Genomic DNA, 42,534 nt, shown 5'->3' with positions numbered 1-42,534 from the left:
CGCGTGCGACGGCGATGACGTCGCGGCGGAACTCCTCGGGAAATGCTTTCGGCATGGTGAACATCCTTCCACCGTGAGGAGCGATCCTCACAGATCAGATGTCAACCAAAGCTGGGGCAGTCCCGTGTGTCATCTACGTGTCACATCGATGCCTCCTAGGCCCAAGTACGAAACTCGGCTACGCGACGAGTCCTCGCTTTAAGCCCCTGTCGCGACACCCGCCCGACCAGAAAAATCTCAGGGGCAGCAACCACCGCGCGGTACCCGCCCGATGTCCCCCAATGCGAGGCTCCGAGCGCACGTATCACCGAACTCGTCCCGTAGGTTCGCATATGCATTCCTCCGCGCCCGTCGATACGATGGCGACCCCTTCGTGCTGCTCGTCGTGGACCTACTGCGCAACCTTCGCTGAAGCAATACAAGGTGCTGATGTAACGTCCGCGATACATTCTTATTGGGACCGGGACCGATCGAGGGCAACGCATTGACTGAGGCAGCGAACAGCAGGACCACCGCACGCATCGTGTGGGACACGGCTGACAAGTACCTGCGGAACATCGTCGACGAGGAGGACTACGGCGACTACATCCTCCCGTTCACTGTGCTTCGTCGACTGGAATGCATGCTTGCCGACTCGAAGGAGGAGGTGACAGCGTTTGTCGCTTCGCTCGCAGGCATGCCGCCGCATCTCATTGACATCGCGGTGAAGGACAAGTTCCGGTTGAGCTTCTACAACGTCTCGCCGCTCGACCTCGTCACGATTGCGTCGGTTGACGACAACGTGGACAAGTCGCTGCAGAGCTACATCGACGGATTCTCGAACAACATCGCCGACATCTGGACTTCTTTTGACTTCAACCGTCGCGTAAAGGTGCTCGCTGACGCCAACCGCCTTCTGGCCGTGGTGAAGCACTTCTCGAAGCTCGACCTGTCACCAGGCCAACTTGCCAACACGGCCATGGGCGATGTCTTCGAGGACGTGATGTACCGGGCCTTCAACAAGAAGGGGAAGGCCGCAGGTAACTTTTACACGCCGCGCGACGCGATCAAGCTCATGGTTGACATTCTGATCACCAACGATGACGACGGTCTGGCGGGTGAGAGCGCGCTGCGCTCCATCTACGACCCGACCGCCGGCTCCGGCGGGATGCTGCTCGTCGCGCAGGACGCGCTCAAGCGGATGAACGAGAAGATCGACGTCACGTTGTATGGGCAGGAGCTAATGGCGTCTGCGTTTGCCCTCGGCAAGGCCGACCTGCTTATTCAGGGTGGCCGACCGGATGCGATCAAGCGGGGTGACACCCTTGTCGAGGACTTATACGGGGATCAGACCTTCGACTACGTGCTCTCCAATCCTCCGTTCGGCATGGACTGGGAGGCAGTCGAGAAGGAGGTCAGGAAGCAGGCCGAAGTTGACGGATCGCGCTTCAGCCACGGTCTTCCTGGTGCCAGTGACGGTCAGATGTTGTTCCTCGCTCACTGCGCGTCGAAGCTCAGTCCCGCAGCCAAGAACGGTCAGGGTGGCCGCGCCGCTGTTGTCTCGAACCAATCGCCGCTGTTCAACAGCGACAACGGGCCGAATTCGATCCGCCAGTGGCTCCTGGAGGACGACCTGATCGACACGATTATCGCTTTGCCCACCAACATGTTTTACGGCACCGGCATCGCAACATATGTCTGGGTCCTCGACACCAATAAGGATCCCGACCGTAAGGGCAAGATCCAGCTCATCGACGGTTCCGGCCAGTGGGACTCGCTACGGAAGCCGATGGGTGAGAAGCGTCGCGAAATGGGGAAGGCTCATCGGGATAGCCTGGTGGAGGCTTACAAAGCATTCGAGCAGGCTGACCCCGCGATATCTCGCGTATTGACACCGAAAGACTTCATGTTCCGGGACGTGCCTGTGTACAAGCAGGCACGCTTCGGCACTCATTTCGACGACGCAGTTGCTGAGTCGTTGCGTGGCCTCCGCGACTTCACCGACGGTCATGACGCAATCCTGCGTTCACTTCACGGCACGCCTTGGAACGAACTCCCGACCGCGCTCCCCCTCGCCGCAAAATCGGCTGGATTGAAGGCCACAGCGGGCTTCATAGACGCTGCGATGAAGGCAATGGCGGTGCAGGATGACTCCGCCCCGCTCGCCGTCGATCGCAAAGGCAACCCCGTCATCGTCCCGGGCTGGAAGATCACTGAACGTGTGCCTTTAAGTGAAGATCTGGACGAGCACATGGCGCGTGAGGTGCTGCCGTACGAACCGGGTGCTCGATGGGACGAGGGCAAGGCTAGGTACGGAACCGACATCCCCTTCACTCGGATCTTCTACGTGCCAGAGCAGCCGAGGCCGTTGGCAGAGATCGACGCGGACGTGGAGGAGCTCATGACAGAACTGAGTCGGATGTTCCTAGAGGTGCGGTCGGATGACTGACACACCCACCATCGGTCTGCAATACCTCGTCAGGCTTCGAAGCGGTCAAGATTATAAGCACGTTGCTGACGACGCAGGTGAGATCCCGGTAATCGGTTCTGGTGGGCCGTTCGCGGCAGCCTCCGCACATCTTTACGACGGCGAGTCGGTCCTGTTTGGTCGGAAAGGAACGATCGATCGCCCTCTGCACGTAAACGGCAAGTTCTGGACCGTTGACACGATGTTCTATACAGAACTGAGCCCCGCCGTTTTCGGGCGGTGGCTTTATTACTGGGCGACTACTATCCCGTTCAGTCTGTACTCGACGGACACCGCGCTTCCTAGCATGACGAGCTCGACCCTCGGGCGGCTACAAGTACCCATCCTGGCACTACAAACTCAGCGCGAGATCGCAGCATATCTTGATTACGAGACCGGAAAAATAGACAGGATGATTGCCAGCCTCGACCAACTGACGCGGCAATTGCGGCATCGCCTTTCACAGGTGGCCACGCACCTCGTGTTCGGGCTCAAGCGCCATGAGGGTCGTCAGAGCCTCCATACGCAGTCCGTGCTGGACGGTATCCCGGATCGCTGGCGGCGCACCAAGTTCGGCTACGACTTCGCTGAGAGCATGGAACGCAACGGCGGGGACCCGCCCGGGCCCCTCCTCTCGATCTCCGAGTACAGGGGTGTCGAGTTAAACACTCGTACCGAAGGTCAACAAGCTTCGCTCGACGTCTCGAAATACAGGGTAGTGCGGCCGGGGCAGCTCGCAGCTAACATGATGTGGCTCAACCACGGCGGGCTCGGGGTGTCGTCTCTTACCGGGTACATCAGCCCCGACTACAAGGCGTTCTGGATCTCAGACCGGTTCGAGTCGCGCTACGTTCACCACCTATTCCGGAGTTCACGCTACATCGACTACTTCGCCGCCATCGCAAACGGCGTGCGTCCTAACGCTCAGAGGGTGACAAAGACCGTGCTGGACGCAACACCGGTGCCGCTCCCACCTCTTCACGAGCAGGTTCAGATCGCAAACCGGCTCGACAAAGCCACCACGCACGTCGACGCCATGCTGACGAAAGTCGCCGACCTCAAGGCCTTGCTCCTGGAACGGCGCTCGGCGCTCATCACCGATGTTGTCACCGGTGGGAAAGAGGTCGCGTGATGGGCGATGCACAGCTCATGGAGTCGGAGTTCGAGCTCAACCTCTGCGCAGAGCTATCGGAGCGCGGGTGGTTGTACGAAAACGAGGGCAAGACCACCGGTTGGGACATCGGCCTGGCGATGGTCCCCGCTGACGTACTGCACTGGCTCGCAACCCATCATGCCGACGAGTATGAGAAGGCCATACCCGCGGACCTTGTAAGCGAACAGAAGACCGCAGCCCAGCGAAAGCTGTTGCAGCACATAGTTAAAGAGCTTGCCAAGCAGACGAAGATGGACTCTACCACTGGTCATCCTGTCGGCGGTCTGCTCGGCGTACTGCGCAAGGGCTTCAACTATGCCCAGGTCGGTCGCCCAGCAGCGAAGTTCGGACCGATGATGGAGTTCCCGCCTGCGAACCCCAACCTCACCGAGGTGGTAGAGGCCGCCGACTCGGTGCGGCTGCGCATCTTGAGGCAGGTGCGTTTTGACACGGCGACCAACGAGACGATCGACGTGGTCCTCACGGTCAACGGTCTTCCCGTCGTGACGATGGAGCTAAAGACCGACAACACGCAGTCGGTCAACCACGCGATCCGCCAGTACAAGGAGGACCGCCGGCCCGGAAGAAACCGGGCACTTCTCGCGCCTGGTCGCGCCTTGGTGCACTTCGCCGTGTCGAACGACCTTGTGTACATGACCACGAAGCTGGAAGGCGAGGACACCGTGTTCTTGCCCTTCAATCAGGGCAACGAAGGTCACGAAGGCAATCCTCCGTCGGGTACCGGCTCGTCGACCAACTACCTATGGCGGGAGATCCTCGCCCGCGCGACCTTCATGCGCGTCCTCAAGGATTTCGCGTTGTTCGAGCCGAGCAAGTCTGGCAAGAAGGACGGGCGGCTGGTGTTCCCGCGCTTCCACCAGCTCCGCGCGGTCGAGCGTGTCGTTGGTGACATCGCGGTGAACGGTACGGGCGGGCGCTATCTGATCTGGCACTCGGCTGGCTCTGGAAAGACGAAGACGATCGCGTGGCTTTGTCACCGGCTGATTCGGCACATGACCGAAGACTCAAAATCGACTTTCGACTCAGTCATCGTCGTCACTGACCGCAACGTGCTCGATGAGAACATCCGCCACGACATGAACCTGGTCCAGTCTAGTAAGGGCTTGGTCGTCAGCGTTGGAGAACAGTCCGGGGCGAAGTCGCCCCAGCTGAAGAGGGCACTCGTCGAGGGCGACCACATCATTACCTGCACCCTGCAGACCTTTCCCGAAGTCATGAAGCTGATCGAGGACACGAATGAGCTGCGCGGCCGGCGGTGGGCGGTGGTTGCCGACGAGGCGCACTCCTCTCAGTCGGGTTCCGCAGCGAAGAAGCTCAAGGAATTGCTGGTCGACGTCGAGCTCGGCTCAGACCACGAAGACATCAGCGCTGACGACCTGCTGCTGGCCAAGGACTCGGCCATAGCCGCATCCAGCAACATCACGTTTGTGGCTCTCACCGCCACCCCGAAAGCAAAGACGCTGCGACTTTTCGGCACCGAGCGTGACGGCCGATGGGAGGCCTTCGACACGTACACGATGGCGCAGGCGATCGAGGAGGGCTTCATCCTCGACGTGCTCACCAACTACTCGACCTATGACATGTTCCTGCGGGTGAGGAACACACTCGAAGGGGAAAACGAGATTCGGGTCATCACCGGGCAGGCGGTCACCAATATTGTCCGGTTCGCGCGGCTGCACCCGACGGCGATAGCGCAAAAAGTGCGTGTTGTAATCGAGCACTTCCGACGGAATGTAATGGACGTGCTCGGCGGTGAGGCAAGAGCAATGGTTGTAACTAGCTCCCGCATGGAGGCGCTGAGTTGGTCGAAAAAAATGAACTCTTACCTTGCAGAGCAGGGCTTCACCGACATGAAGACCTTGGTCGCCTTCTCTGGTTCGATCGTCGATGAAGATACCCGCGAGTCCGTCACTGAGGTCTCGCTCAACAATCGCAGCGACGTCGCCCGTGCGTTCCGCGAGGAAGACGATAGCCGGGTGCTGATCGTTGCCAACAAATTCCAGACGGGGTTCGACGAGCCGCGGCTCATGGCAATGTACGTCGACAAGAAGCTCACCGGTGTCGCCACTGTCCAGACGCTCTCAAGACTCAACCGCACCTACCCAGGCAAGACCGCCCCGATGGTTGTTGACTTCCGGAACTCGCCAGCCAGCATCCAGAAGGACTTCAGGCTCTACTACTCCGATGCCTACGTCGAGGGAGATGTAGACCCCAACGCGCTGTACACGCTCGGAGAGCGCCTGGACACCGCTGACATGTACACGCCTGACGAGATGGGTGCCGTCGCCGACGCCTTCCTCGCCGACTCGGGTGGAGAGACAATCGCCAAGGTCCTCGCCCCGATAAAGAACCGCTGGAACGGTCAGATGCGACAGGCCGTGCTGAGCAAGGACAAAGCAAAGCGAGAGGAACTTGAGCAATTCCGTGCTGACGTGATCAGTTACCGAAACGCCTGGCAGTTCCTCAGCCAGATCGTCGACTACGAAGACTTGGATCTGGCAAGACGTGCAATCCTCGCGACATTGCTCGCCCGCAATCTTCACTCTGACGGCGAGGACTACGACGACAGCTATTTGGAGGGCGTTCAGCTCTCGGGCGTGAAACTCGTACCAGCCGCTATCGGTGAGGACCACTCGCTGCGCGAAGGCAGCAGTGAAGGAATCAAGCTGCCCACCTTTGATGCGGAGCAAAACAATGGCGGGGCGACACCGCAGCGGGGCCCGCTCGACGAGGCCATCGACAAGGTGAACGAAATGTTCCAGGCCAAGGGTGTCGACGTGAGCCCGGAGAGTGTGTCTGGGTTCATCACGACCTTTTGGGGGTTCCTCGACGCGAACGAAGAAGCCGTGGCGATGGCGAAGAACAACACGGTCTCGCAGCTCAAAGCTTCTGAGGGATTCAGCGGTGCTGTGGGTCTGGCGGTGCTAAAAACGGTCAGCGAGGCGCAAGAGATTCAGTCGTACATGACTGATCCGGCCTTTCTCCAGGCAATCACCGACATTGCCGCAAACGCCATCCACACGCAGTACCGCAGACCTCCACGCGTGCCAAGAGACCCCGTCCAGTCCGAGGATGCGCGAGCGGCCCATTTGGCTCTTGGCGCGCTGGCCTTCCTTGAGGAGGGCTGGGTCGACGGTGATGCCGGGGAGATTATCTCCAGAGAGGTGATCAGTCGAAGTAGCCAAGTCATAGACGTGATGGCGGACCTCGGCAACGTCCCGGGATCGGTTTTCCCAACCGAGCAGGGCGGTGTGCGTTTTTACTGGCCGCACGCCGGAAATCAACTGACGATCGAGGTCGAGCCCTCGGGCGCGCTGTACATCCATACCGCCGACGTGGCAGCGGGAACGTTCCAGGACGAGACGGTGCCCAAGGACGCTGACCTTGGAGAGCGACTTTCAACGTGGTTGGTCCAGGAGGGTAACCATGAGTGACGACGCAACAGCGCCGAAACGTGTGCGGATGGACGTCGGTGACATCGAACTCCTGCGCACTGTCAATAGCTCCTGGGTCAATGCCGCCGGTATCGTCGATCCGGCGGCGTTCGACCTCAGCACGGCCGACAGGACGGACCTCAATCGTCTGTCCATCGCGCGCGGTGACGCAATAACCCCCGAGCAGGCGTACGCGGATCGAGCAGCCGTCATTCAGGCTCGGTTCAAAGCGAAGGGGAAAAGCCACAAGCCTCCAGCCGGTGTTTTGGCGGTGACCGTGGACGAGGTCGAGTCTGCAGAGGTCAAGTCATCGGAGGGAAGCCGAACGCCGCTTACGGTATGGGACGACTCGATGAACCGCAATCGCTCCAACTACCACGGGCACATCGACTTCAACGAGGTTCCAGCCGACAACAGAGGTCTGTGTCTGCTGGTTGCCAAGACTATGGTCGCGCAGGCGCAGGACAGAGGCTGGAAGTTCCGCCCCGTGGAGCCCGTGGAACAGCGATGACCGAGCCCGTGAGTCTCGCGTCCGTAGGTGACGCCGTGCGGACCGCCCGACGTGAGCGAGGCTGGTCGCAGACGAAACTAGGCGAGGAGGCCGGGGTGTCTCGGCCGACAATTGCTCGCATCGAACGCGGCGACGACGCATCGGTCGGTACCCTCGCGAAGGTGACTGCGGCGGTTGGGCTGGCGATCAAGATCGAGGCGACGCAGTAGGGCCGTCATCCCGCTGCCCATCGGCATGCCCGCGTAACCGGGAAACGCTCACATGGTTCTGGTCGACGCCGCGACAGGGGTGTGTCCGTGTCGGAACAAGCTCGTTCTTGCCGCTGACGCCTTATGCGCTATTCGACCGTGATTGTTCGGCCCGCGCCCGCATCTTCTTCTGGTACCCGCGGTACTCATCTCGTAACCTGTCAAAACGCTGGTCAGTGATTGAGGAGATGTGGGAAACTGCCGCTCCAGACCAGACATGGGTGGTCGCGTTGCTGTGTTTCCAAGCATATTTCTGGTTATCGCGCAGCGACTCTTTCCAACAGATTGTCTGAAGATCGTAGCTATTCAACTTCCGCCCCGAACGCTTCTTGTTCACGCGCTCTATTAGCTCCGTGGCGCTGTAAGGATGAGTCAGGTTTGGATCGGTCTTCTGGATGGCGACTTGCCCGTCTGCCGTCGACGACACTGCGACAACGAGGTCAGCGCTCGTCATCTTCTTCTGAGATTGCAGGTGAATGTCATAGACGACCGCCAGCCGACCCATATCGGCCCCTTTTGCCTCGGCGTTGTCCATCAAGTTACGCAGCTCTTTGATGAACTCCTCGACCTCGGCGACCATCGTCGAACTTTTATCGGCTCTCATGAATTGAACCGCGTCGGCGGGGGCGGTCGCACCAAGCGGCAGCAGTTGCCAGGTCATCGAATCGGCGAGATCTTTTTTGAACTTGGCCAACACGAAGTCACGGTAATTGAGCACGTTCTGCTGCAGGAACGGGTGGATCACCGCTCCGAGCCCCTGAGCGTTGTACAGGTGGATCGCACGATCTCGGTATTCTGTAAGGGCTTTGATGTTCACGGTCGTCGCAACACCGTCTACCTCTTCCGGCCAAAGGTTGCCCGCGTTGACGCGGCCCAGCGCATCGTCGATCGACACCGACAAATACCGCTGACCGAGCTTTTTCGGGTAGAAGATCGACTGCCTTTGCTGTCGCAGTACAGCTTTGAGGGCAAGCTCCCATGCATTTACCACCAGCATGACAGTGACCTCGTCACGATAGGTCATCTGCGGCTTGTTGTAGACCTCGACTGCCGCGAGCATGGCGGCAAGCGAGTTATCGATCAGGCGTTTGATTGACACATACGGCGCGCTCACGGCACCCTCCGCTCCATTCGCACCTCAGCGTACTGGTCCGGCTGTCAACAACGACCTGAAGATTGTCGGACGCCACCTGGCCTACGCTTCCCATCAACGAGACCCGGCAGAGAGATGCCCAGCAAACCCGCGACCGAGCGCGCAGCAGTGACACATCACCGGAAGCGACCACCATGCCCGACTTAAACAACCTTGACGGTGAACACGTAGACAATGCCGGCCTCGTTCCACTGGACCAGGCTCCCCGCTTGGTTGTGCAGATGATTGCCCGCTTCGCCAAGGTGACGGCGCTCATCGAAATTCCCCACTGACGCTCACTGAAATTCCCCACCCGTGTGGCACCGCCAACGAGGGCGGGTCTCCCCGGATGCTGATGGTCTCTGACCACACACCAGCTACCCGAAGGAGACCCGCTCCTCATGCTTACACGGGAGGAAGACGTGGAAATACACGCCCTGCATCAACGAGGCTGGAAGATCGCCGACATCGCACGGCACACCGGCCGCGACCGCAAGACCATCCGGTCCTACCTCAACGGGACCACCACACCCGGAGTGCGTAAACGCAGCTTCCCGGACCCCTTCGAGGTGTTCCTCGCCTACGTCACCGCACGCCTGTCCGAAGACCCACACCTGTGGGTCCGCACCCTCTGCGACGAGCTCGAAGACCTCGGATATTCGATGTCGTATCAAACGCTGCACCGCAAGATCCGAGAACTGAAACTTCGCCCGATCTGCAAAGCCTGCCTCACCGCAACCGAAAGACCCAACGCAGTCATCGATCACCCGCCCGGTGAAGAGACACAATGGGATTGGGTCGATCTACCGAACCCACCCGACTCCTGGGGATGGGGCTCGATGGCACATCTGTTCGTCGGAACGCTGGCCTGCTCGGGCAAATGGCGCGGGATCCTCGCCCCGGACATGACCCAACCCCATGTCGTCGACGGACTCGACCGCATCTGCCGAGGCCTCGGCGGCGTCAGCCGCGTGTGGCGGTTCGATCGGATGGCGACAGTCTGCCACCCCGACTCCGGCCGCATCACGGCCAGCTTCGCCGGCGTCGCCAAATATTACGGTGTCTCCGTCGCCATCTGCCCACCCCGCCGAGGCAACCGCAAAGGCGCGGTGGAGAAGTCCAATCACACTGCAGCGCAACGGTGGTGGCGCACAGTCGCCGACGATCTGACCGTCGAACAAGCCCAAGCAAGCCTCGACCGGTTCTGCAGCCTGCGCGGTGACACCCGGCTGCGACCGACGAAGGACGGGAGGGCGTCGGTGGGGACGATCGCCACCACCGAGGGGTTGCATCCGTTGCCGGCGGCTGCGTATCCGGCGATCATGAGCACCGACCGGGTCGTCTCGCGCCAAGCGTTGGTGTCCTATCGCGGTAACCGGTATTCGGTGCCACCCGAACTCGCCTGTGCCGCTGTGACAGTGACGCATGTTCTGGGCGCCGATGTCATCGACATCGTCACCACATCGGGCATCACCATTGCCCGGCACCATCTCGCTGCCGATGGGACTGGGGCGATGGTCCGCGATCACGGACATGTCTACGCCCTCGAACAAGCAGCGATGTCGGGTGCGAACACCGGCCGCCCGCACCGCCGGAAAGAACGGATCCCACCCGGACCCGACGCTCTCGCTGCTGCCGAGAAGCTCCGAGCGTCGGCCGAATCGACACTGTCCTCCGGGGATGGTCAGCGCGAAATCGGCAGTCATGCAACTGAATCCACTGGCACCGGCGCGGTCATCTACGACCTGTCGGTCTACGAACGAGCCGCACACGGAAGGAACACCCTCTGATGGTCGACAAGAAAACAGGTGACCGGATGCCGGCACCGAACACGACCGAAGCGGCGAGTCTCTATCAACGCCTGCGTGGGCATCTGGCGGTCCTGAAATTGCACGACGCCGCCGAAGCGTTGCCTTCGGTCCTCGACCAAGCAGCGGCCGAGGAGCTGTCGATGACCGCGGCGTTGGATCGGTTGCTTTCGATCGAAGTCGAGGCCACCGAGGCACGGCGTTTGACCGGCAGGTTGCGGTTCGCGTGTTTGCCGACGCCGGCATCGCTCGAGGACTTCGACTACGACGCCGCGGCCGGTATCGACCGCAAGCTCATCGACGAGCTCGCGACCTGCCGCTACTTGGAGACGGCGACGAATGTGCTGCTCATCGGCCCTCCCGGGGTCGGCAAGACGCATCTGTCGGTCGGGCTCGCGAGGGCTGCTGCGCATGCCGGGTATCGGACGTATTTCACCACCGCTGCCGATCTCGCTGCCCGCTGCCACCGGGCAGCACTGGAGGGGCGGTGGGCGACCACAATGCGTTTCTACGCCGGCCCGACGCTGCTGGTGATCGACGAGCTCGGCTACCTACCGCTACCCGGTGAGGCAGCGTCGGCGCTGTTTCAGGTTGTCTCGCAACGGTATATGAAGACATCGATCGTGATGACCACCAACCGCGGTGTCGGATCCTGGGGTGAAGTGCTCGGTGACAACACCGTCGCCGCAGCCATGCTCGACCGGCTCCTGCATCGCTCCGTCGTGCTCAACCTCGACGGCGATTCCTACCGGTTACGGGACCACAACGCCAGATCGGAGAAGCTCCGCAAAGCCACCACCGGAACCCGCCAACCACTACAGTGAAGACCGCTCACGAGTGGGGAATTTCGGTGAGCGCGGTTGGGGAATTTCGCTGAGCCTCGTCAAAGGGGCTATCCGAACCAATCGTTATCGGTGAGAACGGGCGGCCGGTGGCGGCCTTGATCCCGATAGAGGACTTGTTACGGCTGCGCGAGTACGACCAGCAAGCTCTCGATCCGGAGGACTCGTTCTACTTCGAGCTCGACCGAAGGCTGCATTTAGCAGACACCGAGCAGACGGTGACAGACCTTTCACACCTTCGAAAAGTTTTTCGGGCCGAGCAGAGATCGGAAATCTCCATGACGGGCAAAACATGAGCGTCATCTGCACGTCGCGGAGCGACGGCGGCTCCGCTTAGTGCTGCCGCGCTAAGTTCAACTCGACTCTTATGAGCCACGGCATCCGCCACCGCAGCACTTCACCATGCCCACTTGACGAACTTTCCTACAAATCAGCTGAGGCGGCTTATTCGAAGCGTAGATCGGCGTCGGATGGCGGCGTATCGGCGTCCCACACATGTTCGAAGGATTGTTCGACTAGTGGCCACAGGTGCTGTTCGCCGTCGTACACGGAGTTCACGACGTCAGCCCCGTCACCCAAGACCACGAACTCGTGAGGGATGACTCGTCCCGCTGCGTCTCGTCGCCCCCCCGGGTCCGGGAATCGCACTGCGACCACTTGTCCGCTTCGGTGCCACGCCGCGGGTTCGTCCCCGAGTTCGGCGAATGCACGCTCGTATAATGGAAGCGGATCGCCCTTGCCTGCATCGAGCAAGAATCGAAAACCCCAGTTCCGGCCTCGAGTCGCCCAGATGAGGTGTGACCGAGTCACACCTCTCACAGTCACTTCTGCTTCCTGAAAACGTTCTCGGTCACAGCTTGGTCGAGGTCAATCTTGAACTGCGTGAGCATTGCCCGCAGGTACAGATGCTTCGCGCGCGCGTCCTCGTTCATCTCCTTGAGTTTCGGGCCGACAATCTTTATCGCAGCAGCGAAAGCCGCAGGGAGAACTTTGGCCACGAACGCGGCCTGCGCATCGTTCTTGGTGACCCTTCGCAGGAGCTTCTCGAACCCTGTGAACTTGACACCAGCCATGGCTGCTGCAATCACGTCCGCCCCGTCAGCGAGCGTGTCAGCCACCTTCCACGGGAGCTTCATCCTCTCCTCCCACAGGACACGGCGCTCCAGCGGCAGAAGCGATGCGATGGGGAGTATCAGGTCTAGTCCGATGCGCTGTTTCAGGTCGATCTCGACCGGCTCCGCGCTGTCCGCCTTGAGTGCGAACTTGGCAGACGAGAGGAGCATGAAATCCTCGCCGATGGACAGCGCGTCCGGCGTGACGATCATGCCCGCGATTGTCGAGCGAAGATGCTCGATATCGTCAGCAGCCTTCAGGATGACCAGATCACGGAACGTATTTACGTCCCAGTCGGGGAACAGATCGGCCTTGGATAGCGACAGGATCCAGATTCGAGGGAACTCGATCAGCGGACCGTCTTCGCTAAGGAGAGGGCCCTTGACTCGGACCAAGCCTGGCGAAAGTTGTGGAAGACGGACTTGAGGTATCGCTCTTCCTCGCCGCGGTGGTCAAGGAGTTTCTGTCCATCCACGAGGAGGAGGGCAACGTCCGAACTGAGCAGAGTCCTGAATGTGTCGATCCGGTGCAGGTTCTCTTCCTCGCTGCTGGGATCGTCCTGGAACCACTCACCCGGGTAGTCATGCCATGCCAGGCGCAACTCGTCGAATGGACGGGACTTTTCCTCATCGCCTTCCCCTGCCTTGAGCTTGACCGAGAAGTCGTATGTGGTGTTCAGAAAGTGGTTTGTCATGGGCGTCTTTGCGCTGTCTCGCATACCGAGGTAGTTCTGGTACAGGCGATTTCCTTGCCCACCCTTGTCGGCGACGAGATCCCATAGGTCGTTCTTATGGGAGCCCTCCTGGGTGCGGCCGTAGAACGATGACACCAGCACGGTCTTGCCCGACCCTGACTCACCAAAGACTGCGATGTTCTGTTGCCGAATTCTCGGATGCTTCGCCATGTCCGGAAACCTATCCCAGCCGTCTGACGCGATCGGTAGGGACGTGTGTACTTCGGCCGGGGGCGAGGCCAGAAAAAGTCGCATAGTCGCGCGTCAAGCCTCATGAAGCAGGCCAACCGGCCGGTGCGGGTTGCGGCTGTGATGCCGCAGCGCCGCAGTGACGTTGTCGTGGCCGGCCAAGCGGAGGACGCCAACGATGGTGTTGCGGACCGTGGCCATCACCTGCGGACCGTGGCCGGTCCGGACGGCGGAGCGGGTCCTCGTCGAACGTAAAATCCCCAAGCTGGGAGTTCGACGTCTGGACTGATACATCATGACTGTCCGCTTGGCCACCGGCTTACGGACACCGGCAGATCGGGGGCACAGCGAACGAAGTCGTCAGCTCGGTGCGGCCTCAGCGCTGGCAACGCCGGCGTAAACAGCGGCGACTACCCGTTTAGCCCGCTGTTCGAGCCATTGCGCGTATGTCGAGGACGTCGCTTCAAGCTTCCATTCGAGCTTCCCATTAGAGTTTCGTCCGAGGACAGCTGCTGATGCCGCGCTTGCACTCGAGAACACCTGATTGTGTGTGAAGGTGTACCAGCTTCCGTCCGCGGTGGGTACCAGTGTGCCGTCATTGAACAGCTTGTTTTGCAGGCCGGCGTAGGAGTGCGCTGTCCCTGACCAAGGCTTAGCACGAGACCCTTCAAGGACGGTGAACTCGCCGTCGACCTCATGGGCTCGCGCCCACGTCTCGCCTTTGAGGCCGGTGACGAACACCGTTTGGGCGGTGTCCTCAAGGGTCGAGGTGTCAGCGTTAGCTAGATGCACCTGGGAAGAGGAGCGGAATACATTCACCTGTAGAACGGGAAGCACGATCGAGGCTTGGGCGAGGTAGTGCTCCATGTCGGAGCGGTCGGCCTCGGGCAAAAGGTTGTCGCTGTTTGTTCCGCTGTTGCCGTTGGTGACCTCGGAGCGTTTCGTCTGGCGGGCCATCGCTATCAACCGGGCTTCGAGGTAGCGAACATGAGCTTTAGTGAGGTTTGAGTCCTTACTGGTAAGAACGACCACCCGGTCCCAAAAGTCCTTTTTCCCTTCGTGGTCTTTCAGACGACGGGAGACGTCGTCGCCCTCGCCGACGTACACCTGCTGGCCGCCCAGGCTCTCGGGGCTTTCTCCAATTAGCACGTAGACGCCGGTACGGGAGGATTCGGGCCGCTTGAGCAGTTCGCGCAGCCCGGAGCGCTGAACAGCGAGAAGATGTCCGGTCCAGTTCATGATTTCTGCGGTGACCAGACCGCCCATCGAGCCTTCGGCCAGAAAGAGCCGAACACTTTTACCCTCGCGCATCGGTTCCTCTCAAGGTTCTGGATGGACTGATCGCGGTCAGAAAGACATGCCAACAGAAGGTACGCGACGCGGTCCAAGGACCCGGTGTGCCATGCCGACTGCGGAGGCATAAGGCAGGCGATCGCCGATCGTCGTGGACGAAGCACAGATCCAACCGGAGGTGTGGAGCTCTAGGTGGCGTGCAATGGCCATCAGTGGTCATTCGGGCTGCGAAAGGTTGAGACCAGTGTGCCAAAACGGTTGTTTCTGTCACACCAGAGTCGACCGACTTAGATCATCGCGTCCGTAACAGTCGTGGGTGAGACCTAGATAATTGAGTAATTCAATTCCCGTCCCCAAGGATTGCCGGTGTCCGATGATCACTCGAACTTCAATGACCAGACGCAGTATCAGCCTCCGACCCGAAATGCAGGCATGTCGAGGTGGATGTGGATCGGCGTCGCGATCATCGTTGTCCTGACCATCGCTCTGGTCGGCGTCACCACCGCCTTGGTGGCCACCAAATCGGACGAGTCCAACGAGACCGCATCAGCCACCACGCCCGCGCCGTCGGCAACGCCGGCTCTCACATCCGAGCCATCGCCGTCGGCAACGCCGCCTCCCGCTTTCCAGCCCGTGCCGACTGCCTACGTAATGGACGCGGCGGGATGGCAGGGCTCGTCGGCTCGCTGCGGAGCTCCCGAGAGCGCGGTCGTGACGGCCCGAACGGTCGACTCCCTCGTGGTGGTGTGCTCGGGCCAAGCCGGCTTGGTCTACCGAGGCGTCTGGCTTGCCGATGCCAGTCCCATCACGATCGAGCAGGTGGGAGTGGTCGGCCGGGACTATGTGGCCACCAATTCCACTGTGCGACATCAGGTGAGCGCAACCCAATTGACGGTCAGTTCGGGTAATTCGATCCTTACTCAGTCGCCGTTCGTGGAGTACCGAGGTGGCACCCCGTCTGTCGGAGCCCCGGCAACGACAAGCCTTCGGCCCACCACCCGCGGAACGGTTCCGCAGCAGCCCGGTAGCTCACCTGAGCAGCAGGACAGCCCTGGCCCGTGTGCCTACAACGGTTGCGACGAGTTCGAGTCCTACGGCGAGTACTCTAGCCACTTTCAATGCGTCGTTTTCAACGTCAGCAGCGACGAATGCCGCAGGTTGATCGAAAAATACGGAACCGAAACAGGCTGAATCAGATTCCAAGTTCGATGCCCTGATGTAACTCCCACCGGGAGTCTGGAGAACCGGCCCGTGGCGGCACTGATCCCGGTGGAAGATCTCCGGCGGCTTCGTTAATACGGCCAACGAGAACTCAATTCGGAAGACTAGTTCTACCTCGAGCTCGACCAAAGGCTGCATTTTGCAGACATCGAGCAGACGGTGACAGACCTTCACGCCTTCGCCAAGTCTCTCGGACCACGCAGAGATCAGGAACGTCCGTGACCCACAACCGCAGGAGCGTCTTGCACGTCACGGAGCGATAGCCGCTGGCTACGCAGCTCCGTACCGATACCCCATACGAGAGCGTTCCCACTGCTACGCTGACGCGGCGCCGGGGAGGGCGCGACGGGACTTACCGGGGGGAATTCCGATGTTGAAGGTCGATCTTGAGGCACTGCGGGCATTGGGGAGGTCTCTCTCAGCTACCGCTGCTTCGGTGGGGTCGTTGGATCCGGTTGCTCCCATTACGGCTGCGGCCGATGCAATGCCCAATTCGGCGTTCGGCGCTGTTGCCCGGTCAGCTGCGATTCCGACGCTCGCCGCCTACCGCGGAGTGTCGGTACGTATTCGAGACATGTCGTCTTTATCGTTGGCCTCAGCGGACAGTTACGAAGACACCGACCGAGCTTTTCGTGATCAGCTCGAGCGTCTGAACGGCGATCGTCGATGAGCGTAACGGTCTCCCAGGTTCGCGGCTGGAATCCGATTGCACTCGTCGATCTTGCCTCCGATCTTGCAGCGGTGAACGCAGAATTCGACGACTTGGTCAGCGACGTCGGCCGCGCCACGAAGGATGGGCTGAGCCAGTGGGAAGGTGACGCGGCAACAGCGGCATCTGCTCGAGCTTTGGCTGATCGGCTGGCCGCGACCCACCTCGTCACCGCCGTCGACAGTGAAGCAACCGAATTCGTTACAGCGGCAGGTCGACTGACCGAGGTGCGGACATCGACGCTTGCCGCAGTCGATGCTGCAGTTGCCGGCGGATTCACCGTCGCCGATGCAGGTTCGGTCACCGCCCCCATCTGCTCGACCGGCGACATCGTCGCAGACCTGTTGGTGCAGAGCAGTTTCGAGGAGCAAGCGCGTGTCCGCGAGGCCGCAGTGCGTTCTCTGTTGAACGCCGCAGCCGACGTCGACCGACAGTGTGCTGCCTCGCTGCAGCGCGCGATCGATGCCATCGCAGAGATCTCCGAGTCACCCGGTACGCCGGACCACTACAGCGACGGCGTCCGAAACATAGTCGACGGCAACGCATTTCTGCCGGATAGTCCCCACGAGCTCGCTCAGTTCTGGGACGGCTTGACGCCGGCCGAGAAAGACGGTCTCGCGGCCTGGGACCCCACTATCGGCAACCGGGACGGACTGCCGGCCGTGGACAAGACCCGCTTGAACGACGACTTACTGGTACCGATCACGGCAGCAGCGGAAAGCAATCTCGCCGCGATCGAAGCCCGTCATCCGGATTGGGCCAGAGGCGAGAACTTACCGCCGAGCGATGGGCTAATTACCGAAAACCAGCAGGCCCGTCACAAGGACTGGTTGGACTGGACCGACGAACGCGAGCAGGCGACCAGTGCGGTGGCGGGTTTTCACGAAGTACGCAACCAACTCGATAGCGACGACAGAGTTCCCAGATTCCTGATGACTATCGACGATCAGGGCCGAGGCGTGATTGCGCTGAACAACCCGGACACCGCTCACAACGTCGCGACGTACGTTCCGGGGACAGGTACCGAATTGTCGAAGATAGGCGGGGACATGACGCGGGCCGACCACTTACTGGACGAGGCCAACAAACTGTCACCGGGAAGCGAAAACTCGGTGATCATGTGGATGGGCTACGACTCTCCGCCCGGCTTGTCCGACGCCGCGCGGACAGCATTTGCCGACGCCGGAGCTCCGCGGTTGGACAGTTTTCAGGACGGGTTGCGTGCCGCGCACGACGGCCCTCCCTCGCACAACACTGTCATCGGTCACAGCTACGGCAGCACTGTCGTCGGGCATGCTATGAGCGACGGTGGCTCACTCGATGTCGACAATGTCGTGTTCGCGGGTAGTCCCGGGGTGGGGGTAAACAGGGTCGATGAGCTGGCGCTCGACGGGGTCGCTTCGGAACGGATGACCGATCACGTGTTCGCTACCGCTGCCCCGGCCGACCCGGTGACGTGGATCGGGGAAATAGCGCCCGCAGTAGCTCACGGCGCAGACCCGACCGGCGATGCGTTCGAAGCGACTGTCTTCGAGAGCGCACCGGGCAACGACTCGATCCACATACCTGTGCTGGGTGATGTCGGGTTCGACCCCGACTCGCACAGCAGCTACTTCGAGCCAGGCACACCGTCGCTGCGATCGATGGCACAGATCATCACGAACACGGGAACACCGAATGACTGATCGAACCGTCCAGGTCAAGCCCAGAACATCCCTCGCGATCGCACTGACTGGTGTCCTTCTCACAGTCGGGTGCACTCAGAACGGAGCAAATGACGTGGATAGCGCACTGTCGCAAGAGCAAGCCCAGAATCGAACGGTCGAAGTGCTGGGTCGCTCTCTCTCGGTATTGCCGACCGGGACACGGCTCGACGTCGAGAATCCGACATATCCGCAGTCGGATCTTTCCAGGGGTGGATTCGGACCCTGCTACGACGACAACACCATCGACTACGGGCCGCATCAATTCAGTGCCGGTTATTGGGTGGTCAGCGATGGGGCGCATCGAGGCAACCTCGAAGTGCTGGTGGCCAGCTGGGGCGAATGGGGCTGGACGATCGAAGACGACAGCAAGGACGGTGGTAAGACGGCGAGAGCAACGACACCGGATGGGTATCGAATAGCAGCCGAGCTGGGCACACCCGAGTATCTGAGCGTAACGGGGGTGTCGCCGTGCTTCGCAATCGAGACCGGGCAGACCCCTCCGCGCGCAGTTGCTCCTCCGGTGATCGAGCAGCGATGACCTACCGTCCCCAGGCTGAGGTCGAACAGCTCACGGTCAAGGCCGCTCGTGTTCACCAATCCCTGGTGCAGCTACGAGGCAGGGCGATATCTAGTGACGGCGACGTGACGATCGAAGTCTCTATCGACGGCCGCATCACCGATATGGTTGTTTCCCAATGGTTCTCGCAGGCAAGTCCAGGTAAAGCCTCCGCCGCGATCGTCCTAATCCACAGCGCAGCATTGGCCGACGTGGAAGCAGCCGCGGCGGAAATCCGGCGGGAACTGACCGAGGACTATCGGGTCGCCAGAATTGTGGATCGAATAGTCACCGAACGGCAGACGCGTCATGTAGACAACAACCCGGCCGATGACCGAAAGTCCATCTACGACAAATGGTAACGAGATCGACGGACTGTGTCATGCCACCGGCTCCCCGGGCCGATCATTTCCGGGTACAGCGTACGTGCACGGGTTCTCGTAAGACGTGCAATCCTCAAAGCTCTTCGTCGGTGACGGTGATTTCGTGTGTAGCGCGGGCGGCGTCCCTTCGCCGTAGTGGACATCCGGCCAGAACTGACGAGGGAGCTTTGACGGCGCTCATCGGGTGCTGTTCGTCCCAGCGAGAGCCGAGAAGCCTCGGTCAGAGCGTCGCACTCGCCGACTCATCAAGTTTTGCATCACGTGTACAACCTCGGCGAGCTATGACGCGAAGGGACCCGGAACGATCGCAGATCGTTATCTGCCGAACAACGCCCGCTCAATCACGCCGGATCAATACCGGACTCATCTCCGCAATCGGCGGCCAAGTCCAAATCGCGCGAGGACCTCTCAGACGGTCCATCGGCCGTCCACAGCGACCGGCGGTAGGCACATCGTGCCGAACCAGCGATCATCGAGCGTGCTCTACTGCGAAGGCACACTCCGCGCTGTTCACACGACCCACCACCACTCTGACGACGGAAAACCATCAAGCAGGCCCTGGCGTTCCATCCTTGTGGTTCATCACGCCGGGGTTGCCTGTTGCGGCAGAAGCTCGATATTCGGGTCTGCGATCATCGGGTGATGAACGCACCCGAGTCGTCGGCCGGTCCCGGTGAAGTGAAGATCAATCTCGATACTGAGATCAAGCTGATGGTCCATGACCGTCTCGATCGCAAGCAGTACGCTCGACGCGTTGCGCAACGAATTCAACAAGCTGGGACCGGGTCGAGTGTCGTCTTCGGGCTTGCTGGCCCATGGGGAACTGGCAAAACTTCGGTCCTCAACATGATCACCGAGGTGATCACCACAGAAAATGCGGACAGTTGGTCCGTCGTCGCTTTCACACCATGGTCGGCCGGTGACAGTTTGACTCTGGTCGAGGAGTTCTACCAGGTCATCGCAGGGGCGATGCCCACCAGTACCGAAGGCAAACGTGTGAGGCGAGCATTGGCGGCCGCTGCACCGGTGGGCAGCGCAATCATCAAAGCCGTTGGAACATCGGCAATCGAGAAGTGGATCGGCGAGGGAGGCGTTCAGGACGCATTACTGGCTGGGAAGGATGCGTTTGCGGAGAAGGTAGGCGACTTCACCGCCGCCATTGAGCCGAACCCATTTTCCGAACGCTTCAGGGCAGTCTCCGACGCTATCCAAGCAGCAGGAAAGAACGTCCTTGTCATCGTTGATGACATCGACCGGTTGCATGCCGACGAGCTTTTGTCGGTCATGAAGTCTGTCCGGCTCCTGGGGCGATTCGACCGAGTCCACTACCTACTCTCGTACGACGAAGAAACTGTGCTCGACGTGCTGGAAAAGACCGACCTGGCCTCGAACAACAGATCCCGGGCTAGAAGGTATCTCGAAAAAATCATCCAGTATCCCTTCGCGTTACCACCCATCCAGCAGGTGCATCTGGCAACAGAATTTCGTGAGCACCTCAACGCGATCATCAAGGCGCATAGCGTCATTCCTGCTACGAACAGCGTCACCCTCACCGACGAAGACGAAGACGAAGACGAAGACAATATGAACCGCGAGAGCATCCCCGACCTTCTGTTGGGAGTGCTACCGACCGAGCTGCTTACGCTCCGCAGCATCTATCGACTCTGCACTCAGGTCGACATCATGCTGACCCTGGTCGGTGGCAACAGCGAGCTGGACTTCTTCGACGCGACCGTCATTACGTTCATTCGACTTCACTATCCCGCGTTATACAAGCAGATCCCCCGTTGGCGGACAGAACTGCTCGGTTCGGGAACACCGACGATTGGAAAGAAGGAGGTCACTGCCGAGGAGAAGCAGGCTGAGGTCGCTAGGTACACAGATACAAAAGACGACTTCGAGAACAAGAGCGTGTACGTCCTGCTGGTCAGCCTCTTCCCTGACGCGCTTCCCCGGCCCAAAGGTTCCTACACACCCACACGGCACGCGCACTGTCAGATTCGCGACGCCAACTACTTCGCCCGCTATTTCGCTTTCGGCCTACCGGCACAAGACATCCGCGACAGCGACGTTCGCACCGACTTCGAGCGCCTGACCGATACCGGTGACTGGTCCTCGACCTCTATCATTCGAGAAGCCTTGCCGATCCAAGAGCGCAGACGGCTGGTTCGCGGCAAGATCATGCAACAACTCGATGTCATCGCTGACGCCAGTCCACAGATGTGTTTCAGTGCCGCCCATCTGCTTACGCGAGAGATCCCCACGGATGGTGCTGATCTCGTGTTCAGCAGGTGGTCCGAGGTTCTGTACGCACTGACAGGACACGCAATGTCGAGAGCAGAGCCTGACGCGGCACGAGACCTGATTAGCGGCTACCGCAACGAATTCGGCCTGTCCACCACTGCCGATGTACTCGCGCGGCCGATCGAACTTTTGGGCATCAACCAAGCCAAGGTGCTAGCCGCGACGTCAGAGATCCGCCAGCAGGTGCTCGAAAGATGCATGACGGATTTGACGACTGCCATCCCGAGAGACCAACGCGGAACGCACTCAATTCTCAGCTTCATCCACTACCTAGACGACGATCTGTGGCAACAGCTCAGCGAGCAGGCGCAAGCGCTACTACACAATGGCGACGTCTCCGTGTCCCTCGCCAGTCTGGGCGCGCGATTCGTCTCCATGTCCGAACGAATCGACAGCGACGGCAACCTCAAGGTCGTACACCACCGCTTCGAGTCCAATGATTTCGCGAAGCTCATTCCACGCGACCTCTGGAAGACTGATGAGCTCCCCATCGTCACACAAGCCGACTTGCGACCGGATGACACATCGCTTGAGAACCGAACGGTGTACGCCACGCTCGCTTTGCGTCAACTCGTCGACCGCGCTGAGAGCTAACACAAAGGCACGCGGTGCCCGGGCCGAGATTTAGCCCCATCAAGCCACGAACCTTGATCCAAGGATGTTTCGATATGTGGACGCTCCCGTCGCACACGGCCTTCTTGACAGCGTGTTGAACGTGTCCCCCCACCAGTATCTGAAACAGCACCCGGCCGCTGTGGGCACTTCTCATGAGCGCCGTCATTTGCCTTCGACCACAAACGAGAGGCCCCGGCACGCGTACCCCTTCAAACACCGACGTCGCCATGTAGAAGACGAAACCCAGCCTCGGACCCACAGGCTTGAATCGGCAGGCAGCACTCAGCGCGTCGAAAGATCGAAGCTACCGAGTGTTCTCGTATGAGATGTGCGTGCTGAGGTGGCCTTTTCGCGTAGACGCTGCGGGAAACAGAATTCTCGTTAGCAACCACGCGTTCATCGGGAGTGACAACGCAGCGAAGTAACGGAGGTGGACTTCGGTGTGCGATCGACGACTGTTCAGCGCCGCGACGCGCGAGGATCGATGGCTCACCTACCCAGTGCAGATGCGCAGTCGGCCACAGGGAATAAGACCGCGATCTGCCCTGATGAGCGTTTGAGCAGCCGACGCGGTCGGGCGAGGGGTCACGCGACTGGCGATGCCGCGAGATCGACCTCGGGGAACGACTGCACTCCGCTTCCGCCAAGGTAACGACGTGCAGCCGGAAGTCGATCAAACAGGTCGGGTCGGCATCCTCTCGGACGGAGAATTTTGAGCAAGGCAACGAACGACTCTCTCAAGCGTGAAATGGTCCTGGGTGGGCTATTTCTCGTGACCATCGCGGTAGTCTTGATCGTCGGCTCGAACTGGCAATCGATCAAACCTATCTTCGATGACCACCCGAGTTCGTCCGAGTTGGCTGCCAGCTCTTCCGAAATCGCGAAGAACATGGCGGATTATGCCGCAGCGGCGGCCGAATCGTCGGCTCGGCGGCCTGCACCTACGGCTCCCACTTACACAGCACCGTCGACCGCGGTCCCTCGTGCTTCGTCAGGATCTGGATCGTCTTTGGATGGTGCATTCGTGCAGACACTCATCGATTACGACATAAGCTTCTCGTCCTTCTCCCAGGCGGTGTCGACTGCGAAAACGACGTGCCGTGTTATTGGCGATTCGCCTGATCCCGGCGGCGCAATCGTCGCGGCATCGGAAATCGCCCAGCAGACCGGTGGCTACACGCGGGCGGACGCAAACGACTTCGTTGGAATCGCGGTCACCGCATACTGCCCCGAATACAATTCGTACGTTCAGAATTAGCGTTAGATCGCCCCGGACGGCTCCACACCCTGACGATTCAGAGTTCCTTGTTCAATTGACCGCCAGGGCTCTGGCCGTGACGCGTACAGGCTGACGAGCGTGGTGCTCACACCCAGCGAGAATCCCACCTCAGTAAAGTCAAAGACGTAATGAGGATGCGGGGCACGTAGCTATCGGCAATGTTCTCGCGCGACCCAGCCCCGGACGGCGTTTCCGTAACAACAGCACTATCGATACCGCTTTCAAGACCCCGGACCACGCGATCCGAACACACGCCAGATCGCGGCCACCAGCTGAAGTCGCCGTATATGCCGCAAGTGCCCCGGAAATCGGTCGCTTTTCGGCCGGACTACTTATCTGGCCACCGCCAAAGCGATTGAGCAAGCCGCCCACGTGATCAGGCCGCTAATTGGGTATTGGCAGACGGAGTCGGTGACACTTCCACCGCCGCCCAGTAGCTCGGCTACGCCATCAGCTGAAGCGCGGCGCGGATTTTGCGCAAGTAGCCAGCCGCCAGTTGTGCCCGATACGTTGTCGATGGACCTCGCGCGTCCACGTTTTACCCATAGGAGAGTACCGCTGTGTCCGATCTCGAATATCCGCCGACCGCACCGCACGTACCGAAGGGCCGACGGAAGTTGCCGTGGGTTACCGGCGCAGTGCTGTCCGTCTTGCTGATCGTCGGTTGCGTCGATCAGACGGGGACCACGGACAGCGCTGCGCAGGCCGCAGTGGTGACCTCCGCAACAACGACCGGCACCTCGATCGTCTCCACCAGCAGCTACGCGCCGCCGGCAGCCGCGAGTTCCGACCCGACGACACCCGGGCCGACACTAGATAACACGGACACCGTCACTGCGGCGCTGCGCATGCTGGCCACCCTGCCGATCAAGGGACGCGCCCCGAAAACCGGGTACGACCGAGACATGTTTGGCCAAGCCTGGACCGACGACGTCGACGTCGACGGTGGCCGCAACGGCTGCGACACTAGGAACGATCTTCTACGTCGCGACCTCATCGACATCACCCTCAAGCCGGGTTCCAACGGGTGCACGGTGCAGTCCGGCACCCTGGCCGATGTCTACACCGCCGCCTCCATCAGCTTCGTCCGTGGTTCCGACACCTCGAGCGACGTCCAGATCGACCACATCGTGTCGCTTATATCGGATCGCCGACTGTTGGGTGCTAAGATCTGAGCCATGCCCGACCGGTGGAGGTGCGAGTCCGAGTGAGCAACCATGCCCGAGTAATGCAGGTAGATCTCAGGCTCCTCGGCGCCAGCCAAAATCCAGCGCCCTGGCTCAGCGAGGCGGTCCAGGCAAACCGCCAGTGGACGCGACGCGGCACACCCCTGCACATCCCCTTGACTGCAGATGGCCACATGGACCCCGTCGTGGTCTCCTGGGCTCACCACTTTCACAACGAGCACACCGCCATGAACTACGCAAGTGATGTGGCGGCATACTTCGGATACCTTGGCGACCAGCGGGACGGACTCTCGTGGCTGGACGTCAGGCGCGGAGACGTGACTGCATACTTCCAGTGGCGGCGCACGGACGCCACAGTAATTCGGCGGGGGGCGATACAGCGAGGAGTGTCGGCGAGCACCATCGTGCGCAACCGCGCGGCGCTCATGTCCCTCTACGGTTACGCCGCCGATCACGATGCGGTGTCGTCGAACCCGGTCCCGACCGGCAACATCAACGTGACGCGTGGCCAGGTACTGGCTGACGTGAATTGGCTTACGCGACGTGCGTACCAGCGCTGGCGAAGCGAGGCACTGCTCGGGGTGGGTGCCGCCCGGGCCGAGAGCATGGTCATGAGGGACCGCAATGCCGCCTACGCGGACCTTCTCTACAGCAGCGGGATGCGTCGCTCCGAAGCGGCGGGATTGCTCCTCGTTGAAGTTCCCACAGCGCAGATCACGAGTCGTCTCTTCAAGGGGCGGGTCCCCGGAGCCCTTTCGAAGAACAGCCCCGAGCGTGGCCGGATCTTCTACCTCGGCCGAGAAGTGCTGGCGACAATCAACGAGTACGTGTCCCAGATGCGCGTATTGGACGAGGCCGCTGGCCTGGCGTCCGGCGTCTACGAGGAGGTCCCCAATGCGCTGATCGTGCAGAGGGTATCCCGCCGGAATGGGCTCGCGACCAAAGTCACCGTGGACGACACCGAGAGCGGCGAGACCGTCCAATTCAACCTCGATGAGTTGGATTGGTCGCATCGGGCTCGGACGTTCGGTCTCGATTCGGAGGGGCGTCGACGTCCGCTGGCACTGTGGCTCGGACAGCACGGCCGTCCGCTCCAGCCCACGTCGTGGAATGACGTCTTCAGTGAGGCATCCGACCGGATGGCGGCCTCGTCCCGGGTGTCGCACGGTTCCCTGCAGATCGACGATGACGACTCGATCTACGTCCATCCACACATGCTGCGACATTCCTTCGCGCTTCACGTCTTCGCGCTGTCCGCGATGATGTCGTTGCGGCAGCAAGATCGAGTGAGTCAGGCGGGCCTCCGGAGCCTCATCGAGGAAGGCAATATCTGGCTGCGCGTGCAGAACCTCCTCGGGCACAAGAACCTACAGGTGACCAGAGACCACTACTTAGCACCAGTACTGGCTCTTGAATGGGACTGGTTCCTCGCGGCGACGGAGCAAGCCCCCACTCAACTGGACGAGGCCCTAGCGCTTATCGCTCAATCAGATGAGCGCGTCATCGACAGCCCGATCGGAGTCGGCAGTTGATCTGTTCATTCGATGGCCCGCTCACCTTGCGCCTTGCCGAATACCGCCGGCCAACCCACGATTTCGTGCTGCGCTTCGACACCCTGGATTGCGGTCCTGAGTTCCAGCGAGTGTTGGCCGTGCGTTTCAGCGAACTCGTCTCTGGCGATGGCACTTGGAACTCTAAGGCAACCGTCGAACTTGGGTTCCGCGCTGTCAAGGCGCTCCTACGCACGGTCCCCCTCGACCGGCCATCGGATCTGCAGGCTTCCCAGTGGAACTCATTTCTTCTGTCTATGAGTCCGTCGGTGCGTTCAGCCTACGGGCAGTCGGTGAAGGCCGTCCTCCGAGTTCTTCCGGGCATCACCGAGAGCGCCCTCCACGCCATCGAAACAGGATACGTCGGAAGATCTCCTGCTGAGGTCAGCGGTATCGTTCTCAGCGACGCCCAGATCGAGACTCTGCGCGCCACCTGCTTCGAAACCCTGCGGGCGGCCAAGGCCCGTGTTACCGCGTCATGGATGCTCGTCGACGACTTCCGTGCCGGACGCATCACACCGGATTCAGATGACTACCTTTACGCCCAGACTCTCGACGAGATCGCCCGGACCGGCGATATTGCCCGCCGCTACCCTTCGTCGCCTAGTCTTCGTGTGATTCCACCGACTGTGCTCAAGCGGCTGAATGGCAGCGCCACCAAACGAACGCCGTACCTGGCCTACAAAGCGCTGTATCTCACCGCAGGCGAGGGTGCCGCCGCGGTCATGGGCTTGACGATCACCTGTGGATGGAACCTCAGCGTGGCCCTGAATCTCACCACATCCGACATCAGTCGAGTCGACGCCCGTGATGGCAGCGAGCCGGTGCATCTCCGCGTCACCCTCACAAAACCCCGCCGCGGTGCCGTGAGCACTTGGTCCGAGACCTACTTCGACAACGGCGCCCGGTCTAAGGCGAGAATGATCATGATGCTGCTCGAGGCGACCGAAGGCGCACGGCGCACCTTGGCCTCCGTGGGGCACCCGACCGATGCGGTTCTAGTGGTCTTATCTGGCGGCCTCAACTCAGGACGGCAGACACCATCCGGCATCCCACTATTCACCCTCGCTGACGTACATTTGCGAACCGTTTTGGCCCATCTTGCCGGCTGGCGCAAGGACCACCCTGAACTTGACTTCGCCACAGCAAGGGCACTCCGCCACTATTTCGTGACCCAGGTCCATCCGCAAGGCCACACCGCCGCGACCAACACCGAATATGCCCTGCAGGACCCCCGAGTCCGTCAAGACGCACAGGAAGCTATCGCCGCCGGGCTCGAGGCCGCACTCGATGACGTGCAGGCACGTGTCACGTCCCGAGACTTCGCCACCGCCGCCGAAGCCCCGATCGCCGCCAACCTCGGTGTGCTCGATGCCCTCAATGCCGGCCATCGGGACACCGTCGCGGCAGCCTGCCAGGACCCCACATCGAACCCGGCGACGGGATCGCCATGTGAGGCGTCGTTTCTCACCTGCTTCGCCTGCAAAAATGCAGTCATACTCCGGCGCCACCTCCCTCGGGTCGTGGCTCTGCTCGATCATTTCGAGCTCCTCCGTGCGACGACGGATGAGCACACATGGTCAACCCGCTATCAGGCTCACTACGCCAGAATACGAAGCCTGACCAGCCCCGGACCCTACTTCTCCCCAGACGATCTCAAGCGGGCACGCGACACGGTCACCGCGGGTGACCGGAACGCCGTCGAACGACTAATGAGACGAGAGTGGGACACTCGATGACTCAGAGAAACGCGATGACCACCGGCCTGTCGAACAATCCGTCTGCGACCTTCCCCGACCGCGGCTCACGCGCGGTCGTGCCGTCCTCCTCCGCCCGCGTGTTTGCCACCCACGAACGCCGCAGCGACGTTACAGACCAGCCGATAACCGTATTCGCGGACGATGTGTGGCCGCTGCACCACATCGATCACGCGGACCACCTGGCATCGATGAATCTCAACTTCAATACGGTTCCCGAGCCGTTCAGGAACGCCACGAAGATATATATCTTCAACATCCTCAATACCCCCATGCTCCGCGCTAGCGCCAAGATTCGCCGGCGGATGATTTCGCCAGGATCAGTGCAGGCTGCCTACTACCGGCTCTGCGCTCTCACCCAATGGCTGTCGGCACGCGGGTACGAGCAGTTCGCCGAGATCACCACGGAAACCTGGGAGGAGTACGCGGCGGAGATCGCAGACTCGTCTTCCGGCCGCAGTTTCAAGGGCGCCATCCTCAGCTTCCTGTGCCGCATCTGGGTGCACAACATAGACCATCCCGGCCCGCTCCACCTGGTCCAACCACCGTGGTTCGACCGCGATCTCACAAACTGGATAGGCGACACCCGAGGCCAATACGAGAACCGAACCGAGCCCATCCCGCCGGACGTGATGGCCGATCTCCTGCACGCGAGCATGGCTCTCGTCGATGAGTACCTCAGTGGGGCCCTCGACTTGGGAAGCCAATCTGCCCGATGGAAGGCCCGACGTTGGGCGCAGGACAACGACCTGTCCGTCCCCGCTGGCAAGGGACAGGCCGTTACTCCGGAGCAATTCGCGGCCTTCAAGCAAGCTACCAATTATGTGCGGGCGTTCGACATCGGCGACGTGCGCACATCTGCGATGCTCATTGTCGGCTATCTGACCGGCATGCGCCCCAGCGAGTTATTGCACCTCGGACACGACTGCCTGGAAAGCACGGGCCCCCTCGAAGACGACCTGTCGAGCACCGCCAGCAGATACCGAATCTGGGGACGCACCTTCAAGAATGTGCTCGATGAGGACGGGCAGGCTGCCACCGCCGGTCGGCGGAGACAACAGCCCTGGATCACCATCGAGCCGGCCGCCCGCGCTATCGAAGCACTACAACTGATCAAACCCCAACAGCGAGTACCTATTCGCGGTGGTCAAGCGAACACCAGACTGTGAGAGATCACGACGCGGCGCTCTGATTTCGACGACCATGGCCTCTGCTGGAATCAAGAGGTTGATCACGAAGTGGAACCAGCACGCCCACCGTGGCGACCGCTTGCCCATCCGATTGAAGGCGAGTAGCGAAGGAGCCGTGAATAGAGGCTCTTCCTTGGTATTCGACGACATCGAGAACGATGAAGTCGTCTCATTGAGCAGGCTTCGCCGCACCCTGGCCTGGCATATCGCAAACCAACCCGGTGGTGAAATCGCCCTCGGCATCCAGTACGGCCACCTTAGCTCCGTCACATCACTGGGCTACGCAGGACGTGCCGAATCAGACTTCCCGGACGAGGTCGAATTCGATCGGCTGATGTCCAACTGGGACCGCCTTCAAGACCTGACGGAGGCATGGAGCCATGACGAGCAGATCAGCGGCCCCGCCGCAGACCGCCTTGCCGACGGGCTCAGCAGCTTCCAGGAACAGTTTGCCGGACAGGTTCGCAGCGAAGCCGAACTCAAGCGGTTCCGAAACAGCCGTCTGCACTTGATCTACGACAACCCGAACGCGCACGTCGTCTGCATCTACAACCCGAGCACGGCTGCGTGCCAGGTCGATCGCCCGCCCAAGGATGACGCCACGCAAACGCCCGATCTGACAAATTGTCAAAGCAACTGCCCCAACATCGCCATGCTCGATCAGCACGTCTCAGCGAAGGCAAGAGAGCGCGATGACCTGCTCGCTGAGGCCGAGTCTCTGCCCGAGCCACTTGCCATGCGCAATCGACAACGGGCAGAACTCCTGACGCGCCAGATCGGCAGACACCCTGGGAGGGAGGGGGAAGCCACGTGACCCGACGCGGGGATGACGCAGCTGAACGGGACGCACTGATCGCTGCGCTCGGACGACTGCTCGATGGCCAAGCGAAGAACAGTTCGGGAAAGCTCAGCGCCAAGGCCCTTGCGGAGGAAGCGGGTCTGGCGAGAACTTCCCTCACACACAAGCACACCGACATTCGTGATCTGGTCGCCCAGATCTCGAAGCAGATCGCTCCAGTGTCCGCAGCTCAGCAGACAGAGGAGACCTCCGCTGTCGCAAAACTTCGCCAAGATCTGGCTGCAGAGAGGGAGCTCAACGGCATATTGAGCACCCAACTCGCCGCCGCACTTCTCCGGCTGGAGCAGCTACCCGACCGCCATTTACGCCCCTTACGTGGCAGGGATGGAACTTAGCGCCAGGTTCCCGACACCCGGTGCAGTTCATTCGCGCGGGCGTCTCGGGTTCGTCCCGCACTCGACACGAGCAGGGCCACGCGAAATACTGCAGCAAGCAGGTGATGGGACTCGCCTCTGCCGCCGTAGCTCCCGCTGATAGTTCCTGGCCTGCGGCCAGGCGACTGCTATGGGCTCCGGCAACGACGTTGCCCTATTCGAGACGATGTTCTGGCTGCCGCCTGGCGGCACCGGAAACAGCATCGCCGCCGCATCATGGGCCGAATCGGCTGACCTACACGGCGACCAGGTCGGCATCGTGCTCGCAGCGCTGGCAGACGCCGACGTCGCCAGATACGCTGTTGGTTCACTTCGACGCGGCGGTTTGAAGCCAGGTCGCCCACCGAATCGGGCACATTCGTACCACCTGAAAAGTGCCGCTACCCATAACGGGTGCCGCAGGACGGCCCGATTGTCAGCGCACATAGCAAGGGGCAGGATCTAGGTATGAAGGTGGAGATTCTGTATTTCGATGGCTGCCCGAACTGGCAGGACGCGGCCGACCGGGTCCAGGCGGCGGCTGACACGGTCGGGTTGTCCGATGTGACGATCGGCTATCGGCGGATCGAGACAGAGGAGGAGGCTGCGGCGCTGCCGTTCGCCGGTTCCCCAACGATCCTGATCGATGGCACGGACGCATTCGCTGGGGCGCCGGCGGTGACCGAGTTCGCGTGCCGCGTCTACCCGACGGGGACCGGACTGGCCGGATCGCCCACCGTCGAGCAGCTGGCCCAGGTCCTGCGGAGCCGAATCTAGCTCGCAGAGTGTGAGAGCCCCCTGCCTTGGCGGGCGACGGTTCCCGTGAAGATACCCGCTAGGGCGACTGCGCCAGGATCACTGCCATCTCGGCCGAGAGGGGCATCGTCGTCATGAGCCCGGCACGGGTACGGCCGGTGTTGCCCTCGGGGTAGCGGCCGAGGGCCGAGCCGGGTGCGGCGACGACGATGCGAACGATCTGGCCGAGCGCCTCGCGGCGGTCACGTTGGTGCAGGGCGAGTCCGAGCATGGCGATGTGATTGCGGGTGTGCGGCCACAGGTAGGGCTGGGAGATGATGTGGGCGCGTTCGAGGTGATGCCACCGTTCGTCGGCCTCGCCGGTATCGCGGGCGGCGACCATCTCCGCGGTGTAAGCCTGGCGCAGATGCTCGGGCATTCCGCTCATGGCGTGGGCTCCTTGCTGGTGGTGGTGTCGAGGAATAGTGCGCAGATCACGAGCAGGACGCCGCCGGTGATGTAGACGTCGGCGAGATTGAAGGTGGGCCACCAGCCTGTGTGGAAATAGTCGGTGACCTTGCCATCGAGGATCCGGTCGATGACGTTGGCGGCGGCACCGGAGACGATCGCGGCGAGCCCGACGCTCTGGAGCCTCGGGCTGCCGGGTGCGGTGCGCCAGGCGAACACACCGATACCAGCGGTCACAGCGGCGGTCACCGCCACGATCACGATGGTGGGGAGCTGCGCGCCGAGACTGAACGCGACCCCGCTGTTATAAGCCAGCCGCAGGTCCAGCACCCCAAGCCCGATGGTTCGCCCGCCAGCGAGGCCGGAGCGGGCCATCGGATCAACAATGAGCGCCGCCGTAACCAAGAGGCTGGCGACGACCAGGAGCCAACGTCGGCCCGTGCCCCGCCGGGGCACGGCCGCTGACGGCGGCTTCATGCTTTCGGCATCAATCATGACCGGGCTCCGCCGACCGGTTCAAGCACCCGAGGGGTTGTGGGCATGGCCAAGATTTTTCGCGCGCGGCCCGCCCGGACACCGTTGGCGATGACGACGATCTCGGCGACCTCATGGACGAGCACTACCGCCGCCAGCCCCAGAACCCCGAACAACGCGAGCGGCATCAGCACCGTGATGATCGCCAAGGACAGGCCGACGTTCTGCAGCATGATCCGACGCGAGCGGCGTGCATGCCCCAGGGCCTGGGGCAGGTGGCGCAGATCCTCGCCCATCAATGCGATATCCGCGGTCTCGATCGCGACGTCGGCACCCATCGCGCCCATCGCGATCCCCAGATCCGCGGTGGCCAGCGCCGGGGCGTCGTTGACGCCGTCCCCGACCATCGCTGTCGGCCGATCCGCGCGTAGAGCAGCGACGATGCGGGCCTTGTCCTCGGGCCGCAAGTCCGCGTGCACCTCGTCGATGCCGACCTCTGCGGCCAGGGCGCGGGCGGTGCGTTCGTTGTCGCCGGTGAGCATCGCGACGGTGTAGCCGCTCCTTTGCAGCTCGGCCACGACCTCGCGGGCCTCCGGGCGCAGCTCATCGCGCACCGCGACCGCCCCGATCACCACGCCGCCGCGTTCGATCAGCACCGCGGTGGCACCGGCATGCTGCATCCGCTCGATATCCCCTGCCAGGGGGCCGGGGTCGACCCACCCGGGCCTGCCCAACCGGGCTGCAACACCATCGACGCGGCCAGTCAGCCCCGCGCCGACGACAGCATCGACCTCCTCCGCCGGAACGACGTTGTCGACAGCGGCGAGGATCGCCCGAGCGAGGGGGTGCTCGCTGCGCGCCTCCAGCGCGGCGGCAACTGCCAGCACCTCGGCTTCGGTGGCACCGCCGGTGGCGGCGACCTCGATGACCTCGGGCCGATTACGGGTCAGGGTGCCGGTCTTGTCCACGGCGACACCGCGGATCCGGCCGAGGGCTTCCAGCGCCGCGCCGCCCTTGATCAGAACACCGAACTTGCTGGCGGCACCGATCGCGGCGACCACCGTCACCGGGATCGCGATCGCCAACGCGCACGGGGACGCGGCGACCAGCACAACCAGTGCCCGCTCAATCCACACCAGCGGATCCCCAAACAGGCTGCCAACAGCGGCAATAACCACGGCAGCGATCATCACGCCCGGGACCAGCGGCTTCGCGATCTTGTCGGCCAGGCGCTGTGCCTCGCCCTTGCGAGACTGCTCGGCCTCGACGATCCGCACGATCTTGGCCAACGAGTTGTCCTCGGCACCTGCCGTGACCTCAACCTCTAGGGCACCTGTGCCGTTGATCGATCCGGCGAACACCTCGGCCCCTGGCCCGGCCTCGACAGGCATCGACTCGCCTGTGATCGCCGAGGTGTCCAGGGCAGTGCGCCCGCTGCGGATGATGCCGTCGGTGGCGAGTCGCTCGCCGGGCTTGACGATCATCGTTTCCCCAAGCCACAGCTGCGCCGGGGCGACGGTCTGCTCGCGGCCGCCCCGCCGCACGGTGGCGGTGTCCGGGACGAGGGAGAGTAGGGCGCGCAGGCCGCGGCGGGTGCGGGCGACGGCATATTCCTCGAGGCCCTCGCTGATGGTGAACAGGAACGCGAGCATCGCGGCCTCGCCGACGGCGCCGAGCAGCACCGCGCCGACGGCAGCGATCGTCATCAGTGTGCCGACGCCGATCTTGCCCTTGGCCAGGCGTCTGAGTGTCGAAGGGACAAAGGTGTAGCCGGCGATCAGCAGCACTGCGGCCTGCAGGGTCAGCTCGGCCGCGGGCGGCCCGCCAGCCCAGGCGACGGCGTACCCGGCCACCAGCAGCACCCCGGCGATCACCGCGGCACGGATCTCGGTGACCTGCCAGAACCTCGCCGGCTCCTGCGCCTGGTCGGCACCGGGTTCGTCGGGGCCGCAGCCGCAGGCGTCGCTCACGACTGCTCTCCGGTATCGGTGCCGTAGTTCAGGCATAGCGCGACCGCGTTCCCCGTGGCGGCCAGCAGAGTCTCGGCGGAGGCGAGCAGGTCCATCAGCTCCGGGCGAGCGAGGGAGTAGAACACCTGCCGCCCTTGCGGCCGGCCCTCGACAAGGTGGCAGTCGCGCAGGCACGCCACGTGCGCCGATACCGTGGACTGGGCCAGTCCGAGTTCGCCCACCAGGTCCGCCACTCGGGCCTCCCCGTCGGCAAGACGGCGCACGATCGCGAGCCGTGTGCCGTCGGAGAGGCTGTGGAACAGCGCCACCGCGGCGTCGAGTTCGGTCCCCGCGCTTACCGCGGTTGGGCAACCGCCAATGTCTTTGATCGTCATAATGCGATGATAGTCATATGTAGCGATGATTGATACGTCGGGCCGCACCCGGGGGGCTACGGAGGCCGCCGGCGACCAATTGTCCTCGGTGCCCCCGTGGGCCGGCACCGCTCTACAAAAATCGAGAAACCACACCGAAGACGCGTTAGTAGAGATCCGCCCCCCATCTAGGGCGTGTCTCCCAATCGGCGTAGCCAGGTGAGAATTGCGCAGAGGGTGACGGCGGCGCGGTAGGTGATCGCGAGTTTGTCGTAGCGGGTGGCCAGCGCTCGCCATTGCTTGGCCAGAGCGAAGCCCGAAACCCCCACCTACGTAAAGAAACCCGCCGAACCCACCGCACGAAATACGACTACACCGACACCACGCACGAATACCCCCACGACGACCTCGACACCCGCCACGCCATCACCCGTACCATCGCCGCCCACCTCCAACCCGACCACGACCACTCATGGTCGCAGTTCGACTATGACCTGTCCGGGGCCTACCTGCGCAACACGAACTTCAGCGACGCGGTATTCGCAGGTGAGACAACATCGTTTGCGGGGGCGACATTCAGTGGCGACAACGGCACCTCGTTCGTTGGTGCGACGTTCAGTGACGGCAAGTTGACCTCGTTCTCGGGTGCGACGTTCAGCAGCAGCGAGTTCACCTCGTTCCAGGATGCGACGTTCAGCAGCAGCGAGTTCACCTCGTTCCAGGATGCGACGTTCAGCAGCAGCGAGTTCACCTCGTTCCAGGATGCGACGTTCAACGGCGACCGCACCTCGTTCGAGGATGCGACGTTCAACGGCGACCGCACCTCGTTCGAGGATTCGACGTTCAGCGGCCGGTATACCTCGTTCAATGGTGCAAGGTTTAGCGGCACTCGGCACACCTCGTTCGAGGGTGCGACGTTCAGCAGCAGCGCGTACATCCTCTTCGATCGTGCGGCGTTCGGCAGCCGGTACAGCTCGTTTGAGGGTGCGACGTTCAGTAGCCGATTCACTTCATTCAACGGTGCTTCGTTCAGAGGCGACCGCACTTTGTTCACGGGCGTGACGTTCAGCAGCGATACCACGTTGTTCGAGGAACCGCGATCGTGGGTAAATGTGTGGGTGGATTGGGAACGTCACCCGCACAGCGTGTTCGGGCCTCTTCTGCCGCAACCAGATTCCGTACGTCCACACGAGTGGCCGCCCGTACCGAAGCCCTGACAGGGCAGGTGCTGCCGCGACACTGAGCGTGGCCATCTTCCGTCGCTCCCGCACAGTCACCGCGCGAGCTCCACGGGCGGGAGGTGGCCACGCCGCCGGCGTCGATCAACGGTCCCGCATCCCGCCTGCCGGCGGTGCCGGCCACCTGCGGTGTCCACCGAATTGAACTCCGCTTCGCTCCGCACTCACAAGAGCAAAGAACGTTTTTTCACTCGGTTCTGGCTACCGGCGAGCATTCATCACCCGTGACCTCCGCATCAACCGCCGGCGTCCGCTGCGCTCCCGACCCAAGGGCTCCGGAAACTTTTCAAAGCGCCTCCGGCTGAAAACTTTCCGGCCCGACCCTTGACACTCCGGCCCCGTGCGCTGACTTCTCTCCTCACGCCAGAAACGGCGAAAAAACGTGGCAGGGCAAAGGGCCAGGCCACCAGTTGAGAAGGGAAGTAGCGACATGCACGACACCATCACAGGACCGAGGACGGTGGGACTGCGCACCGCGATCATGACCGCCATCGGTCAGGTACCGGCGGAGGTCAAGACCCACGCACTCGTGCAGATCACGGCCTACACCGAGCAGGTCAACCGAGCCGCATCGGACGCGAACTCGACCACCGTCGACGCGCACCTCGAGCGGGCCGCGTTCTGGGCGTGCACCGCCCGCGAACACGGAGCCAGTGAGGCCGAAATCCACGCCGCACGGCTCGCAGGCCACCACCACGTGGCCACCGCCCGGCAGTAACCCCCGAGGCCCGCACCCGCCCCGGAAAACAAGAAACACCGGACAGCTCCTAACTGCCCGGTGTCTCCAACCGAAGAATCTATCAGGGAGAGACACCACCATGACCGCAAGAATCGAAACCACCACCGCCGCAACCGAAGCCCCCACGACCGGCACCACGCCGGTCGTGGGGGCGGGCGAGGAGTACGCCCGCCTGCACCCCACTGCCCTCGAGGTCGGACCGAACGTCCGCGACGAGGTCGACACCGAGTCGGCCAAGTTCCGTGCGGTCGTCGCCTCCATCATCGAGCTCGGTGTGCTGGTGCCGATCCTCGCGCGTCGCGACGGTGACCTGGTCGTCGTCATCGATGGACAGGTCCGTACCCTCGCCGCGATCGAAGCCGGTGTCGAGAGCGTGCCGGTACTGATCCGGACCGCCGCGAGCAAGGCCAAGGATCGAGAAATCGAACGTCTCACCAAGCAGGTGAACACCAACGACTGCCGCATCGCGCTTACCGACGGCCAACGCGCCAAGGCCGTGACCGACATGCTCGATCTCGGTGTCTCTGTCACCAAGATCGCCAAGGCGTTGCACTACGACAATCGGGAGACCGCGAAAACCGCAGGTACAGCGGGCCGTTCGCAGACCGCCCGCGCGGCCCTCGACGCCGGGCAGCTCACCCTCGACCAGGCTGCGATCGTCGCGGAGTTCGACGCCGACGGCGACACCGCCGCCGTCGAGAAGCTCCTGGGAGCGCGGTACGACTTCCGGTGGATCGCGCAGCGTTTGCTCAACGACCGTGCCGAGCGCAAAGCCCGCGCCGAAGCAGGCATCCACTACGCCGAACGAGGGTTCACCCTCCTCGAGGAAGAACCGGCCTACGGCGACCCGTACCTGCGCGCAGACGATCTGGTGACTGTCGACGGTGGCCCAGTGACCGACGCCGTGATCGACGGCGCAGCGGGGCACTGGGCGGTGTGGCTGTCGAAGGAAGAGCGATACACCCTCACCGCCACAGGCGAAATTATCGAAGAGGACAGCATCGACTGGGACACCGAGGACGACCTGTCAGCAGAGCCCGAGGCCGGACTGCACCACCACAAGGACATCGGAACCGTAGAGGTCTGGGTGCCGGAATACTTCACCGCAGACCCCGACGCCGCTGGTGTGAAGCCAGGGCCGATCCTCGCGGCCGCGTTGGCCGCACCCGCCGGTGACGTGGACCCCGCCGACGCCGAGGCAGTCGCCCAGGCGGCCGAGCAGAAGCGGCTCGCCGCCGAGGCGGCAGCGAAGGAAGCCGAGAGGGCCGCGCGGCGGCGCACCAAGGCGCTCAACGTCGCATCGCTCGCCGCGACCGTGGTCCGCAAGGAGCTTCTGTCGAAGTTCTTCACCAGCAAGACCCTGCCGAAGGGTGCCGCGAAGTGGATCACCGACACCCTCGTCGAAGAGCCGGGACTGCTCACCCAGAACAAAGCCTCCGAGCACCTCGCTGAGCTGCTCGGTGTCACAGTCGACAAGCCCGCGTCCGAGCGGTGGGGCGACTGGAAAGAACGCGCCGCACGCGATGCTCTGGCACCGGTGATCGACAAGGCCAGCGACACTCGCGCGCAGGTGATCCTGCTCGCGCAGATCCTCGCCGCCTACGAGGCACGAATGAGCGGGACCGGCAAGGATTGGTGGAAGCGTAGCGGCTACGGGAACCAGGACAACTACCTGGACCTACTGGTCGAGCACGGTTACGACCTGACCCCGGTCGAGCAGGTCGCAGCCGGAACGCTCACCCCCGAGCAGGGCTACGACGCCTTGACCGCCCCCACCCAGGAGAGCATCACCGACTAGGAATCGGAACCGGTAGCGGGTACCTCTACGGTGCCCGCCACCGGCGGCTCGACGTCCCCGGCCCGGGTCGAGGGGGCCTGCGGCGGCCCCTCGAGCTCCCCCGCTCGGCGCACCACCCCCCGGCCCGCTCGCGTCGACGCAGGCGGCTCACCGCCCGTCAGTGTGCGGCGTTGTATGCCTCTTCGATATCGGCCGGAATCCGGCCACGTTCGCTGATCTCGTAGCCCTGGTCGAATGCCCACTGCCGGATCGCGCGCGTCTGCTCCGGATCACGTTTGACCGATACGCCGGCCACTGTCGCGGACGCGGCAGCGGGGGAGGGCTTACGCTTGCGGCCACCGACCCGTGTCGCATGCCCGACGTAGTAGTCGAGTTTCTTGTGAAACTCGTTCGCGTTCTTAGCTTTCAGGTCGATCGAGTACTCGACGCCGTTGATCGCGAACTCGATCGTCTCGCCGGAATCGTCGTCGATGACCGACCCGTCGATATCGTCCACCAATTGGGTTGTCACTCGTTTGGCCACAGCCGGAAAACCTTTCATCGACACATTCGCAATGCGCAACCGCATTCGTCTTCTCGAGGATAACCAGCGGCGATATCCGCATTCTTCATCGACACGGTCATTCGAGCCGCATTCGATTTCCCGGAAACGGACATGCAGGCTGCGGGAAAGTAATACAGCTGGGCCACTGGTGAGCTATTGAAGCGGCCACAGACTTTGCAGTGCAACAGTATTCGGTCGCGTGAACGCGTCCGCACGTCCCCTTCGGGGCCGCCCCATATGGGTCACCATTTTTGGTCGTACGAGTCGCCCGAGTCTGACATGCCGGGGACCCCGACCAGTCAACCCACGGTCGCAAGCTCCCTCTTCGGGGTTGACAGGCCACCCTCGTCATGTCGATCGGGGACGTCTCATCCGAACCTTTGGAAGGTGTCCCTGACATGAAGAACTGCGAATTGCTCAACGATCACCAGATCATCACCGGCCTCATCGGCGAAGCCGCTCAGCTCCCCGCCGAAGATCCGCGCGCGGTTCGGTGGGCCACCGAAGCGCTCGCGCTGGCGCGCGTGCTGGAGCTGGAGCTGCTCATCGAGGAGGCCGAGGGAGTGCTCGGACGGATCGAGCACGACACCACCTGCCGGTGGTGCGCCGGGCAGCCGGGCGCAGCCATCCCGGTCGGGTCCTTCTGGTGCACCCACTGAGCCAGCCCCCCACGGGGGTCCCGGTCCCACCATGGGGCCGGGACCCCCATTTTTTGGCTCCCATTCCGTTATCGCAACGTAATGAAATGAAACGTAACGATATGAAATGAAATGGTAGAGTTCGGCCATGACCGCAGCCGAGCCGCCCCGCAAGCCAGGCCGACCCCGCATCCACGCCAGCGCGTCCGATCGGGTGCGGGCACACCGAGCCAGAGCAGCAGAAAAGGCCGGCAAAGGCGCGGCAGTTGCCGGTGTCGACGAAGCCGACACCGCAACTCCCGAACTCGCCGTCGCCTCCCTCGCCGCTGTCCTGCCGGCCCTGGCCACGCAGGCCGAACAGATCACCGCACTGGTCCAGCGGGTCGAATCCGCGATCGGCACCGTCTCGGACCCCAAAGCCCTCGACCAGCGTCTCGAGCTGATGCGCGCCGAAACCGCACGCACCGTCTCCGCCGCCGAAGAGCGCGCCGCGGCCGCCGAAGCGGCCGCGCATGCTGCGACCGTCCGCGCCGACGCCCTCGACGTCGAGAACGACGAGCTCCGCTCCGATGCCGCCGACGCATGGGAGCAGACCGAAGCAGCGGAGCAGGCAGTAGCGCAGGCCCGTACCGACCTCGAGGAGCAGAAGGCCGCACACCGGCGCGCTCTCGACGAGCTCGATGCGCGCCAACGCGCCGAAATCGGCGCCCTGGAGGACGCTCACGACTCCATCGTGGCTTCGCTCAACACCAGTCACCGCGAGGTGATCGACCGGTACGATGAGAAGGATCGCCGCCTCGAGGCCGAGCTGGCCGAGCTGCGCGCCGAAGCGAAAAGCTTGCGTGCCGATCTCGCCGCCGAACGCTCCGCACACCAGGACGACAATCGCAGTAACGCAGCAACACTCGCCCAGCAGCGCACCGACGCCACCAAACGCGAGGTCGAGCTGCGCCGCGACTACACCGAACGCATCGACGAACAGAAGACGATCGCCGCAGACCTACGCGAAGAAATCTCTCTGCAGCGCGCCGAACTCGACCGACTCCGTGGCCTCGAGGAAGACCGCCGCCACAACTGAAAGACCCGGGTGTCGGGGACGGTCACGCGGGGGAGTGGACGTCCACTGCATTACCTCGCCGCCTCCGGCGTCGCCCCATACGGGTCACCAAGGGGGTCGTACGAGGACGCCGAGTCTGACATGCCGGGGACCCCGACCAGTCAACCCACGGTCGCAAGCTCCCTCTTCGGGGTTGACAGGCCACCCTCGTCACGTCCGATCGCTGCGTCTCATCCGAACCTCGAAAGGATCTCGCCATGCTTCCAGATCGCCTCTCCGCCATCGCATCCGCCGCTCACAACCGCGGCGCAACGATGGCCACCCACAACCTGGGCGGACTGCACGCGGACGTGCACCACGCCACGATATGGGGCCAGTGGGTCGCACCCGAGCAACTCGACACCCGAACCTGGGAATGCCTGCTCGGCAAACACCGTACCGACGAACCGATCGAGCCACTCAAGCTCTAGGCCGGACGGCCCCGCCCACACCGGGCGGGGCCACCGCCCGCCCCATCTGGTCGGCCTCCACGCTCGTCCAGTCATTCACACGAATGACTGTTGCCGGAACCAACTCGAGCCCGGCTGCGTCCAAGTGGGTATGGACCACGACGACCGAGCCGCCATCCGAGATGAAGGCCACGACCCCGACCACCCGGCCGTCGTCACAGCTCTCGACCAGGTCGAACGCACCCTGATCTTGTACCGGCACCTCGCGTGGACCTTCACCGCGGCCGACCTCGACGGCCACCGTTTACCCCGCTGAACTGTCTCACCAGCGCATTCGACAGTCGAACACCCGTTCGATACTCTGGCTGTAGTTCCTACCGGCACGGCGAAAGGTCGATCCACATGGCCACCGCCGACGCCATCCCCGACCTCACCGGACTCGACAAAGCCACCCAACTCGACGTCCTTCGCCGCCGAATGGCCACCGTCCCCGGCGGCCGCCGCGACCATGCACCCGCCGACTTGCCCACCATCGCCCCGCCCGATCGGGTCGAACCCCTCGACCGGATCACGCCCGTCATCGACGACGACCCGGAACCGCTCACCGCCGCTGTACGCGGCAAAACCCTCCGGACCATGCCCGTACCTCCGCCACTCGCCGCTCTGCTCCCACGTCGAGCTCTGGCCCGTGGAACCGCCGTCACCGTCACCGGTGCCGGATCGATGCTCATCGCCCTCATCGCCGAAGCGTCCGCCGCCGGCCACCACGTCGCCCTCATCGGCCAACCGAGGTTGAGCCTGCTCTCCGTCCACGAACACGGCGGGGATCTCGCGAAGGTTCATCTCGTCGATCCCGGGGCAGGCGATCCGCTCGACGCCGCCTCGATCTGTCTCGACGGGTTGGATTTGGTCGTGACCACCGTCCACGGACGAGACATACCACCAACGCGTGCAAGGGCTTTGCTCGCGCGCAACCGCCGACACAGCAGCATCCTGGCCATCACGGACGGACGCATGCCCGGCATCGACCTCACGATCGCATCGACCGTCATCGGCTACGGCGGCATCGAGCAGGGGAGGGGCCGCATCAAGTCGATCACTCTCGAGACCACCGTCCATGGACGCGGAACCCAACAGCGGACCGGCCGCTACACCCTCACCGCCCCGAGCTTCGGCGAGCACGGCCTGCGCTGGACACCCGCACCCGCCGACGAACTCGCCGGCCGCCGACCACTCGCGGCCGCGCAATGACCACCGACAACTCCGCCGGCATCTTCGACTCCTGGCCCACCACCTTCGAGCCACCCACCCGCCGCATCGTCGATCCACCGAGGTCAGTGAAAGTGAATGTGTTGTAGACGGGGTTTGCCTCTGACCACTGTGCATCCGATTAGTATCCCGCTGTTTCGGGCCATCACCAACGAGGGTTCGACACCTGCCCGAATCACGCTCGGACCATGAGCTGCCGCTGTAGCGGAG

39 protein-coding genes are annotated in these 42,534 nt (G+C 62.5%); 28 read left to right on the top strand and 11 right to left on the bottom strand.

Annotated elements, in window-relative coordinates; genetic code table 11:
- Positions 1-484: 484 nt before the first annotated feature.
- The 5 genes from J1M81_RS03565 to J1M81_RS03545 are packed head-to-tail and all read left to right on the top strand — an operon-like array spanning position 485 to position 7,774.
- Complete coding sequence (locus J1M81_RS03565) at positions 485-2,428, top strand: class I SAM-dependent DNA methyltransferase (RefSeq protein WP_051048301.1); 1,944 nt, start codon at positions 485-487, stop codon at positions 2,426-2,428.
- Positions 2,421-3,578 carry a restriction endonuclease subunit S gene (locus tag J1M81_RS26130; RefSeq protein ID WP_230558421.1) on the top strand — a complete coding sequence of 386 codons (1,158 nt, stop codon included), beginning with the start codon at positions 2,421-2,423 and terminating at the stop codon, positions 3,576-3,578. Before J1M81_RS03565 ends, J1M81_RS26130 begins: the two co-directional genes overlap by 8 nt.
- Complete coding sequence (locus J1M81_RS03555; RefSeq protein WP_008709905.1) at positions 3,578-7,054, top strand: type I restriction endonuclease subunit R; 3,477 nt, start codon at positions 3,578-3,580, stop codon at positions 7,052-7,054. The genes J1M81_RS26130 and J1M81_RS03555 overlap by 1 nt, the downstream gene beginning before the upstream one ends.
- Positions 7,047-7,565 carry a hypothetical protein gene (locus J1M81_RS03550; protein ID WP_008709907.1) on the top strand — a complete coding sequence of 173 codons (519 nt, stop codon included), beginning with the start codon at positions 7,047-7,049 and terminating at the stop codon, positions 7,563-7,565. Before J1M81_RS03555 ends, J1M81_RS03550 begins: the two co-directional genes overlap by 8 nt.
- The gene (locus J1M81_RS03545; RefSeq protein WP_008709909.1) at positions 7,562-7,774 is read left to right on the top strand and encodes a helix-turn-helix transcriptional regulator; all 213 of its coding nucleotides are present in this window, start codon (positions 7,562-7,564) and stop codon (positions 7,772-7,774) included. The genes J1M81_RS03550 and J1M81_RS03545 overlap by 4 nt, the downstream gene beginning before the upstream one ends.
- Before the next feature lie 121 nt (positions 7,775-7,895).
- Here the strand turns inward: J1M81_RS03545 and J1M81_RS03540 are convergent, their stop codons facing one another.
- Complete coding sequence (locus J1M81_RS03540) at positions 7,896-8,927, bottom strand: DUF3644 domain-containing protein (RefSeq protein ID WP_008709911.1); 1,032 nt, start codon at positions 8,925-8,927, stop codon at positions 7,896-7,898.
- 419 nt (positions 8,928-9,346) lie between these two features.
- Here J1M81_RS03540 and J1M81_RS03535 point away from each other — a divergent pair, with 419 nt between their 5' ends.
- Both J1M81_RS03535 and istB read left to right on the top strand, forming a co-directional pair.
- Positions 9,347-10,735, top strand: coding sequence for a DDE-type integrase/transposase/recombinase (locus tag J1M81_RS03535; RefSeq protein ID WP_206497615.1), 1,389 nt, complete (start codon positions 9,347-9,349; stop codon positions 10,733-10,735).
- A complete protein-coding gene (gene istB / locus J1M81_RS03530) occupies positions 10,735-11,577 on the top strand; it encodes an IS21-like element helper ATPase IstB (RefSeq protein ID WP_206497614.1) in 843 nt (280 codons plus the stop codon). The genes J1M81_RS03535 and istB overlap by 1 nt, the downstream gene beginning before the upstream one ends.
- A gap of 839 nt (positions 11,578-12,416) precedes the next feature.
- Here istB and J1M81_RS03525 read toward each other — a convergent pair.
- Positions 12,417-12,920 (bottom strand): hypothetical protein, encoded by a 504-nt coding sequence (locus tag J1M81_RS03525; protein WP_206497613.1) that lies wholly within the window; start codon positions 12,918-12,920, stop codon positions 12,417-12,419.
- Positions 12,921-13,057: 137 nt separating this feature from the next.
- The gene (locus J1M81_RS03520; RefSeq protein WP_206497612.1) at positions 13,058-13,612 is read right to left on the bottom strand and encodes a hypothetical protein; all 555 of its coding nucleotides are present in this window, start codon (positions 13,610-13,612) and stop codon (positions 13,058-13,060) included.
- Positions 13,613-13,714: 102 nt separating this feature from the next.
- Between J1M81_RS03520 and J1M81_RS03515 the strand changes: the two genes are divergently transcribed.
- The gene (locus J1M81_RS03515; RefSeq protein ID WP_157225912.1) at positions 13,715-13,885 is read left to right on the top strand and encodes a hypothetical protein; all 171 of its coding nucleotides are present in this window, start codon (positions 13,715-13,717) and stop codon (positions 13,883-13,885) included.
- A 105-nt stretch (positions 13,886-13,990) separates the two neighbouring features.
- Here J1M81_RS03515 and J1M81_RS03510 read toward each other — a convergent pair whose 3' ends face one another.
- Complete coding sequence (locus J1M81_RS03510; protein WP_008709918.1) at positions 13,991-14,941, bottom strand: GIY-YIG nuclease family protein; 951 nt, start codon at positions 14,939-14,941, stop codon at positions 13,991-13,993.
- Positions 14,942-15,289: 348 nt separating this feature from the next.
- On the opposite strand from J1M81_RS03510, the gene J1M81_RS03505 reads away from it, so the two are divergent.
- From J1M81_RS03505 to J1M81_RS03445, 13 genes are all read left to right on the top strand, one after another.
- Positions 15,290-16,114 carry a hypothetical protein gene (locus tag J1M81_RS03505; RefSeq protein ID WP_042937331.1) on the top strand — a complete coding sequence of 275 codons (825 nt, stop codon included), beginning with the start codon at positions 15,290-15,292 and terminating at the stop codon, positions 16,112-16,114.
- A 696-nt stretch (positions 16,115-16,810) separates the two neighbouring features.
- Positions 16,811-18,538: an alpha/beta hydrolase gene (locus tag J1M81_RS03500; RefSeq protein WP_008709924.1), complete on the top strand. Its 1,728-nt coding sequence runs from the start codon at positions 16,811-16,813 to the stop codon at positions 18,536-18,538.
- A gap of 94 nt (positions 18,539-18,632) precedes the next feature.
- Positions 18,633-19,097, top strand: a complete 465-nt coding sequence (locus J1M81_RS03495; protein ID WP_230558418.1) for a hypothetical protein — start codon at positions 18,633-18,635, stop codon at positions 19,095-19,097.
- Positions 19,094-19,477, top strand: a complete 384-nt coding sequence (locus J1M81_RS03490; protein ID WP_008709928.1) for a hypothetical protein — start codon at positions 19,094-19,096, stop codon at positions 19,475-19,477. Before J1M81_RS03495 ends, J1M81_RS03490 begins: the two co-directional genes overlap by 4 nt.
- 663 nt (positions 19,478-20,140) lie before the next feature.
- Entirely contained in the window at positions 20,141-22,396 is a 2,256-nt protein-coding gene (locus J1M81_RS03485) for a P-loop NTPase fold protein (protein WP_008709930.1), read from the top strand.
- A gap of 733 nt (positions 22,397-23,129) precedes the next feature.
- Positions 23,130-23,675, top strand: a complete 546-nt coding sequence (locus tag J1M81_RS03480; RefSeq protein WP_157225913.1) for a DUF732 domain-containing protein — start codon at positions 23,130-23,132, stop codon at positions 23,673-23,675.
- Between the two features lie 581 nt (positions 23,676-24,256).
- Positions 24,257-24,871 (top strand): hypothetical protein, encoded by a 615-nt coding sequence (locus J1M81_RS03475; protein ID WP_230558417.1) that lies wholly within the window; start codon positions 24,257-24,259, stop codon positions 24,869-24,871.
- Between the two features lie 185 nt (positions 24,872-25,056).
- Positions 25,057-26,415 (top strand): site-specific integrase, encoded by a 1,359-nt coding sequence (locus J1M81_RS03470; protein WP_206492263.1) that lies wholly within the window; start codon positions 25,057-25,059, stop codon positions 26,413-26,415.
- Positions 26,412-28,172, top strand: a complete 1,761-nt coding sequence (locus J1M81_RS03465) for a hypothetical protein (RefSeq protein ID WP_206492264.1) — start codon at positions 26,412-26,414, stop codon at positions 28,170-28,172. The genes J1M81_RS03470 and J1M81_RS03465 overlap by 4 nt, the downstream gene beginning before the upstream one ends.
- A 14-nt stretch (positions 28,173-28,186) precedes the next feature.
- Complete coding sequence (locus tag J1M81_RS03460) at positions 28,187-29,359, top strand: hypothetical protein (protein WP_206497611.1); 1,173 nt, start codon at positions 28,187-28,189, stop codon at positions 29,357-29,359.
- A gap of 154 nt (positions 29,360-29,513) precedes the next feature.
- A complete protein-coding gene (locus J1M81_RS03455) occupies positions 29,514-30,194 on the top strand; it encodes a hypothetical protein (RefSeq protein ID WP_206497610.1) in 681 nt (226 codons plus the stop codon).
- Positions 30,191-30,574: a hypothetical protein gene (locus tag J1M81_RS03450; RefSeq protein ID WP_206492266.1), complete on the top strand. Its 384-nt coding sequence runs from the start codon at positions 30,191-30,193 to the stop codon at positions 30,572-30,574. Before J1M81_RS03455 ends, J1M81_RS03450 begins: the two co-directional genes overlap by 4 nt.
- 486 nt (positions 30,575-31,060) lie before the next feature.
- Complete coding sequence (locus tag J1M81_RS03445) at positions 31,061-31,369, top strand: alkylmercury lyase (protein WP_206492267.1); 309 nt, start codon at positions 31,061-31,063, stop codon at positions 31,367-31,369.
- Positions 31,370-31,427: 58 nt separating this feature from the next.
- Here J1M81_RS03445 and J1M81_RS03440 read toward each other — a convergent pair whose 3' ends face one another.
- The 6 genes from J1M81_RS03440 to J1M81_RS26125 form a co-directional block, all read right to left on the bottom strand.
- The gene (locus tag J1M81_RS03440; RefSeq protein ID WP_206497609.1) at positions 31,428-31,775 is read right to left on the bottom strand and encodes a DUF3703 domain-containing protein; all 348 of its coding nucleotides are present in this window, start codon (positions 31,773-31,775) and stop codon (positions 31,428-31,430) included.
- Entirely contained in the window at positions 31,772-32,290 is a 519-nt protein-coding gene (lspA, locus tag J1M81_RS03435) for a signal peptidase II (RefSeq protein WP_241257668.1), read from the bottom strand. The genes J1M81_RS03440 and lspA overlap by 4 nt, the downstream gene beginning before the upstream one ends.
- Positions 32,287-34,239, bottom strand: coding sequence for a cation-translocating P-type ATPase (locus tag J1M81_RS03430; protein WP_206497608.1), 1,953 nt, complete (start codon positions 34,237-34,239; stop codon positions 32,287-32,289). Before J1M81_RS03430 ends, lspA begins: the two co-directional genes overlap by 4 nt.
- Positions 34,236-34,613: a helix-turn-helix transcriptional regulator gene (locus tag J1M81_RS03425; RefSeq protein WP_206492269.1), complete on the bottom strand. Its 378-nt coding sequence runs from the start codon at positions 34,611-34,613 to the stop codon at positions 34,236-34,238. Before J1M81_RS03425 ends, J1M81_RS03430 begins: the two co-directional genes overlap by 4 nt.
- A gap of 167 nt (positions 34,614-34,780) precedes the next feature.
- Positions 34,781-34,921, bottom strand: coding sequence for a transposase (locus J1M81_RS03420; RefSeq protein WP_206497607.1), 141 nt, complete (start codon positions 34,919-34,921; stop codon positions 34,781-34,783).
- A gap of 176 nt (positions 34,922-35,097) precedes the next feature.
- Positions 35,098-35,460: a hypothetical protein gene (locus J1M81_RS26125; RefSeq protein WP_241257667.1), complete on the bottom strand. Its 363-nt coding sequence runs from the start codon at positions 35,458-35,460 to the stop codon at positions 35,098-35,100.
- Between the two features lie 800 nt (positions 35,461-36,260).
- Here J1M81_RS26125 and J1M81_RS03410 point away from each other — a divergent pair.
- Positions 36,261-36,548: a hypothetical protein gene (locus J1M81_RS03410; RefSeq protein WP_206497605.1), complete on the top strand. Its 288-nt coding sequence runs from the start codon at positions 36,261-36,263 to the stop codon at positions 36,546-36,548.
- Positions 36,549-36,648: 100 nt separating this feature from the next.
- Entirely contained in the window at positions 36,649-38,367 is a 1,719-nt protein-coding gene (locus J1M81_RS03405) for a ParB/RepB/Spo0J family partition protein (protein WP_206497604.1), read from the top strand.
- 157 nt (positions 38,368-38,524) lie between these two features.
- Here the strand turns inward: J1M81_RS03405 and J1M81_RS03400 are convergent, their stop codons facing one another.
- Positions 38,525-38,890, bottom strand: coding sequence for an Lsr2 family protein (locus tag J1M81_RS03400; RefSeq protein WP_206497603.1), 366 nt, complete (start codon positions 38,888-38,890; stop codon positions 38,525-38,527).
- Positions 38,891-39,309: 419 nt separating this feature from the next.
- On the opposite strand from J1M81_RS03400, the gene J1M81_RS03395 reads away from it, so the two are divergent.
- The 5 genes from J1M81_RS03395 to J1M81_RS03375 all read left to right on the top strand — a co-directional run bounded on the left by J1M81_RS03395 (position 39,310) and on the right by J1M81_RS03375 (position 42,306).
- Positions 39,310-39,570 (top strand): hypothetical protein, encoded by a 261-nt coding sequence (locus J1M81_RS03395; protein WP_094659240.1) that lies wholly within the window; start codon positions 39,310-39,312, stop codon positions 39,568-39,570.
- A 127-nt stretch (positions 39,571-39,697) separates the two neighbouring features.
- The gene (locus J1M81_RS03390) at positions 39,698-40,627 is read left to right on the top strand and encodes a hypothetical protein (RefSeq protein WP_206497602.1); all 930 of its coding nucleotides are present in this window, start codon (positions 39,698-39,700) and stop codon (positions 40,625-40,627) included.
- 236 nt (positions 40,628-40,863) lie between these two features.
- Positions 40,864-41,076, top strand: a complete 213-nt coding sequence (locus J1M81_RS03385; RefSeq protein WP_206497601.1) for a hypothetical protein — start codon at positions 40,864-40,866, stop codon at positions 41,074-41,076.
- A 130-nt stretch (positions 41,077-41,206) separates the two neighbouring features.
- Complete coding sequence (locus J1M81_RS03380) at positions 41,207-41,371, top strand: hypothetical protein (RefSeq protein WP_206497600.1); 165 nt, start codon at positions 41,207-41,209, stop codon at positions 41,369-41,371.
- 86 nt (positions 41,372-41,457) lie between these two features.
- The gene (locus J1M81_RS03375; protein ID WP_206497599.1) at positions 41,458-42,306 is read left to right on the top strand and encodes a hypothetical protein; all 849 of its coding nucleotides are present in this window, start codon (positions 41,458-41,460) and stop codon (positions 42,304-42,306) included.
- Positions 42,307-42,534 lie beyond the last annotated feature (228 nt).

It is taken from the genome of Rhodococcus sp. KRD175 (assembly GCF_017168275.1).
GTDB classification, from domain to species: domain Bacteria; phylum Actinomycetota; class Actinomycetes; order Mycobacteriales; family Mycobacteriaceae; genus Rhodococcoides; species Rhodococcoides fascians.
The sequence above is the reverse complement of the archived record's forward strand: the minus strand, read 5'-3'. Positions and strand labels throughout refer to the sequence as shown.

Excerpts from the sequence above, each read along its gene's own strand:
- J1M81_RS03375 (WP_206497599.1), top strand. The coding sequence starts at position 41,458 with ATGGCCACCGCCGACGCCATCCCCGACCTCACCGGACTCGACAAAGCC.
- J1M81_RS26130 (WP_230558421.1), top strand. The coding sequence starts at position 2,421 with ATGACTGACACACCCACCATCGGTCTGCAATACCTCGTCAGGCTTCGA.
- J1M81_RS03425 (WP_206492269.1), bottom strand. The coding sequence starts at position 34,613 with ATGACGATCAAAGACATTGGCGGTTGCCCAACCGCGGTAAGCGCGGGG.
- J1M81_RS03410 (WP_206497605.1), top strand. The coding sequence starts at position 36,261 with ATGCACGACACCATCACAGGACCGAGGACGGTGGGACTGCGCACCGCG.
- J1M81_RS03520 (WP_206497612.1), bottom strand. The coding sequence starts at position 13,612 with ATGGCGAAGCATCCGAGAATTCGGCAACAGAACATCGCAGTCTTTGGT.
- J1M81_RS03535 (WP_206497615.1), top strand. The coding sequence starts at position 9,347 with ATGCTTACACGGGAGGAAGACGTGGAAATACACGCCCTGCATCAACGA.
- J1M81_RS03405 (WP_206497604.1), top strand. The coding sequence starts at position 36,649 with ATGACCGCAAGAATCGAAACCACCACCGCCGCAACCGAAGCCCCCACG.
- J1M81_RS03395 (WP_094659240.1), top strand. The coding sequence starts at position 39,310 with ATGAAGAACTGCGAATTGCTCAACGATCACCAGATCATCACCGGCCTC.
- J1M81_RS03440 (WP_206497609.1), bottom strand. The coding sequence starts at position 31,775 with ATGAGCGGAATGCCCGAGCATCTGCGCCAGGCTTACACCGCGGAGATG.
- J1M81_RS03490 (WP_008709928.1), top strand. The coding sequence starts at position 19,094 with ATGACCTACCGTCCCCAGGCTGAGGTCGAACAGCTCACGGTCAAGGCC.
- J1M81_RS03380 (WP_206497600.1), top strand. The coding sequence starts at position 41,207 with ATGGACCACGACGACCGAGCCGCCATCCGAGATGAAGGCCACGACCCC.
- lspA (WP_241257668.1), bottom strand. The coding sequence starts at position 32,290 with ATGATTGATGCCGAAAGCATGAAGCCGCCGTCAGCGGCCGTGCCCCGG.
- J1M81_RS03470 (WP_206492263.1), top strand. The coding sequence starts at position 25,057 with ATGGACCCCGTCGTGGTCTCCTGGGCTCACCACTTTCACAACGAGCAC.
- J1M81_RS03485 (WP_008709930.1), top strand. The coding sequence starts at position 20,141 with ATGAACGCACCCGAGTCGTCGGCCGGTCCCGGTGAAGTGAAGATCAAT.
- J1M81_RS03500 (WP_008709924.1), top strand. The coding sequence starts at position 16,811 with ATGAGCGTAACGGTCTCCCAGGTTCGCGGCTGGAATCCGATTGCACTC.
- J1M81_RS03510 (WP_008709918.1), bottom strand. The coding sequence starts at position 14,941 with ATGCGCGAGGGTAAAAGTGTTCGGCTCTTTCTGGCCGAAGGCTCGATG.
- J1M81_RS03550 (WP_008709907.1), top strand. The coding sequence starts at position 7,047 with ATGAGTGACGACGCAACAGCGCCGAAACGTGTGCGGATGGACGTCGGT.
- J1M81_RS03390 (WP_206497602.1), top strand. The coding sequence starts at position 39,698 with ATGACCGCAGCCGAGCCGCCCCGCAAGCCAGGCCGACCCCGCATCCAC.
- J1M81_RS03545 (WP_008709909.1), top strand. The coding sequence starts at position 7,562 with ATGACCGAGCCCGTGAGTCTCGCGTCCGTAGGTGACGCCGTGCGGACC.
- J1M81_RS03385 (WP_206497601.1), top strand. The coding sequence starts at position 40,864 with ATGCTTCCAGATCGCCTCTCCGCCATCGCATCCGCCGCTCACAACCGC.
- J1M81_RS03445 (WP_206492267.1), top strand. The coding sequence starts at position 31,061 with ATGAAGGTGGAGATTCTGTATTTCGATGGCTGCCCGAACTGGCAGGAC.
- J1M81_RS03515 (WP_157225912.1), top strand. The coding sequence starts at position 13,715 with ATGAAGCAGGCCAACCGGCCGGTGCGGGTTGCGGCTGTGATGCCGCAG.
- J1M81_RS03460 (WP_206497611.1), top strand. The coding sequence starts at position 28,187 with ATGACCACCGGCCTGTCGAACAATCCGTCTGCGACCTTCCCCGACCGC.
- J1M81_RS03555 (WP_008709905.1), top strand. The coding sequence starts at position 3,578 with ATGGGCGATGCACAGCTCATGGAGTCGGAGTTCGAGCTCAACCTCTGC.
- istB (WP_206497614.1), top strand. The coding sequence starts at position 10,735 with ATGGTCGACAAGAAAACAGGTGACCGGATGCCGGCACCGAACACGACC.
- J1M81_RS03525 (WP_206497613.1), bottom strand. The coding sequence starts at position 12,920 with ATGATCGTCACGCCGGACGCGCTGTCCATCGGCGAGGATTTCATGCTC.